We start from the raw sequence: 42,645 nt of genomic DNA, 5'->3' as shown, positions 1-42,645 counted from the left end.
CCGCGAAACCCTCGGCTGGAGAACCCCCGCCGAAGCCCTCCAGGACCTACTCTCAGCCGCTCAACCAACCGGCGGTGCAACCACCACCTGAATCCGCCTCACCTGATCATCGCGTTCAGTCGCGGAAGACCTCGATCTCGGCGCCCATCTCCACCAGACGCTCGTACAGCTGCTCGTACCCCCGGGCGATGATGTCGACGTTGCGCAGCACCGAGGTGCCCTTCGCCGCCAGCATGGCCAGCAGGATGCAGACGGCCGGGCGCAGCGCGGGCGGGCAGACCACCTCGGCGGCCCGCCAGCGGGTGGGGCCGGTGACCAGCACGCGGTGCGGGTCCAGCAGGCGGACGTCGGCGCCCAGCCGGGTGAGGTCGGAGAGGTGGATCGCCCGGTTGTCGTAGACCCAGTCGTGGATCAGCGTCGACCCCTGCGCCTGCGCGGCGATGACCGCGAAGAACGGCAGGTTGTCGATGTTGAGGCCCGGGAACGGCATCGGGTGCACCTTGTCCAGGGGCGCCTGCAGCTCGGAGGGGTGGATGGTGATGTCGGCCAGCCGGGTGTGCCCGTTGTCGGCGAGGTACTCGGCGGAGAGCTCGTAGCGCAGCCCCATCTCCGCCAGCACCGCGAGCTCCACCTCGAGGAAGTCCACCGGTGCCCGGGCCACGGTCAGCTCCGAGCCGGTGACGATCCCGGCGGTGAGCAGGCTCATCGCCTCGACCGGGTCCTCGCTGATCGTGTAGTCGACGTCGGCGTCGAGCACCGGCCGCCCGCGGACCACGAGGGTGGTCGAGCCCATGCCCTCGATGCCGACGCCCAGCAGCTGCAGGTAGAGGCAGAGGTCCTGGACCATGTAGTTCGAGCTGGCGTTGCGGATGGTCGTCGTGCCGTCGGTCCGGGCCGCGGCCAGCAGCGCGTTCTCGGTGACGGTGTCCCCGCGCTCGGTCAGCACGATGGTGCGGTCGGCGGCCGCCGGGCCGTCCACGCCGGCCTGGTACTCCCCGGCGTGCGCCTCGACGGCGAGGCCGAACGGTCGCAGCGCGATCATGTGCGGCTGCACCGTCCGGGTGCCCAGGTCGCAGCCGCCCGCGTACGGCAGCCGGAAGGAGCGGGCCCGGTGCAGCAGCGGGCCCAGGAACATGATGATGCTGCGGGTGCGCCGCGCGGCGTCGGCGTCGATGCCCTCGAGGTCCAGCTCGTCGGGGACGACGATGGTGAGGTCGTGCCCGTGCTCGTCCCACGTCGCGGAGACGCCGATGGAGCGCAGCACGTCGAGGATGCGCTCGACCTCGACGATCCGGGAGACGTTGCGCAGGGTCGTGCGGCCGCGGTTGAGCAGCGAGGCGCAGAGCAGGGCGACGGCGGCGTTCTTGGAGGACTTGACCGCCACCCGGCCGCGCAGGGGGTGCCCGCCGGTGACCCGGAGGTGCGCCGGGCCGGCCGGGCCGAGCCGGATCAGCTCGCTGTCGAGCGCGGCGGAGAGCCGTCCGAGGAACTCCAGCGTGAGGTTCTGGCTGCCCTGCTCGATGCGCGCGACGGCGCTCTGGCTGGTGCCCAGCCGTTCGGCGAGCTGCTGCTGGGTGAGGCCGCGGTGGCGGCGGGCGTCGCGCACGAGCGCCCCGATCCGCCGGACGGCCTCGTCGACGGGCTGGTCGGTGAGCGTCACCGGGACACGTTATCTCGTATCTGAGATAGGGGCGGCGGGTGCGCCGGGGGAGCGGGAGTCGCAGGCACACTGCACCCGTGGACGTACTGGTCACCGGCGGCACCGGCCGCCTCGGGCAGGAGCTGGTCCCGCGGCTGCGCGACGCCGGGCACCAGGTGCGGTCGATGTCGCGCCGGGGCGCCGGTCCCGGCGGCGTGCGGGGGGACCTCGCCACCGGGCGGGACCTGGCCCAGGCGGTGCGGGGCGCGGAGGTGGTGGTGCACGCGGCCAGCGACCCCCGGGGCAACCCGTGGGAGGTCGACGTCGCCGGCACGCGGCGGCTGGTCGAGGCGGTCGACCGGTCGCGCGCCCCGCACCTGGTCTACGTCTCGATCGTCGGGGTGGACCGGGTGCCCCTGTCCTACTACCGCGCGAAGTACGCCGCCGAGCAGGTGCTGCTGGCCTCCGGGCTGCCGGTCACCCTGGTGCGGATCACCCAGTTCCACGGCTTCGTCGACGAGCTGCTCGGCACGGCGCGCCGCGGACCCCTGCTGCCGGTGCCCATGGGCTGGCGGGTGCAGCCGGTCGACGTCGCCGACGCCGCCGCCCACCTGGTGGAGGTCGCGGGCGCGGCCCCCTCGGGCGGGGTGGTGGAGCTCGGCGGTCCCGAGGAGCAGTCGGTCGCCGACCTGGCGCGGGCCTGGGCGGCGGTCCGCGCGCCGGGTGCGCGGGTGATCGCCACGCCCGTGCCGGGCCGGCTCGGCGCGGCGCTGCGGGACGGCGCGGCGGTACCCGCGGGAGGCGCGCGCGGGCACCGCACCTGGGCCGAGCACCTGCGCGGCTGACGGCCGCCGCGGAACGCGGCGTTCCTGCCCCTTTCCGCGCCGCGGGTGCCAGGCGCGTGCCACGGCCGGAAACCGCCGGAGGCGTGTCGGTGGCCGACCCTAGGGTCCCGGTCGTGACCACCCCCGCCGGCCCGGACGGCCGCACCCTGCTCGCCGTCGTCGTCACCGTGCTCGCCTGGGCATCGGCCTTCGTCGGCATCCGCGCGGTCGGCGAGGACCTCTCGCCCGGCGCGCTGGCGCTCGGCCGCCTGCTGGTCGGCGCGCTGGTGCTGGGGCTGCTCGTCGCCCGCCGCGGCTGGGTGCGCCCGACCGCCGGGGAGTGGCGGCTGCTGGCGGTCTGCGGCCTCGGCTGGTTCGCCGTCTACAACGTCGCGCTGAACGCCGCCGAACAGCACCTCGACGCCGGGACGACGGCGATGCTGGTCAACATCGGGCCGCTCCTGATCGCGGTGCTCGCCGGGGTCCTGCTGGGGGAGGGCTTCCCGCGCTGGCTGGTCGCCGGCCTGGCCGTGGCGTTCTCGGGTGTGCTGCTCATCGGGCTGGCGACCCGCGGCGCGGAGGCCGACCTGGTCGGCGTCGTGCTCTGCGTGGTGGCCGCGGTCACCTACGCGGTGGGCGTGGTGGCGCAGAAGCCGCTGCTGCGGCGGCTGCCCGGGCTGCAGGTCACCTTCACCGCCTGCGCCATCGGCGCGGTCGCCTGCCTGCCCTGGGCCGGGGCGCTGGTGGCCGACCTGGGCACCGCGCCGGCGGGGTCGGTCGCGGGCATGGTGTACCTCGGCGTCGTCCCCACCGCCCTGGCCTTCACCACCTGGGCCTACGCGCTCTCCCGCACGGACGCCGGGCGCCTCGGCGTGACCACCTACCTGGTGCCGCCGCTGGTCGTCCTGCTCGGCTGGCTGCTGCTGGGCGAGGCGCCGCCGCCGCTCGCGGTGGCCGGCGGCGTGGTGTGCCTGGCCGGCGTGGCGGTGTCCCGCCGGCGGTCGCGGCCGGCGCTGGTGCCGGCGGTCGGCCTGCCCACCGCCTCCGCGGGGTCGACCGGGGGGCGGTAGCCGGTGCCCGGGTGTGCAGGGCGCCGCGGTCATGGGGTAGGCACGCACCGGGGCCGCCGCCGGTGGCCCGCTGTCGAGACCGGCCGGGAGGTCCCTGGTGGAGGAGCAGGACTGGGCGCAGGTGGTCGCCGCCGCGACGCGGGCGCCGTCGATCCACAACACGCAGCCGTGGCGGTTGGTCGCCCGGTCCGACCGGCTGGAGCTGCACCACGACCGGGACCGCACGCTGCCGGTCCTCGACCCGACCGGCCGGCAGCAGGTGATCAGCTGCGGCGCCCTGCTGGAGTTTGCCGTCGTCGCCCTCGCCGCCGCGGGGCACGGCACCGAGGTGGTGCTGCTGCCCGACGCCGGGGAGCCCGACCACCTGGCGACCGTCCGGATCACCGGCGCGGTGGCGCCCTCCGACGACGACCGGGCCCTCGCGGGGGCGATCCCCGAGCGGCACACGGTGCGGGCGCCCTTCGAGCCGCGGGCGGTGCCCGGCGAGCTGCTGGACCGGCTCCAGCGGGAGGCCGGGGCATCCGGGGTGTGGCTCAAGCCGATCACGCGCTCGGAGGAGGAGGTCGCCACGGTGTTCCTCATCTCCCGCGCCGAGGAGATGGAGCAGGGCGACCCCGCCTACCTCGCCGAGCTGGAGCGGTGGCTGCGCACCGACGCCGCCGCCGAGGACGGGGTGCCGGTGGCCGCGGTGCCCAGCGGCGACCCACGGGAGCGGGCGTCCAACTGGCTGATCCGCGACTTCGTGGTGGGGGAGCGCGAGCAGCAGCCGTTCCGGGCCGGCGGCGACCCCGACGCCCCGCCGCCGGCGGTGGAGCGGCCGGCCGTCGTCCTCATGGGCACCGACGGCGACGACCGTGCCGACTGGCTGCGGGCCGGGCGGGCGCTGGGCCGCCTCCTGCTGCGCGTGACCGCGGCCGGGCTGGTCGCCTCACCGCTGACCCAGGCGCTGGACTGGCCGGCGACCCGCGTGCGCCTGCAGGCGCGGCTGCAGCTGGTCGGGCACCCCCAGATGCTGCTGCGGCTGGGCTACCCGCGGCCGGTTGACGCCGGCGAGCCGGCACCGGCGGTCAGCGGCCGGCGCCCGGTGCACGACGTCCTGCGCTTCGAGCCCGCCGGCTGACCACCGGAGGTGCTCAGCCGCGCGGGCGCGGCGGGGCCCAGGGGTCCTCGGGGTCGGTGCCCACGTCCTCGGCGGTCGTGCCGGTGCGGCGGTCGGTGCCTGCGGCGGACTCCAGCGCGGCGTCGCGGGCCCGGGCCTGGTCGGCCAGCCGGGCACGCTCGCGCTCCCGCTCGGCGCGCCGGGACGACTCCACCGCGGCCAGGTCGCCGCCGCGCCCGAGCCACCACAGGACGGCGCCGCTGAGCGCCAGGGCGATCGGCAGCGGGTAGGCCGCGGCGCGCTCCATGCCGCCCTCGCCCAGGTACCGGGTGACGCCGGTGAGGAAGAAGATCGTGCCGGCCGTGGCGACGATGCCGAGCAGCACCACGACCGTGCCGAGAGCCTCGGAGATCGGCCGGACGGCGTACGCGAGCGCGACCAGCCCGAGCGCACCCCCGGCCAGGTACACGACGGCCCCGATGGCGTGCGCCGTGCCGTTGCCGTCGGTGGGGAAGACGCCCACCAGCAGCACGCCCAGCGCGGCCGCGCCGAGCAGCACCGGCACCGCCCGCGCGGCGGCGCCGCGCAGCACCGGCAGGAGCAGCAGCGCCCCACCGAGGATCAGCGCCGCCTGGAGGACGAAGGAGGCGTTCATCAGCTGCCGCGCGGGGGAGTCGGCCGAGCCCAGGGCGCTGATCACGTCGTCGGTGCGGGAGTAGGGGCCCGTCCAGCGGGCCTGCGCCACGGCCTCGACGACGAAGAACTGCAGCGTCAGCACCCACAGGAGCGCGCCCCAGCGGAAGCGGTTGGGAGTCACGGCAGCCATCGTCCCAGCCGGTCCGGGGCGATCCGGTCCAGGACGGCGGACAGCTGCGCGGCGGACAGCCAGGAGGGGTTGCTGCCGGCCGGCATGCGCAGCACCTCGGCGTCGGCGAAGGCCGGGTCGGCGCGCAGCTCGGCCCTGCTGACCGGTGCGTCCAGGCGGAGCAGGCGGACCGGGACGACAGGGCCGTCCGCGGTCACGCCGACCGGGGCGGTGACCCGGCCGATCGCGTGCACGCCGGCGCCACCTTCCCGCTCACCCACAGCAGGACCGGTTGCCCGGGCGCGACGAGGTCGAGCCGGTAGCTGGGGCGCACGCAGCGCGTCAGCTCCCGGGCGGTGCCGGGCAGCCAGCCGGCGTCGACGGCCACCGGTGGCCGGGCGCTCTTGAGCAGCCAGCCGGCGACGTCGGCGGCACGCAGCCGCGCCGGCGCCGCCGGCCGGTGCACGCGCGGGGTCAGTCGGTGGCCGAGTGCAGGTCCGCGCCGGCGGGGTCGGCGTCGTCCGAGCCCACCGCCTGCCGTTCCTGCTCGGTGCGGTGCTCGAGCACCTCGTCGCTGGGGTGCGGGTCCTTGGCGTGCTGGGTGCGGTCGCGGGTGGGGTGCTCCTGCGGCTCCATGACGTCGTCGAGGTTCGGGGTGTCCTGGGGGCCGGTCATCGTGGCGTCCTCCGGTCGATCGGGTGCGGTCGGGGAGAGCCATAGCCGCGACCGCGCACCGCTAACCGGCGACGGCGGTCACCGCGGTTCCAGGCGGGCGGCCGGCAGCCAGGCCTCGACGAGCGCCGGCCCGTGCGCGCGGCTCACCGCGTAGGTGACCCGCCCCTGCCAGGCGCCGTCGCGCCGGCGCCACTCCACCAGCAGCCCCGGCCAGGTTCCGGGCGCCTCCGGGGGGTCGTGCACCCAGCAGTGCCGTCCCTCGCCGGCCTCCCCGGGAGCAGCCGGGTGGCCCGCGGCGGCCGGGCTCGACGGCGGGGCGGGTGGCGGGGAGGCGAGCTGCGGGACGATGCCCGACTCCGCCGCCCGCTCACCCAGGGAGCGGCCGCCGCGCCCCCGGTTCATCCCGCCCGCCACGCGAGCAGTCTCGCACGCCGGTCGAACACGCGTTCGACGCCGCACCGGCCGTGGACGCCGAACGGGCGCCCTCCGCGAGGATCGCGGAGAGCGCCCGTCCGAGGTGCTGCGTCAGGCGACGGGCGTGATGCGCCCCTCGCCGCCGACCGGGTAGTCGGTCGCGCTGACGACCCCGCCGAGGTCCTCGACCAGGTAGGTCTCCAGCGCCTCCTGGTAGGTCACCGGCAGGACGGTGAACCCGACCCCGTCGAAGGGGTAGCCGTCGCCGCCGCGGAGCAGGAAGTCGATCGTGGCGACCGAGATCGTGTCCAGCGCACCGGTCGGCGTGCCGCCCGCGACCAGGGCGGTCCCGTCGTCCAGGACGAGGTCGACGACCCGCGAGCCGACCGGCTGGGTCACGTCGTAGGTGACCCGGTAGCCCGCGGCCTGGGCGAACTGACCCGCCGCACCCGGCAGGCCGGACAGGCCGCGCTCGACGCCGGCGATGAACGTGTCGACCGGCATGGCCGGGGCGACGCCGACGAAGTTGGAGAAGGGCAGCACGGTGTAGGTGTCCAGCGCCGTGACCTCCCCGGCCGGGATGACCGCGGCGTTGCGGATGCCGCCGCCGTTCTGCAGGGCGACGACCGGGGGCGTGACGCCGGCGGCGGCCGCCTCGCGCCGGCCGGCGGCCAGCAGGGCGTCCGTGGCGAGGTTGCCCAAGTTGGTCTCCCGGCTGCGGACGTCGTCGCGGATGCCGTTGAGGTCGACCTGCGAGGTGGCCACGACCTGCTCGGCGAGGTCCGCGACGTAGCGCTCCACCGGCTGGACGACCAGCCGGTTCACCCCGTAGTTCGCCGGGACGGCGTCGGGGCCCTGGGCCGCGACCGGGATGACGCGCGAGGCGTCGTCGTGCACCGTGACGACCTCACCGGCGGCGTCGAACGACACCACGAGGCGGCCGACGTAGCTGTAGAGGGCCGCCGTCGTGACGACCGGCAGGACCTCGCCGTCGGCGTCGGTCGGGGTCAGCGGGTAGGAGCCGAAGACGTCGGTGCCGTTGGGCACCAGCGGGTCGCCCTCGTCGGCGAGCAGCTCGTGCCCGCCGCCGCCGATGATGACGTCCACACCGCGGAGCTCGGCGGCGAGCGCCACCTCGTTCTCGATGTCCTGCAGGTGCGAGACGAGCACGACCTTGTCGACGCCGGCGGCCTCGTACGCGGCGGCCCGGGCATTGGCGATCCCGGCGAGGTCGGGGTCGACCGTCACGTCGCGGGAGCTGGTGAGGCGGGGCAGGTCGGGGGTGGTGAGCCCGATGAAGCCGATCTGCTCGCCGCTCTCCTCGACGACGTGGGAGGTGACGATGGTGCCGTCGGCCACGCGGGCCAGCAGCGCCGGCTCGTCCTGGAAGCCGAGGTTGCTGGAGACGATCGCCGTCTGCGGGCGGATGTCGCCGATCCACTCGGCGAAGAAGTCCGGGCCGAGGTCGAAGTCGTGGTTGCCCGGGATCGACACGTCGAAGCGGGCTGCGTTGAAGGCGGTGGCGTCGTAGATCGGGCGCCCCGACTCCTCGCTGGCGGCCAGCTGGGGGCCGGGGAGGAAGTTGTCGCCGGCCGAGACGGTGACGACGCCGCGCTTCTTCGCCGCACCCTCGGGCCGCGGGCCGGTCAGGGCCAGCATCTGCTGCCGGCGGATCAGCTCGACGAAGCGGTCGGCGCCACCGTAGGTGCCGTCGTCGTCGGCGGTGACCGGCAGCAGCGCCGACTCGAGGTCGTTGGCGTGCAGCAGCGTGAGGGTGAAGTCGGGTCGGGTGTCCTGGGCCGGCGCGGCGGTGGCGGTCCCGGCCAGGGTTCCGCCGGCCAGCGTGGCCACGGCCACGGTCGCCACGACGGAGCCGCGGCGAAGGTGCTTCAGAGACATGACGCTCCGGGGTCGTTGGGGGGAGCTTGCCCGGGGAGCGTCACACCGACAGGTGAACATGTCGTGACCGCGTCTCGTTTTGTGACATATCCCATAGGGACCGGTCCGTCACGCGCCCGTCACCTTCCGTGGTGCCGAACGTCACCCGATCGGTTTACCGTCTCCGCGTCCCCCCGACCGTCCGGAAGGACTTCTCCGTGCTCCTACGCATCGGTGGTCCGCGCCTCGTCGCGCGCCGTACCGCCCTCGGCACCCTCGCCGCCTCCGTGGCCGTGGTGGGTCTGCCCGCCGTCGCCTCGGCGGCGCCGCCGACCACGCCGTTCGTCTCCGAGATCCACTACGACAACGCCGGTGACGACACCGGCGAGTTCGTCGAGGTCCACCTGCCCGCCGGCACCACGTCCGCGGGGCTGTCGGTCGTCCTCTACAACGGCAGCAACGGCACGTCCTACGACACCGACGCCCTCCCCGTGGTGACCGCACCGGCTGACGCGCCCGCCGTGGCCGTCGTCGAGTACCCCTCGAACGGCATCCAGAACGGCGCCCCGGACGGCGTGGCGCTGGTGGGTGCGGACGGCGTGCTGGAGTTCCTCTCCTACGAGGGCGTCCTCACCGCCACGGACGGTCCCGCGGCCGGCCTGACCAGCACGGACATCGGCGTCTCCGAGGGCAGCTCGACGCCGGCGGGGCAGTCGCTGTCGCGGACCTACGACGCGGCGGCCGACGCCCTGGTCTGGAGCGGCCCGGCGGCCGCCAGCAAGGACGCCGTCAACCCCGGGGGCACCACCGACCCCGGGCCCGAGGAGCCGGTCGACGTCTGCGGGACGACGCCGACGCACGAGATCGGGGCGGTCCAGGGCCCGGGCGCGGAGACCCCGCTCGCCGGGCAGCAGGTCACCGTCCGCGGCGTCGTGGTCGGCGACCTCGAGGGCTTCGGCGGGTTCCACCTGCAGGACGCCGACGGCGACGGGAACGCCGCCACCTCCGACGGCATCTTCGTCTTCAGCGACGTCGAGGTCGACCTCGGCGACACCGTGGCCGTCACCGGCCAGGCCCAGGAGCGCTTCGAGCAGACCCAGATCGCCGCATTCGAGAACGCCGCGGTCTGCGCCGAGGGCACGGCGGATGACCTGCCCGACGCCGCCCCGCTGGACCTGCCCGCCGGCGACGAGGAGCGCGAACGGCTCGAGGGCATGCTCGTCGCGCCCGTCGACACGCTGACCGTCAGCGAGGTGTTCGACCTGACGTCCTTCGGCGAGCTCACCCTCTCCGAGGGGGGCCTGCTGGTGCAGCCGACCGAGCTCGCCCGGCCCGGCACCCCCGAGGCCGAGGCGATCGCGGCGGGGAACGCGCTGCGCCGGATCGTCCTCGACGACGGCGTGAGTGCCCGGGTCAGCACCACCACCCGCCCCTACCTCTCCCCGGAGACGCCGGTGCGGGTCGGTGACGAGCTGGAGTTCACCGAGCCCCTCGTGCTCGGCTACGGCTTCGACCAGTGGCGGCTGCAGCCCGCCGACGGCACCGCCGACGGGGTCTTCGCGCCGCAGGACACCCGGCCGGCCGCCCCGGAGCAGGTCGGCGGGGACGTGCAGCTGGCCGCGTTCAACGTGCTGAACTACTTCCTGACCTTCGACCAGTCCGTCGGCCGGGGCGCGGAGTCCGCCGAGGAGCTGGAGCGGCAGGCCGGGAAGATCGTGCCCGCCATCGAGGCCCTCGACGCCGAGGTCGTGACCCTCATGGAGATCGAGGACAGCGACGCCACCGGCCTCTCGCCGGGGAACGCGGACACGGCGCTCGCCGACCTGGTGGGCCGGCTGAACGCGGCCGCCGGGTACGACAAGTGGGACTACGTCCCGCTGCCCGAGGAGCTCTACACCGTCGACCGCGACGTCATCCGCAACGGGATCATCTACCAGGACGACGTCGTCCTCCCGGTGGGCGAGCCCGCGGGTCTGGTCGACGAGGACGTGTGGGACAACGCCCGCGAGCCGATCGCCCAGACCTTCGTGAAGGACGGCGACGCGTTCACCGTCGTGGCCAACCACTTCAAGTCCAAGAGCCCGGGCAGCCCGACCGGCGACAACGTCGACACCGGCGACGGGCAGGGCGCGTGGAACGGTGACCGGGTCCGGCAGGCGGCGTCGCTGGCGCAGTTCGCCGCGGGGCTCCAGGAGTCGACCGGCGACGCGGACGTCGTGCTGATGGGTGACCTCAACGCCTACACCCAGGAGGACCCGATCCAGCTCCTCGAGGACGCCGGGTGGACCGACCTGGGCCTGCGCTTCGACGAGGGCGCGTACAGCTACGTGTTCGACGACCAGTCCGGCTCGCTGGACCACGCGCTGGCCACGGCCGAGCTGACGGCGAAGGTCACCGGCGTCGCGCACTGGAACATCAACGCGGTCGAGTCCTTCGCCTACCAGTACTCCGGTGACCCGGCGCTGTACGCGGCGGACCCGTACCGGTCCAGCGACCACGACCCGGTGGTGGTCGGCGTCGACCTGGAGGAGCGCTGCCAGGGCCTCCTGCCGACCGTCCGGGGCACCGAGGGCCGGGACAAGCTCAGCGGCACCGAGGGTCGGGACGTGATCATGGGTCTCGGCGGGGACGACGTGATCCGCGGCCGCGGCGGCGACGACGTGGTCTGCGGTGGCGCCGGCGACGACCGCATCGCCGGTGAGAACGGGGCGGACGTGCTCTCCGGAGGCTTCGGCGACGACTGGCTGAACGGCGGGAACGGCGACGACGTGCTGATCGGCGGCCCGGGCGCCGACCGCCTCGACCAGGGTCGCGGTCAGGGCACCGCGGAGCAGGAGGGCGCGGAGTCCTGATCCGCACCCGCACCTGACGCACGCCGGCGCGGGCCCTCCTCCGAGGGCCCGCGCCGGTGCCGTCTCAGCCCTTCCGGGTCCCCTCGGCCAGGGTGCGGGCCACCGTCTGCAGGAGGGGGTGGCCCGGCAGGTCCTCGACCGGCACGGGCAGCGGCAGCGACCAGTTGGGCCGGTCGTCGGCGCCGGGCATGTTCGGCCGGCGCTGCTCGCCGACGGCGTCGTCCAGCGTCGCCGACAGCAGCAGCGACGGCGCCGTGGCCAGCAGGGCGTGCGCCTGCTCCACCGCCTGCTCGACCGTGGCGTCGTCGGAGAGCCCCGGCAGGTGCGCCAGCAGCGACTGCCGGCCGCGCTCCAGCTCCTCCTCCGTGCCGGTGCCGTGCTCGCGCTGCTCGTCGACGTCGGCCTCGGTCCACAGCCCTGCCACGGTCGGCAGGTCGTGGGTGGTGATCGCGGCCATCGCCTCGGCCGGCCACCCGGCGGGCTCGTCGTCCTCGAACCAGAGCAGCCGGTAGGAGAGCACCCCGTGCTCGGCCATCGCCTCGCGGACGCCGTCCTCCACCGTGCCGAGGTCCTCCCCGACGACGAGCGCCTGCGCGCGGTGGCTCTCCAGCGCGACGATGTTCAGCAGGTCCTCCGCCGGATAGCGCACGTAGGCGCCGTCGGCGGCGCTGCCGCCGGCGGGCACCCACCACAGCCGGAACAGCCCCATCACGTGGTCGATCCGCAGGCCCCCCGCGCCGGCCATGGTGGCCCGGATGGACTGGATGAAGGGCTCGAAGTCGGCGTCGCGCAACCGCCAGGGGATCAGCGGCGGGGCGCCCCAGTCCTGCCCGGCCGAGTTGAACGCGTCCGGGGGCGCGCCGACGCTCACGCCGTCGGCCAGCACCTCCTGCCAGGCCCAGGCGTCGGCGCCGCCCCCGGCGAAGCCGATGGGCAGGTCCTGGATGACGGTCATGCCGGCGGTCGCGGCGGTGAGCTGGAGCTCCAGCGCCCACTGCAGCCAGGCGTGGAAGGCGACGACGGCGCCGTGCCGCTCGGCGTACCCGGCGACGTCCGGGGCGTCGGGGCGGCGCAGCTCCGGGGGCCAGGTGTGCCAGTCGGCGCCGTGCTCCTCGGTGATCGCCGCCCAGGTCGCCCACTCCTGGAGCGGCCGGCCCTGCTCCTCGCGCCAGCGGGTGAAGGCCTCGCCGCCGCCGTGCGCGAAGAAGATCCGCATGAGGACCTCGCGCTTGCGGGCCCACACGGCGTCCCGGTCGATCAGCGCACCCTCGGAGAGCGCGCGGCCGGTGTCGGTCTCGAGGTCGACGGCGTCGGCACCGGGGACCTCCTCGACCCGCAGGTAGAGCGGGTTGCGGAAGCGGCGGGTGGCCGGCAGGTAGGGGCTGGCCTCCTGGGTGGCGAGGGGGGCGACCGCGTGCAGCGGGTTGACTAGCAGGAAGCCGGCCCCCTGCTCGGCGGCCATCTGCCGCAGCGAGCGCAGGTCGCCGAGGTCGCCGATGCCCCAGCTCTCCCGGCTCCGGGTGGCGTACAGCTGGACCGCCCAGCCCCAGGCGCGGTCGTCGGGCAGCCAGCACCGGCCGGGGGAGACGATCAGCCGCCGGCGCGTGCCCCCGGGCGACTGCAGCCAGTGGTAGCCCAGCGGGAAGTCCGGCGGCAGCTCGCCGTCGATGTGCCGCACCTCGCCGTCCTCGCAGACGACGTCGGCCTCGTCGACCTCCAGCGCGTCACCGGGGCGGGCGACGATCGGCGCCCGGTCCTCCAGGTCGGCCGGCGGTTCGCCGATGACGGCGCGCAGCTTCTCGATCGTCTCGCGGGCTACCTGGTGCTCCTCGTCCAGCGCGTCCAGCCAGCTGGCATCGATGCCCCAGTCGTCGGTCGTCGGCTTCGTCGTCACCTGTCGATCCTCGCCGCGCGCGCCGCGGCGCGCAGGCCGGGCGGCGGTGGCGTTGCTCTCGGCGGCGGTGCGGGACGATGCCGCCGTGACCCTGGGCTCGTCCGTCCTCGCCTTCGCCGTCGTCGCCGCGGCCCTGACCGTGACCCCGGGGCTGGACACCGCCCTGGTGCTGCGCGCGGCGCTCACGCGCGGCCCCCGGGAGGCCGCCGCGACCGCCGCCGGGATCGTGTCCGGGCTGTTCGCCTGGGGCGCCGCCGCAGCCGTCGGCGTCTCGGCCCTGCTGACCGCCTCCCGCCTGGCGTACGACGCGCTGCGCCTCGCCGGTGCGGTCTACCTGGTGTGGTTCGGCGTCCGGCTCCTGGTTCGGGCGCTGCGGGCCCGCTCGGAGCCGGTCGGCGGCGCCACCCGGTACGGCGCCTCGGCCTGGCGTGCCGCCCGGCTGGGGCTGACCACCAATCTGCTCAACCCGAAGGTCGGGGTCTTCTACGCCGCGCTGCTGCCCCAGTTCCTGCCCCCCGGGCAGGACCCGCTGGCGAGCGGATTGCTGATGGCGGGCGTCCACGCGGTGCTCTCGGTCGCATGGTTCGCCCTGCTGATCGGCCTGGCGTCCGCCCTCGGCCGCTGGCTGCGGCGGCCCCGCACCGTCCGGGCGATCGACGCGGTGACCGGCACGGTCCTGGTCGGCTTCGGCGTGCGGCTGGCTGCCTCGGCCCGCTGACCGGCGCGCGCTCGCCTGGCCGGGCGGGCCCACCCCCGGTAGGCATGGCCCCATGCCGGTGATCGGTTTCCACAACTCCCACGAGCAGGTCCACCCCGCGGCGCTGCTGGACGCCGTCCGGCACGCCGAGGAGGTCGGCTTCACCGCCGCCATGTGCTCCGACCACCTCACGCCCTGGAACCCGCGGCAGGGGGAGTCGGGGTTCGCCTGGTCCTGGCTCGGCGCGGCGATGGCGACGACGTCGCTGCCCTTCGGCGCCGTCAACGCGCCCGGCCAGCGGTACCACCCGGTGATCGTCGCCCAGGCGATCGCCACGCTGGGCGCGATGTTCCCCGGCCGCTTCTGGGTGGCGCTCGGCAGCGGCGAGGCGATGAACGAGCACGTGACGGGCGGCACGTGGCCGCGCAAGGACGTGCGCGACGCGCGGCTGCGCGAGTGCGTCGACGTCATCCGCCGGCTGCTCGCCGGCGAGGAGGTGTCGCACGACGGCCTGGTCACCGTCGACCGCGCCACCATCTACACGCTGCCCGACCCGCAGCCCGCCCTGATCGGCCCGGCGGTGAGCGTCGACACCGCCCGCCGGCACGCCGACTGGGCCGACGGGCTGGTCACCATCAACCAGCCGCACGACAAGCTGCGCGAGATGGTCGCCGCCTACCGGGACGCCGGCGGCCAGGGCGATCTCATCCTCCAGGTGCACGTCTCCTGGGACCCCGACCCCGACCGGGCGCTGGCGATCGCGCACGACCAGTGGCGCAGCAACGTCTTCCCGCCGCCGCTGTGCTGGGACCTGGACAGCCCGGAGGCCTTCGAGCAGGCCAGCACGCACGTGACCCCGGAGGACATGCACGGCCCCGTCCGGGTCTCCGCCGACCTCGGGCAGCACGCGGCCTGGATCGCCGAGTACCTGGAGCTCGGCTTCGACCAGGTCTACCTGCACCACGTGGGCAAGGAGCAGCGCCCGTTCCTGGACGCGTTCGGCGAGCGGGTGCTGCCCCAGCTCGACCCGGAGCGCCCGGGTCCGGTGGCCGCCATCGACCCACCCGGGCCGGCGGAGAACCGCCGGCCGCGCGTCGAGCCGGTGCCGGCGCCGTGAGGATCACCGACACCAGCGACCTGTGGTGGAAGAACGCGGTCGTGTACTGCCTCGACGTCGAGACCTACATGGACTGGAACGGCGACGGGGTCGGTGACCTGCAGGGCCTGGCGCAGCGGCTCGACCACCTCGCCGACCTCGGCGTCACCTGCCTGTGGCTGATGCCCTTCTACCCGACGGCCGGGCGGGACGACGGCTACGACATCACCGACTACTACGGCGTCGACCCGCGGCTGGGCGACTTCGGCGACCTCGTCGAGGTGATCCGGACGGCGAACGACCGGGGGATGCGGGTGATCGCCGACCTGGTGGTCAACCACACCTCCGACCAGCACCCGTGGTTCCGCTCCGCGCAGGCGAGCAAGGAGTCGCCGTACCGGGACTTCTACGTGTGGCGCGCCGACGAGCCGCCGGACACCAGCGACCAGGTCGTGTTCCCCGACGCCGAGGGCGGCATCTGGACGCACAGCCCGGAGACCGGCGAGTGGTACCTGCACCGCTTCTACTCCGAGCAGCCCGACCTCAACGTGGCCAACCCCAAGGTGCGGGACGAGATCGCCAAGATCATGGGGTTCTGGCTCCAGCTGGGGCTCTCGGGCTTCCGGGTCGACGCGGTGCCGTTCCTGCTGGAGACCGCCGGGATCGACGAGGAGTCCGCCGCCCAGTTCCCCGACCCGCACGAGTACCTCCGCGCCCTGCGCTCCTTCCTCGGCCGGCGGACCGGCGCCGGCGTGCTGCTGGGCGAGGTGAACCTGCCCTTCGAGGAGCAGGTGCACTTCTTCGGCGGCGGGGACGGCGACGAGCTGACCATGCAGTTCGACTTCAACACGATGCAGCGCACGTACCTGTCGCTGGCCCGTGGGGACGCCGGGCCGCTCGCCGCCTCGCTGTCCGCGCGCCCGGCCATCTCCTCGGACAGCCAGTGGGGGACGTTCGTCCGCAACCACGACGAGCTGACCCTGGACAAGCTCTCCGACGACGAGCGCGCGGAGGTCTTCGCCGCCTTCGGCCCGGAGCCGGAGATGCAGGTGTACGACCGTGGCCTGATCCGGCGGCTGCCCCCGATGCTGTCGGGGGACCCGCGCCGGGTCCGGATGGTCTACAGCCTGCTGTTCGCCCTGCCGGGCACGCCGGTCCTGTTCTACGGCGAGGAGATCGGGATGGGGGAGGACCTCTCGGCCGGGAGCCGTCTCTCGGTGCGCACCCCGATGCAGTGGACCGGCGGCGCCAACGGCGGCTTCTCCCGCGCCCCGGCCGAGCAGCTGACCCGGCCGGTCGTCGACGGCGGGTTCGCCCCCGAGTTCGTCAACGTCGCCGACCAGCGCCGCGACCCGGAGTCGCTGCTGTCGTTCATGAAGCTGCTGATCCGGCGCTACCGCGAGTCGCCGGAGCTCGGGTGGGGGGAGTCCGCCGTCCTGGAGCAGCCGCACGCCTCGGTGCTCGCCCTCCTCTGCACCTGGGACGACGCGGCGCTGGTCACCCTGCACAACCTGGGGCCCGAGCCGCGGACGGTGCCGCTGACCGTGCCCGGCTGCGACAGCAGCCACCGCCTGGAGGACCTGCTCGTCTCCTGCACCACCGACCTGGGTGACGACGGCGGCGCGGAGGTGGCGCTGGAGGGCTACGGCTACCGCTGGCTGCGGGTGGTCGGGGAGCAGAGCCGACGGCTGCTGTGACCGGGGCGCGGCGGTGGCTGCCTGCGCGCGCCCGGCTACCCGCTGGCCTGGGATCCGGCATCCCGGGCCGGTGAGGGATGGGCCACGCGGGCCGCGCGGGGTGTCCTGCGCCGCGTGCGGTGCGGCTGTGCCTAGCGTGGCCGGTGAGGTGAGTGCGATGAGCGAACGCGACCAGACAACGTCCCTGCCCACCCCCGGTCCGGACGGCACCGGGGACGCACCCGGCGGGGCGACGCCCAGCGGGGCGATGCCGGGCGGAGCGATGCCCGGCGGCGGCCCGGCCCCCGCTGCCCCGGCGCCGCCCGTGCCCGAGCCGACCCCGGCGCCGGGCGGGAGCACCCCGCCCGCCGGGCACGCCACCGCCCCGGTGGGGGTGCGCCCCGCCCCGCGCAAGCCGCGGCGCGGCCCGATGACGGTGATGGGCCCGTGGGCACCGGTGGCCGGTGGCCTGCTCGGCCTGTTCCTGGGGCTGGTCGCCGTCCTGCTGCTGGCGGGCTCGGCGGACACCTTCGCCGACCGGCTGTCGCTGACCTTCGCCGTCCTGGGCCTCGGGCTGCTCGGCGCCGCCGGTGTCCTGCTCGCCGACGAGGTGCGGATCGTGCGCCAGCGGTCGCGGGAGGCCGGGGTGCGCCCGCAGTGGGTGGAGGCGACAGCGGGGCTGGTGAACGGGCTGACCCCCGCGCGGCTGCTGCTGCTGGTGAGCGCCTTCGTGCTCTTCCTGTCCGCCTACGTCGCCCGCTGAGCGGGCGGCCGCCGGCCGTGGTCGCGCGCGCGACCACGATCGGCGGCTCAGAGGTAGGCCTGGACCCCCAGGTGGACGGCGAGCCCCAGCCCGGCGAGGGCGATGACCGTGCGCAGCGCGGTCTGCGGCGCCCGGCGGACCACGCGCGGCCCCAGCCGGCCGCCGAGGAAGAAGCCTGCCGCCAGCGGCAGGGCGGCAGCCCACGCGACGTCGGCGAGCAGGGCGAAGCCCAGCGCGGCCACCCCGTTGGCCACGCCGAGGACGACGTTCTTCATGGCGTTGCCCCGCGGCAGGCCCTCGCCGGTGGAGAGCAGGTACAGCGCCAGCAGGAGGACGCCGGCGGCCGCGCCGAAGTAGCCGCCGTAGACGGTCACCGCGAACGTGCCCAGCGCCAGCCAGCGGGGGTCGCGGACCGGTGCGTGCTGGGCCCCCTCGGCCGCCAGCTCACGAGGTGGCCGCTGCACGAGGATGGCTACCGACGCGCCGGCGATCAGCCACGGCACGATCCGCTCGAACGCGTCCGGCGGCGTGAGGAGGAGCAGGACGGCGCCGGTGACCCCGCCCCCGACCGCGGCCAGCAGCAGCGGCCGCAGCCGGCGTCCCTGGCCGCGGAGCTCCGGCCGCGAGGCGCTCACCGAGCCGACCGCGTTGAGCACCAGGGCCACGGTGTTGGTGACGTTGGCCGTGACCGGGGGCAGCCCGGTGGCCAGCAGCGCGGGGTAGCTCACCAGCGAGGCGAGCCCCGCGATGCTGCCGGTGAGGCCGGCGCCCACGCCGGCGGCGAGGAGGAAGAGGAACTCGGGCACGGTCATCCGGCGAGGAGCACCCCGATCGCCACCACGCCCAGCACGACGATCGCCGTCCGGAGCAGCGGTTCGGGCAGCCGGCGGCCGTAGCGGGAGCTGACGTACCCGCCGACGAGCGAACCGGCGGCCAGCAGACCGGCCGCGGACCAGACCACCTGGTCGGTCGCGACGACGACGTAGGCCCCGGCCGCCACGCCGTTCACCGTCAGGGTCAGCACGTTCTTCAGCGCGTTCAGCCGTTGCAGCGGCTCACGCAGCAGCAGCCCGAAGAGGCCGATCTGGATCACGCCCTGGCTGGCCGCGAAGTAGCCGCCGTAGGTGCCGGTCAGGTAGGCGGTGCCGAACAGCGCGGTCCGCCGGCCCGGGCCGATGCGCAGCTCCGGGGCGCCCTCGGGGTGCCGCCGGGCGATCCGGCGCTTGACCAGCGGGTGCACGGCGACGAGGACGACGGCGACGGCGATCAGCACCGGCACGACCGCCTCGAACGCCGCGGCGGGCAGGTGGAGGAGCAGGAAGGCGCCGGTGAGGCCGCCGAGGACCGACGCCGGGATCAGCCCGAGCAGCAGCCGGCCCTGCCCGCGCAGCTCGCGCCGGTAGCCGATCGCGCCGGTCAGGTTGCCACCGACGAGCCCCAGCGAGTTGCTGATCGTCGCCGGCACCGGCGGCAGGCCGACGGCGAGCAGCACCGGGAAGGAGACCAGGGTCCCCGAGCCGACGACGGCGTTGATCCCGCCCGCGGCGAAGCCGGCGGCGGCCACCGCCACCATCTCCGCGCCCGTCATGCGTCCATCGCGACGAGACTGGCACGCCTGGCACGGCCCCCGCTCGCGCGGGGGCCGTCGATCCGGTCACACCGGGGCGGGCCTCAGGGCTTGACGGCGAGGACCGGGCGGTCGGCGTCGAGCAGGATCCGCTGGGCGCTGCTGCCCATGAGCAGCTTGCCGACGGGGGAGCGCTTGCGCAGCCCGATCACGATCACCGAGGCGTCGACCTCCCGCGCCACGCGCAGCACCTCGTCGGCCACCTCGCCCTCGCGCGTGACCTGCCGGACCTCCACCGCGACACCCGCCTTCTCGGCGCGGGCGCCGATGTCGCGGATGGTGTCCTCGTCGGCGACCTCCACGCTGACCGGGGCGCCCCCGCGGGCGGAGTTCAGCACCAGGAGCCCCTCGCCGCGACGCGCGGCTTCGGCGATGCCGGCGTCGAGGGCCGCGCGGGCCTCCGGGGTGGGGACGAATCCGACGAGGACGGTCATGCGGGCTCCTTGGCGGGACGGTCGGGACGACGCGAGCAGTGTCCCCGAGATCGGTCGGGCGAAAACCGGGGGGCGCGCCGCGACCGCGGACGGGTGGTGATCAGTCCTTGCGGCCGGCGTCGACCAGCCGGATCACCGCGGCGCCCTCCTCGTCGGAGGCCTCCAGGTCCACCTCGACGTCGAAGCCCCAGTCGTGGTTGCCCTCGGGGTCGTCGACGATCTGCCGCACGAGCCAGGTGCCGGGGCGCTTGTCCCAGATGAGCAGCGCCGGGCCGCGGGCGTCGGCGCCGGTGCGCACCTCGTCGTGCTCGGCGAAGTACGCCTGCACGACCTCGCCCCAGCGGTCGGCGTCCCAGCCGGAGCCGGAGTCGAGCTCGCCGAGGTCGTACCAGCGGCGGCGGGCCCACAGCTCCACGCGGCGGAACAGGGCGTTGCGCACCATCGCGGTGAACGCCCTCTCGTTGCCGGTGAGCGGCCGCGGCCGCGCGGGGACGGCGACCTCGGCGACCGGTCCCTCGTCCGGGTCGGTGAGCGCCTCCCACTCGTCGAGCAGGCTGGAGTCCACCTGCCGGACCAGCTCGCCGAGCCACTCGACCAGGTCGGTGACCTCCTCGGTGCGCGCCGCCGCGGGCACGCCCGACCGCAGCGCCTTGAACGCGTCGGAGAGGTAGCGCAGCACCGCGCCCTCGGCCCGGGTGAGGCCGTAGGTGTTGACCAGCTCGCGGAAGGTGAACGCCCGCTCCCACATCTCCCGGACGACCGACTTCGGCGAGAGGTGCGCGTCAGCGGCCCACGGGTTGCTCTGCCGGTAGACCTCGTAGGCGTGCCCGAGCAGCTCCTCCAGCGGCTTGGGGTAGCTGATCCCCTCGAGCAGCTCCATCCGCTCGTCGTACTCGATGCCCTCGGCCTTCATCTGCGCGACCGCCTCGCCCTTGGCCTTGTTGAGCTGGGCGGCGAGGATCTGGCGCGGGTCGTCGAGGGTGGCCTCGATGACGCTGACGACGTCGAGCGCGTAGGTGTCGGAGTCGGGGTCGAGCAGGTCGATGGCGGCCAGCGCGAAGGTGGACAGCGGCTGGTTGAGCGCGAAGTCCGGGGGCAGGTCGAGCGTCAGGTCGTAGCGGCGGCCGTCCGGCTCGGGTTCGGGCAGCCGCTCCAGCACGCGGGCCTGCAGCAGTGAGCGGGCGATGCCGATCGCGTCGCGGATCAGCCGCAGCTGCTTCTTGCGCGGCTCGTGGTTGTCGGTGAGCAGCCGGCGCATCGCCGCGAACGGGTCGCCCGGGCGGTCGACGACGTCGAGCACCATCGCCGTCGTCACCCGCATGTGACTGGTCAGCTTCTCCGGCTCGCCCTCGACCAGCCGGTTCATGGTCGCCTCGCTCCAGGGCACCATGCCCTCGGGCACCTTCTTGCGCACCAGCTTGCGGCGCTTCTTCGGGTCGTCGGCGACCTTGGCGAACTGCTTGAGGTTCTCCACCTCGTGCTCGGGCGCCTGGACGACGACGGTGCCGGCGGTGTCGTACCCGGCCCGCCCCGCCCGGCCCGCGATCTGGTGGAACTCGCGCACCTGCAGCAGCCGGGTGCGGGTGCCGTCGTACTTGCTCAGTGCGCTGAAGACGACGGTGCGGATCGGCACGTTGATGCCGACGCCGAGGGTGTCGGTGCCGCAGATGACCTTGAGCAGCCCGGCCTGCGCGAGCTGCTCCACCAGCCTCCGGTATTTGGGCAGCATGCCGGCGTGGTGGACGCCGATGCCGTGGCGGACCAGCCGCGACAGCGTCGTCCCGAAGGCCGAGGAGAAGCGGAAGCCGCCGATCATGTCGGCGATCGCGGCCTTCTCCTCCTTGCTGCACACGTTGACGCTCATCAGCGCCTGCGCCCGCTCCAGCGCCGAGGCCTGGGTGAAGTGCACGACGTAGACCGGGGCCTGCTTGGTGTCGAGCAGCTCCTGGATCGTCTCGTGCATCGGGGTGGTCGCGTAGTAGTGGTGCAGGGGCACCGGGCGCACGGCGTTCGCGACCAGCGCGGTGGGCCGGCCGGTGCGGCGGGTGAGGTCCTCGCGCAGGCTGGTGACGTCGCCGAGCGTGGCGCTCATCAGCAGGAACTGGGCCCTCGGCAGCTCCAGCAGCGGCACCTGCCAGGCCCAGCCGCGGTCGGGGTCGCCGTAGAAGTGGAACTCGTCCATGACCACGAGCCCGATGTCGGCGTCCGGACCTTCCCGCAGCGCGATGTTGGCGAGCACCTCGGCGGTGCAGGCGATGATCGGGGCGTCCCGGTTGACGGCGGCGTCACCGGTGAGCATGCCGACGTTCTGCGCGCCGAACACCCCGCACAACGCGAAGAACTTCTCGCTGACCAGCGCCTTGATCGGAGCCGTGTAGTAGCTGCGGCGGCCGCCGGCCAGGGCCGCGTACTGGGCACCGGTGGCCACCAGCGACTTGCCCGACCCGGTCGGGGTGGCCAGGACGACGTTGGCGCCGCTGACCAGCTCGATCAGCGCCTCCTCCTGCGCCGGGTAGAGCGCGGTGCCACCGGCCTCGGCCCACGCGGCGAAGGTGGCGAACAGCGCGTCGGGGTCGCCACCGGTCGCGCGCAGGGCGGTGAGGTCGGCGGGGTCCTCGAGCAGGGGAGGGGCGGCGGTCGTGGTCATCAGGTGCACCAGCGTGCCCGACGGGCCGCTGCTTCCCGGGACCCAGCCCCCGCACGCCCCGTGTCAGGCGGACGGTAACGATCCGGTAACGAGAACTACGGCGGTGTGTGACATCCGCCGTCATCGGAGAGGAAGGTGAACAACAGGTAAACGGAAGGTGGCTGGAACCATGCGCGAACGTTTCTGCCCGGAATGCCGGTGGACCGTTGTGACCGACCAGGCGGGCCGGCGGCGGCTCGAGATGCGCTGGGTGCCGCTCGGCGCCGCGGCGTCCCACGGCCCGGTGGCGCGCGCCGCCTAGCAGCGCAGGCTCCCACCCGACCCGGGCGGGAGGGGAGGTGCACACCGACGTGCGCCTCTCCTCCCGCCCGGGTCGTGCGCTGTCCGGGGTTCCGGAGGCCGGACGGCGGGTAGGTCGGCCGCGCCGCGGCACCGCCGGTGCGTGAGCCCAGCGCCCGGGTGCCGAGCGCCCCCCGACCAGGAAGGTGGACGCCCGTGTCCGAACCCCGCCCCGAGTCCCAGCCCGCCCAGCAGCAGAGCACGCCGGGCACGCTCGGCGAGATGACCCCGAAGCCCGACCACGGCGAGGAGAGCTACCAGGGCTCCGGGAAGCTGACCGGCAAGGTCGCCGTGATCACCGGCGGCGACAGCGGGATCGGCCGCGCCGTGGCGATCGCCTTCGCGCGCGAGGGCGCCGACGTGCTCATCTCCTACCTGGAGGAGCACGAGGACGCCCGGGACACCGCGAAGTACGTCGAGCAGGCGGGCCGGAAGTGCGTGCTCGTGCCGGGAGACATCTCCGACCGCGCGCACTGCAAGACGATCATCCCGAAGGCGGTCGAGGAGTTCGGCCAGGTCGACGTGCTGGTCAACAACGCCGCGTTCCAGATGAGCCACGACTCGCTGGAGGAGATCTCCGACGAGGAGTGGGACTTCACCCTCGCCACGAACCTCTCGGCGATGTTCACCCTGACCAAGGACGCGCTGCCGCACATGCGGCCGGGGGCGTCGATCATCAACTCGTCGTCGGTGAACAGCGACAACCCCAGCCCGAACCTCATCGCCTACGCGATGACCAAGGCCGGCATCGCGAACTTCACCGCGTCGCTGGCGCAGATGCTGGCGGAGAAGGGCATCCGGGCCAACAGCGTCGCCCCCGGCCCGGTGTGGACGCCGCTGATCCCGGCGACGATGCCCGAGGAGAAGGTGGAGAGCTTCGGCCAGCAGGTGCCGATGGGCCGCCCCGGCCAGCCGGCGGAGCTGGCGCCGGTGTACGTGCTGCTGGCCAGCGACGAGGCGTCCTACGTCTCCGGCGCCCGGGTGGCCGTGACCGGCGGCAAGCCCATCCTCTGAGAGCCGGCCACGATCAGCTCACCTGATCATCGGGCGTCCTCCCTCACCGCCCACCGTCAGGGAGGACGCGCCACGATCGGGTGGGCTGATCGTCGCGGGAGCGGTCAGCAGTCGAAGACCGACCAGCAGAGGTCGTTGCGCCTGCGCTGGTCGTCGAGGACGAGGGCGCGGATCGCCCCGGGGAGCTGCTCCCGCTGCCACCGGCACTCGGCCAGCCCCGCGGCGACGCCGCCGCCCGCGGGCGCCGCCGCCCGCACCGCCTTGATCGCGTAGGCGGCGGCGCCGAGGTCGTGCGCCGCGACGTGCGCCACCGCCCCGGCCTGACCGGCGGCGTAGGCGGCGTGCCGCGCCGCCCCGCGCAGATCCCGGGCCGCGCCCATCGCGTGGCCACCGGCGGCGCGGGCCCGCATCATCGCCAGCTCCCCGCGGGCCCAGGCGCGGGCCGCCTCGATCGCCGCACGCGGCCGGTCGTCGTCGGGACGCTCGGCCTCGAAGAGCCCGAGGACGTGCTCCGCGCACGCGGCCGCCCACACGGCGAGGAGGTGGTGGTCGGCGTCGGTGAGCGTCCCGCCACGGCGGACGGTCACCAGCCGGGGGTCCGGGACCTTCGGGAGGATCACGGTGACGACGTCTACCACCGGCACCGCACCCGCGGTCCGGCAGCCGGCGGTCAGGGCAGCGCGCGGGCGAGGTCGGCGAGGTGCTGCGGCCGCACCCGGCAGCAACCGCCGAGCAGCCGTGCGCCGTCCGCGAACCACCCGGGGACGGCGTCCGGCGCGATCCCCGGGCTGCCGGTCCACGCCCGCGCGACGGCGTCCCACGCCTCGCCGCTGTTCGGGTAGACGACGACCGGCTTCCCGCTGCGGGCCGCCTGGCTCACCGCGGGGCCGACGGCGGACGGCGCCGTGCAGTTGACCCCGACCGCGACGACGGCCTCGACGTCCGCGGCCATCGCGAACACCTCGGCCGCCGGCTCACCCCGCCGCGTGCGGACCACGCCGTCGTCGCCCACCACCGTGGTCAGCGAGAGCCAGGCCGGCACGCCCAGCGCCTGCGCCTCCAGCAGCAGCGCCTTCGCCTCCGCTGCGGCGGGCACCGTCTCGCAGGCCAGCACGTCCGCCCCGGCCTCCGCGAGCAGCTCCATCCGGGGCCGGTGGAAGGCGCGCAGCGCGGCCACGCCGACCGCGTCCACGTAGGCCCCGGTGTACTCGGAGCCGTCGGCGAGCATCGCGCCGTAGGGGCCGACCGAGCCCGCGACCCAGCCCTCGCCCTGGCCTTCCCGGGCCAGCGCGACCGACGACGCGATGAGCCGGCGGGCCTCCGCCGCGTCCACCCCCGCGGCGGCGAACCCCTCGACGGTCGCCTGGTAGCTCGCCGTCGTCGCCACCTGGGCACCGGCCGCGGCGAAGGCGGCGTGCGCGGCCACGACCGCCGCCGGGTCGTCGCGGAGCAGCCGGGCCGACCACAGCGCGGAGGAGACGTCGTGCCCCCGCGCCTCGAGCTCGGTGGACAGGCCGCCGTCGAGCAGGACCGGTCCGGCGGCGAGCGCGGCGGCGAGATCAGGCATGGGGACCATCCTCCCGCGGTACCTGCGGACCCATGGTGTTCATCTGGAGCAGCGGCTGGGGCCCCCGCCGGCGCAGGCCCCGCGGCGGTGGCTACCGCGGGCACTACGCGGGGCACTACGGGCGGGGGTACGGCCCCGGCTACGGGTACGGGTACGGGCCGCCGCGCGGCTACCGGCGCGGCCGGCGCGACGACTCCTGCCTGCGTGACCTACTGTTCCTCAACACCGGCTGCTGCCTGGCCAACGCGATTGGCTGCGGGATGGACCTGCTCCTGGTCGCGCCCCGCTCGCTGCCGGCGATCCGGGCGGGGCAGCGGGGCAGCGGTGCCGCGGCGCGGCTGGTCGCGGCCGTCCGGTACTACCAGCGCGAGATCAGCCCGCGGCGCCGGCCGTGCTGCCGGTTCACGCCGACGTGCTCGGCCTACGCCGTCGAGGCGCTGGAGACCCACGGCGCGCTGCGCGGCTCCTGGCTGACCCTCCGCCGGTTGCTGCGCTGCCGCCCCGGCGCGGCCGGTGGCGGCGACCCGGTCCCGGTCTGACCCGGAGCACCGCGCCGTCGCCTACGGTCACCCGGTGACGACGACCGGCGCGCGCACCTGGCGCGACCCGGGGTGGCGGGCCGGGGCGCTGGCGTGGGCCGCCGGGCAGCTCGACGCCGCCGGCCTGGTGCCCGCCGGCGAACCGGAGCAGCCGCACGTGCGCGCCTGGTCCACCGCCTTCCGGATCCCGGTGCGCGGCGAGGGGGCGGTCTGGCTGAAGTCGGTCGGGCCCGGCTCGGCGCAGGAGCCCGTCCTCACCGAGGCGCTCGGCAACCGGGTGCCGGAGCAGGTGCTGGTGCCGCTGGCGGTCGACCGCGGGCGCCGGCTGGTCCTGCTGCCGGACGGCGGACCCACGCTGCGCGCGACCGGCGCGGACCTCGCCGCCTGGACGGCGATGCTCGTCGCCCACGCCCGCCTGCAGGCCGAGGTGGCCGGCCTCGCCGGAGAGCTGGTGGACCTCGGCGTGCCCGACCACCGCCCGGAGCGGCTGCCGGCGCTCGTGGCCGACCTCCTGGCCGACGACGACGCGCAGCAGGCCGGCCGCCCGGACGCCCTGGCCCCGGAGGTGCGCGCCCGCGTGCTCGCCGGGGCGGACCGCTACGCGGCGGCCTGCCGGGAGCTCGCCGACGGCGGCGTCCCGGCGACCGTGCAGCACGACGACCTGCACGACGGCAACGTCTTCGCGGCCGAGGGGCGCTACCGCTTCTTCGACTGGGGCGACGCGTCGGTCTCGCACCCCTTCCTGGTGCTGCTGGTCGCGCTGCGGTTCGCCGGCCGGGTGCTGGGGGTGCCGCCGGGCGACGCCGCGCTGCTCCGGCTGCGCGACGCCTACCTCGACCAGTGGCTCGACCACGGCACCGCCGCGGAGCTGCGCGGGCTCTGCGACCTGGCGCTCCACGTCGCGCCCCTGCAGCGGGCCCTCACCTGGCGCCGGATCCTGCGCGGCGTGCACGAGGGCGAGCGCGCGGAGTGGGTGGGCGCGGTGCCCGGGTGGACGGCCGAGCACCTGGCGCCGGGTCCGCTGGCGCCCGGCGGCTGAGGGGCGTCGGCCAGACTGTCCGGGTGCCCGGGACCGACGACGCCTCCGGTGACCTGCTGGTCACCGGTTCCCTCGTCGTCCCCGCGGCCGCGCAGTCCTGGCGGTTCTCGCGCAGCTCGGGGCCGGGCGGGCAGGGCGTCAACACCGCCGACTCCCGCGTCGAGCTCTCGGTGCGGCCGCTGGACCTCCCGGGGCTGAGCGACCCGCAGCGGGCGCGGCTCGCCGCGCGGCTGGCCGGCCGCCTCGTCGACGGCGTCCTCACCGTCGCCGCGAGCGAGCACCGCCAGCAGCTGCGCAACCGCCAGGCCGCCCGCGAGCGGCTCGCCGCGGTGCTGCGGGCCGCGCTGGCGCCACCGGCGCCCGCCCGGCGCCGTACCAAGCCGACGCGCGGCTCCCAGGAGCGCCGCATCCAGGCCAAGAAGCAGCGCGGTCAGCTCAAGAAGCAGCGCCGCGACTGGGACTGACCCGCGGGGCGTTCCCGCGGGAACGCCTCCCCGCCGGTCCGGGTCACCGGTGCTCACGTCTCCTCCGACCGGCGCCGCCCCGCCAACTCATCACGCCGGCGGCGGAGGAAGGCCCGCTCCCGCTCGTTCCCGCAGCGCCCGATCGCCGCGTCGTACGCCGCGGCCGCCTCCCGGTCCCGCCCCGCGCGGCGCAGCAGGTCGGCGCGCACGGCCGGCAGCAGGTGCTCGTGGGGCAGCTCCAGGCGGTCCACCAGCGCCAGCCCCGCGGCCGGCCCCTCGACCTCGGCGACGGCGACGGCGCGGTTGAGCGCGACGACGGGGCTCGGCGCGACCGCCAGCAGGTGGTCGTAGAGCGCGACGACCTGCCGCCAGTCGGTCGCGGCCGCGGTCGGCGCGTCGCCGTGGACCGCGGCGATCGCGGCCTGCAGCTGGTACGGGCCCGGCCGGCCGCGCCGCAGGCACCGCCGCACCAGCTCCTGGCCCTCGGCGATGAGCGCCCGGTCCCACCGCGACCGGTCCTGGTCGGCCAGGGGCACGAACTCGCCGTCGGCGGAGGTCCGCGCCGGCCGGCGCGCCTCGGTGAGCAGCATCAGCGCCAGCAGGCCGGTGACCTCCGGCTCGTCGGGCATGAGCTCGGCGAGGAGGCGGCCGAGCCGGATCGCCTCGGCGCACAGGTCCGCCCGCACCAGCCGGTCCCCGGAGGTGGCGGTGTGCCCCTCGGTGAAGACCAGGTGGACGACGGCGAGCACGGCCGGCAGCCGGTCGGGCAGCTCCGCCTCGCGCGGCACCCGGTAGGGGATCCGCGCCGCACGGATCTTGGCCTTCGCCCGCACGAGCCGCTGGGCCATCGTCGTCTCGGGCACGAGGAACGCCGCCGCGATCTCGGCGGTGGTGAGGCCGCCGAGCAGCCGCAGGGTGAGCGCCACCCGGGCGGGCGCGGCCAGCGCGGGGTGGCAGCAGGTGAAGATCAGCCGGAGCCGGTCGTCGTGCACGGGTCCCTCCTCCGCGGGTTCCGGGCGGCCGCCGAGCAGCGCGGCCTGCACGTGCCGGTCGGTGCGCACGGACTCGCGCCGCCAGCGGTCGACCGCCCGGTTGCGGGCGGTGGCGACGATCCAGCCGGCCGGGCTCGGGGGGACGCCGTCGGCCGGCCAGCGGGCCAGGGCGGTGAGGAAGGCGTCCTGGACCGCCTCCTCGGCGGCGTCGACGTCCCCGAGCAGGCGGACCAGGACGGCGACCGCCCGGCCGTGGTGCTCGCGGAAGACCCGCTCGACCTCGGCGACGGCGTCGGTCACGACTGTCAGAAGGTCTGGGCCACGGGCCGCACCTCGACCGGGAGACCCCCGAGGACGCGGGCCAGCTTGCCGGCCCAGACCAGGGCCTGGTCCAGGTCCTCGGCCTCGATCACGTCGAACCCGCCGACGAACTCCTTGGCCTCGGCGTAGGGGCCGTCGGTGACGAGCACGCCGTCCCCGTCGGCGCGGACGACGGTCGACGCCTCCGGCTGGTGCAGCGCGGCGGCGAAGACCCACGCCCCGGCGGCCTGCATCTCCTCGTTGAGCGCGGCGAGCTGCGCCATCACCGGCTCGAGGTCCTCCGGCGGGGGGACCTCGCCGACCGGCTGGACGATGCTGAGCAGGTACTGGGCCATGGGTGCCTCCTGGGTCGGGCGCCGGCTCCGTGCCGGTCGCTCACCCCCTGTACGAACGGGGTCCCGCCGGATCGACACCCGAGCGGAACTCTCCCAGCGCGGCCGCCGGCGGCGCCAGCACCTCACGGCGGCGCACTGCCCGCGTCAGCCGGCCAGCACCTCGGCCATCACCCGCTGCGCCCGCCGTCCCTCCGGCACGGGCAGCAGCGCGTGCACGTGCACCAGGCCCTCCTCCTCGTGGTGGTCGACCGGTACTCCCGCCGCGCGCGCCCGTTCGACCAGCAGCCGGGTGTCCGGGCTGGTGATGTCGCGGGTGCCGCTGAACACGGTCAGCGGGCCCGAGCCGGCCAGGTCCCCGAACAGCGGGCTCACCAGCGGATCGGTCAGCGGCAGCTCGCCCCGCCAGAGCTCGATCGCCGCCCGCGTGCCAGGCCGGGCCAGCCAGGGGTCCCGCGGCTCGACGAGGTCGATCTCCGGGTTGGCCAGGGTCAGGTCCACCGCGGGCGAGATGAGCACCGTGCGGTGCAGCGGGGGCGCGCCGCGGTCGCGGAGGAACAGCGCGGCGGACAGCGCGATCTGGCCGCCCGCCGAGTCGCCCATCGCGGTGACCCGCCCCGCGCCGTACCGGTCGGCCAGCGCGGTGAGCAGGTCGGCCACCGGCGGCACCACCGTCGCCGCCGTCCCCCGCGGTGCCAGCGGGTAGACCGGCACGGTGATCGCGGCGCCGCTGCGGGCGGCGAGCCGGGCCACCAGCCGCCAGTGCAGCGGGTGGATCTGGTTCACCCACGCGCCGCCGTGCACGTAGACGGCGGCGCGCTCCGGCGTCCGGTCACGGGGGAGCACCCGGTACACCGGCCAGCCGGTCGGGTGGTGGTCGTCGACCTCGACCTCCACCGGGCCGAGCCGGCCGGGCGGCCCGTACGGCACCGGGCGCAGCAGCCGCTCCCGCACGCCCTCCAGCATGCGGTCCGGGTGCTCGAACTCCCGCCGGCGGCGAAGCAGGCGGAGCAGCGGGGGCAGCAGGCGGGCAGCGGGGCTGGGCGGCACGGGTCCTCCGGATCGGGTCGGGCGGTGACGCGGTCAGCTCAGCGAGAGCGGCTCGCGGACGAGCACCCACAGCGGCAGCTCGTCGTCGCTGGTGCGGGTGGTCTCGGTGACCTGGAAGCCGAACCCCCGGAAGAACCGCACGTTGGCCCAGCCGAACACCGCTGCGGCGGCGGGCGTCTTCTCGGCGTCGCAGCGCACCAGCACCGGCGCGAGCACGGCGGCGGCCAGCCCCCGGCGGCGGGACGACGGGCGGACGCCCAGGTGCCGCAGCCGCCAGTGCGGCCGGTCGGGCAGCGCCGCGGTGACCAGCGCCTCGGTCTCGGCGACCACCCGGGCGCGGTCGGCCGACAGGTAGGGGAGCTCGCGGGCCAGGGCCGCCCGCACGTCGTCCGGCAGGGGGTGGGTGCCCGGCGCGCCCGGCGGAGGCTCCCAGACGGCGACGGCGTCGCGCTCCTCGGTCACCCACGCGGTTCCCGTGGCCACCCCGCGGTGCGCCGCGTCCAGCTCGTGGAGCCGGGTGAGCCGCTGCATGCGGCCGTCGTCCGGCAGCGCCCACCGGGTCCAGCGGGAGTCGGCCAGCGCGACGGTGAGCGTGGCGGCGATGGCCGGCACGTCCCGCTGCTCGGCGAGGCGGACGTCGGGCCCGGGCTCGTCGGGGTCGTCGATCCGCCGGACGACCGGCCGTCGAGGAGTCACCCCCAGATCCCACCACGGCCGCGCGCGCCATCGACGGCGGCCGCGGGCAGCGCCACGATCACGGTATGTCCCAGCACCCGCGCAGCCGCACCATCCGCGAGGTCATGACCTCCCACCTGCACCACCGCCGCACCGGCGACCTCGAGGCCGACCTCGCCGAGAACTACCACCCCGAGGTCGTGGTCCTCTCCGCCCGCGAGGTGTTCCGGGGCCACGACGGCGTGCGCTCCTCGGCGCACCGGCTGTGGCGGGCCGCCGCCGAGGGCACCTACTCCTACGGCTACGTCCTGGCCGACGACCGGATGGCGATGCTCGAGTGGAGCGGTCGCAACGAGCAGTTCGACATCCGCTGCGGGGTCGACTCCTACCTGGTGGAGGACGGGTGGATCACCGCCCAGACGATCCACTACCGGGTGGAGGACGCCGGCCTGTCGGTCGCCGGTGCGCTCATCGTCCCGGCCGACCAGGTGGGCGTGCACGCCGTGGACGACCCCGCCCGGTTGCCGGGTCTGGCCGACGGCACCTGACCGGCGTCCTCCACCGCACACCGGCCCGGCGGCCGCGGTGAGGGGAACGGAACGCAGGCTTGACGCCGGGGTCGACGCGGGGAAACGACGGCGACCCAGGCTCGACCCGTGCCCGCTCCCGCCTCGCGCCCCGCCGCCGCCCCGGGGGCGCGCGCGTCGCGGACGACGAGCACGCACTGCCCCTACTGCTCGCTGCAGTGCGGGATGGCCGTCACCGCCGGGGACCGCCCCGCGACGCTGGTGCCGCTGGACTTCCCGACCAACCGCGGCGGGCTGTGCTCCAAGGGCTGGTCGTCGGCCGAACTGCTCGACCACCCCGAGCGGCTCACCCGGCCGCTGGTGCGCGCCGTCGCCGGGGACCGGTCCAGCCCGCTGGTGGAGAGCACCTGGGACGAGGCGCTGGACCGGCTGGTCGCGGCGATCGAGCGCACCCGGGCGACCCACGGCCGGGACGCCGTCGGCTGCTTCGGCGGCGGCTCCCTCACCAACGAGCAGGCCTACCAGTTCGGCAAGTTCGCCCGGGTCGCCCTGCGGACCAGCGCGATCGACTACAACGGCCGGTTCTGCATGTCCTCCGCTGCCGGGGCGGCCACCCGCGCGTTCGGCCTGGACCGGGGGCTGCCCTTCCCGCTGAGCGACATCGCCGACGCCGACGTCGTCGTGCTGGTGGGCAGCAACCCCGCCGACACCATGCCCCCGGCGATGCAGTGGTTCGACGCCGGCCGCGAGCGCGGCGCGCAGCACGTCGTCGTCGACCCGCGCCGCACCGCCACAGCCCGCAACGCCGACCTGCACCTGCAGCCGCTGCCCGGCACCGACCTGGCGCTGGCCAACGGGCTGCTGCACATCGCGGTGGCCGAGGGGCTGGTCGACGAGCGGTACGTCGCCGAGCGCACCACCGGCTTCGACCAGGTGCGGGCCGGCGTCGCCGCGTACTGGCCCGACCGGGTCGAGCGGCTCACCGGCGTGCCCGTCGCCGACCAGCGGCGCACCGTCTTCGCCCTCGCCCGGGCGGGGAACGCGATGATCCTGACTGCCCGCGGCGCCGAGCAGCACCGCAGCGGCACCGACACCGCGCAGGCGTGGATCAACCTGGCGCTGGCCCTCGGGCTGCCGGGCCGGCGGGGGAGCGGCTGGGGCACGATCACCGGCCAGGGCAACGGGCAGGGCGGTCGCGAGCACGGGCAGAAGGCCGACCAGCTGCCCGGCTACCGGTCGCTCGCCGACCCCGCCGCCCGCGCGCACGTCGCCGCCGTCTGGGGCGTCGACCCCGACGACCTGCCGCTGCCCGGCCGGTCGGCCTACGAGCTCCTCGACGCGCTCGGCACCGACGGCGGGGTGCGCACGCTGCTGGTGCTCGCCTCCAACGTCGCGGTCTCCGCGCCCGACGCCCGGCGGGTCGTCAGCCGGCTGCGCGACCTGGACTTCCTCGCGGTCAGCGACTTCTTCCTCTCCGAGACCGCCGAGCTCGCCGACGTCGTCCTGCCCAGCGCCATGTGGGCCGAGGAGGCCGGCACGACGACCAACCTCGAGGGGCGGGTGATCCGCCGGCGGCGGGCCCTCGACCCGCCCGACGGCGTGCCCGACGACCTCCAGCTGCTGGCGACGCTGGCCGGCCGGCTGGGCGCGCACGGCTTCAGCGGCGACCCGGAGACCGTCTTCGAGGAGCTGCGCCGCGCCAGCGCCGGGGGGAAGGCCGACTACGCGGGCATCAGCTACCGGCGCATCGACGAGGAGCGCGGTGTCTTCTGGCCCTGCCCCGCGCCCGGGCACCCCGGTACCCCGCGGCTGTTCACCGAGCGGTTTGCCACGCCCGACGGCCGGGCCCGGTTCGTGCGGGTCGAGCACGTCGAGCCGCACGAGCGCCCCGACGCCGAGTACCCGCTGGTGCTCACCACCGGCCGGGTGCTCGCCCAGTACCAGTCGGGCACCCAGACCCGCCGCACCCGCAGCCTCAACCTGGTGGCGCCCGGCCCGCGGGCCGAGCTGCACCCCGACCTCGCTGCCCGGCTCGGCGTCGCGCAGGACGACGTCGTCGAGCTGGCCACCCGGCGCGGCCGCGCCCGGTTCCACGCGCAGGTCACCGACGCCATCCGGCCCGACGTCGTCTTCGTGCCCTTCCACTGGGCCGGGGCCAACGCGCTCACCGACGCCGACGCCCTCGACCCGACGTCGCGGATGCCGCCGTTCAAGGCCTGCGCCGTCGCCGTCACCCGCGTGACCGGCCCGGCGGAGCGCGTCGCGCCACCGCCGGCCGCGACCCAGCCCGAGCCCGTTCCGCACCGGCCCGCCACCGAACCCGTCCCGCGCCCGCCGTCCCGCTCGCTGACCAGGAGAACCCCCGTGAAGAGCACCCCGCGCTTCCTGCAAGGCGTCTTCCCCATCACCGGGGAGGGCCTGGCCAAGCCCGGCCCGATCGACCCTGCGCTGCGCTACACCGTCCCGGCCGGGTGCAGCGCCCAGGCCCTGTACTTCCGCGGCGGCAACGCGACCGCCGAGCTGGTCTACGTGCTCCTCGTCCGCGACGGCGAGCCGGTGCGCTGGTTCCCGATCGGGGCCAAGGCCGACACCCACGTGCCGCTGCGCGTGGTCGAGGACGTGGTGGGCGGCTCGGTGGTGGAGCTGCACGCGGCCGCGCCCGAGGGCGTCACCGGCGAGATCGTCGTCGACCTGGGTCTGGTGGAGGTCTGAGATGACGGCGATCCTCGGGGCCCGCCTCGCCGGCGCCACCGCCCTGCACCTGGACGACGACCTCGACCCCCGCGCGCGGCTGGTCGTGGTGGGCAACGGCATGGCCGGCGCCCGCTTCGTGGAGGAGGTGCTCGAGCGCGGGGGCGGCGACCAGTTCCGCATCACCGTCTTCGGCGACGAGCCGCACGGCAACTACAACCGGATCATGCTCAGCCCGGTGCTGGCCGGGGAGCAGCACGAGGACGACATCGTGCTCAACTCCCACGACTGGTACGCCGACAACGGGATCGACCTGCGGGCCGGCGTCCGGGTGGAGCGCGTCGACACCGCCGCCAAGCAGGTGCACGCCGCCGACGGCAGCGTCACCGGCTACGACCACCTGGTGCTCGCCACCGGCAGCTACTCGTGGATCCCGCCCATGGCCGGGGTCCGGCGCGACGACGGCTCGCTGCTGCCCGGGGTGCACGGCTTCCGCACCATCGACGAGACGCGGGCGATGCTCGCGGCCACCGGCCGCTGCCGGCGCGCCGTGGTCATGGGCGGCGGGCTGCTCGGCCTGGAGGCGGCGCGGGCGCTGCAGGGCCACGGGCTGCACGTCGAGCTGGTGCACGCGATGCCGTGGCTGATGAACGCCCAGCTGGACGCCGAGGCCGGGGCCATCCTCAAGAGGAGCGTCGAGTCCCTCGGCATCACCGTGCACCTCGACGTCCTGGCCACCGAGGTGCTTGGCGCCGATTCCGTCGAGGGCGTCGTGCTCAAGGACGGCCGGCGGCTGGACTGCGACCTGCTCGTCGTCGCCGCCGGGGTGCGCCCGCACACCGACCTCGCCGTCCGCTCCGGGCTCGAGGTCGAGCGGGCGGTCGTCGTCGACGACCAGCTGCGCACCGACGACCCCGACGTCTACGCCATCGGCGAGTGCGCCCAGCACCGCGGCGAGGTCTACGGCCTGGTCGCTCCCGCCTGGGAGCACGCGAAGGTCCTGGCGGACGTGCTGACCGGCACCGACCCGGACGCCGCGTACCACGGCAGCCGGACGGCGACGAAGCTCAAGGTGGCCGGCGTCGACGTCGCGGTGATGGGGGCGAGCACCCCCGAGCGGGACGACGACGAGTTCCTGGTCATCTCCGAGCCCCGGCGCGGCGTGCACCTGTCGGTGGTGATCCGCGACGACAAGCTGGTCGGGGCCACCCTGCTCGGCGACACCCGCAAGGTCGCCTTCCTCACCCAGGCGTTCGACCGGGGCGCGCCGCTGCCCGAGGAACGGATCCGGCTGCTGGTCGACCTCTCCGACGGCGTGGCGGAGGTGGGCGTCGCGGAGATGCCCGCCGACAGCCAGGTCTGCAACTGCAACGGGGTGAGCAAGGGCGACATCTGCGGCGCGGTCGCCGCCGGCTGCGGCAGCGTCGGGGCGGTCATGGACCGCACCCGCGCGGGCAAGGGCTGCGGCTCGTGCAAGTCGCTGGTGAAGCAGGTCGTCGAGTGGGCCGCCGACGGCGAGGTGGCCGAGGACCCCGCTGCCTCGTACTACGTCCCCGGCATCCCGATGGCCAAGCCGGAGCTCATGGCCGCCATCCGCGAGCGGGACCTGCGCAGCGTCTCCGCCGTCTTCGCCGCCCTCGCCCCGGGCGGGAAGGACGACGCGAAGTCGAAGATGGGGCTCACGTCGCTGCTCAAGATGATGTGGGGCCACGACCACGTCCCCGAGAAGGACGCCGAGTTCATCAACGACCGCGTCCACGCCAACATCCAGCGCGACGGCACCTTCTCCGTCGTCCCGCAGATGAAGGGCGGGGTGACGACGCCGGCGCAGCTGCGGCGGATCGCCGACGTCGCCGAGAAGTACGAGGTGCCGATGGTCAAGGTGACCGGCGGCCAGCGGATCGACCTGCTCGGCGTCCGCAAGGAGGACCTGCCGGCGATGTGGTCCGACCTCGGCATGCCCAGCGGCTACGCGTACGGCAAGAGCATGCGCACGGTGAAGACCTGCGTCGGCTCCGACTTCTGCAGGTTCGGCCTGGACGACTCCACCCAGCTCGGCATCGACCTGGAGACCCGGTTCCAGGGCATCGAGAGCCCGGCCAAGATCAAGATGGCCGTCGTCGGCTGCCCGCGGAACTGCGCGGAGGCCTACGTGAAGGACGTCGGCGTGGTGGCCGTCGGCGGCGGGAGGTGGGAGGTCTACGTCGGCGGCGCCGCGGGGGCCACCGTCCGCAAGGGCGACCTGCTGGCCACGGTGGAGGGCCGGGACGCCGTGCTCACCCTGGCCGGCCGGTTCCTGCAGCACTACCGCGAGAACGCCAACTGGCTGGAGCGCACCTACGACTTCGTGCCGCGCGTCGGGCTGGACACGATCCGGCAGGCGCTGGACGACGACGCCGCCCACCTCGACGCCGGCATCCAGCGCTCCATCGACGCCTACCGCGACCCGTGGGGGCAGGACGGGCCCGAACCGGCGACAGCGGGCCAGTTCCGGCCCGCCCTCCCGCTGGTCGCGCTGCCGCAGGTGCCGGTCCGATGAGCCTCACCGACGTCGCGGCGCCGGCCGGGGTGGTCGTGGGCCGGGTGGAGGACGTGCCGCCCGGGGAGGGGCGGGCGTTCGTCGCGGACGGGGTGCAGATCGCGGTGTTCCGGCTGCGCGACGGCTCGCTGCACGCCACCCAGGCGGCCTGCCCGCACGCCGGGGGCCCGCTGGCCGACGGGCAGACCGACGTCGACGTGCTGGTCTGCCCGCTGCACCAGTACGCCTACCGCTGGGGCGACGGCGCCTCGACCAGCGGCGCCGCGCCGATCCGCGTCTACCCGGTGCGCGAGGAGGACGGCGCCCTCGTCGTCACCCTCTGAGCGGCGTTTTGTGCACAAAACGCCGGACGGGGCTCAGGGGTGCATCCGGGCGCCCTTGACCACCTTGTCGACGGCGTTCTTCGGGCCGTGCAGGGCGATGCCGACGAGGTCGTGGTCCGCGGCGGCCACCGCGCGCACGGCGGCCCGGTTCTCGGCGTCGCCACCCGTGGCGAACAGGTCCGCGGTGAACACCGACGTCGGCAGCCCGCGCTGCACCGCACGCTCCCGGGCCGTGGCCAGCACACCGGACGAGCCGGTCATGACGAGCACCGGCTGGCGGATCATGGCCAGGTACCGGGTGCCGTCGGCGTCCTCGTACGGGCGGCCGATCAGCTCGGGGATCGCCGCCGCCACCGCGCCGGCCAGGAAGGCGGTGACGTTGAGCTCCTGCCAGGGCAGCAGCCCCTCGCGCAGGAGGACGACGATCTTCGTCGGCCACGGCGGGCCCGACTCGCCGGGGACGGCGACGGTGCCGGGCGTGCTCTCGGGGGCGGTCTGCGCTGTGGTCATGGCGTCCAGCGTCACGCCGCCACCGCCCCGGGGTCTTGTACGTTCCTGACGTGACCGGCCCGGCCGAGGTGGTGGCCTGGCGCCCGCGGGTGCCCGGGCTGACCGAGGTGCTGCACGCCCGGTTCACCGACCACGCCTACCCGTCGCACACCCACGACGCCTGGACGCTGCTGCTGGTCGACGACGGCGCGGTCCGCTACGACCTCGACCGGCAGGCGCACGGCGCCTCGCGGGCCGTCGTGACGCTCCTGCCGCCGGGCGTGCCGCACGACGGGCGGTCCGAGCTGCCGACCGGGTTCCGCAAGCGGGTGCTCTACCTGGAGCCGGAGGCGCTGGGGGCCCAGCGCGTCGGGCGGGCCGTGGACCGGCCGGAGTTCGCCGACGACGTGCTGCGCGACCGGGTCTCGCGGCTGCACGCGGCGCTCACCCCGCGCTCCGAGGACCTCGAGGCGCAGAGCCGGCTGGCGTTCGTTCTCGAGCGGCTCGGGCAGCAGCTGGACAGGGCGGTCGCGCCGCCCGGCGCCGTCCACGACTCCAGGGTCGCCGACGCGCTGCGGGAGCTGCTGGACGCGCGGCTGGTCGAGGGCGTGGATCTGGGGGTGGCCGCCGCCCGCTCCGGGGTCACCGCGACGCACCTGGTCCGGGCGTTCACCCGGCGGCACGGCCTGCCGCCGCACCGCTACCTGACCGGGCGGCGGATCGACCTCGCCCGCCGGCTGCTGCTCGACGGGGTGCCGGCTGCGGAGGTGGCGACGGCGGCCGGCTTCTACGACCAGGCGCACCTGACCCGGCACTTCCGCAGGATGCTGGCGACGACGCCGGCCGCCTACGCTCGGTCGGCCTGAGCCCGAGCCCGAGCGCAGCGCGGCGGCCGGCGCTTTGTGCACAAAACGCCGCTCAGGGGCTCAGGCGGGGCGGGCGCGGACGTGCATCCGCTCGCCCTGCGGCCCGAAGAGGACCAACGCCTCGGCCGGCTCGGGGAACGGGTTGGAGAAGGTGTGGGGCACGCGGGTGTCGAACTCGACCACCTCGCCCTGCCCGAGCACGAACTCGCGCGCGCCGAGCAGCAGCCGGATCCGGCCGGAGAGCACGTAGAGCCACTCGTAGCCCTCGTGCGTCTTCTGGTCGGTCTCGGTCACCCGCCACCGGGCGGGCAGGATCATCTTGAACGACTGCAGGCCGCCGGTCTGCCGGGTCAGCGGCACCATCGTCATGCCGTCGCCCCGCTCGATCGGGCGCCCGTGCACCCGTGGGTCGGCCGGCGCCGGGGTGTCGACCAGGTCGTCGATCGCGACGCCGTAGGCGCGGGCCAGCGGCAGCAGCAGTTCCAAGGTGGGACGTCGCCCGCCGGATTCCAGCCGGGACAGCGTGCTCACCGAGATGCCGGTCGTGCCGGCGACGTCGGAGAGGGTCGAGCCGCGCTCGGTGCGCAGCGCGCGCAGCCGCGGCCCCACGGTGGCCAGGACGTCGTCGTCGGTCATGCCGACCAGTTTGCCACTCCGGCAAGCATGGTTGCCAGCGTGGTCTCCCCGGGTCGACAGTGGTCGCCATGGACGAGCGGTACGACGTGGTGGTCATCGGAGGCGGCGCGGCGGGCCTGAGCGGAGCGCTCACCCTGGCCCGCGCCCGACGCAGCGTGCTGGTGGTGGACGCGGGCGAACCCCGCAACGCCCCGGCCGGGCACGTGCACAACTACCTCGGCCGGGAGGGCGCGCCCCCCGCCGAGCTGTACGCCATCGGCCGGGGCGAGGTGGAGGGCTACGGCGGCACCGTGGTCCCCGGCCGGGTCGTGGGCGTGCGCCGTGCGGACGGCGGGTTCGCGGTCGCCCTGGAGGGTGGCGGCTCGGTGCACGCCCGCCGGCTGCTGCTGGCCACCGGCCTCACCGACGAGCTGCCCGCGATCCCCGGCGTGGACGAGCGCTGGGGCGGCACGGTGCTGCACTGCCCCTACTGCCACGGCTGGGAGGTCCGGGACCGGGCGGTCGGCATCGTGAGCACCGGCCCGATGGGGGTGCACGCCGCGGGGCTCTGGCGGCAGTGGACCGACGACGTCGTCCTCTTCGTGCACACCGGCGCCGAGCCGACCGAGGAGGAGCGCGAGCAGCTCGAGGCACGGGGGGTGCGCATCGTCCACGGCGAGGTCGCCGGGCTCGAGGGCGCCGCCACGGTGCGGATGGCCTCCGGCGAGCTGGTCGGGCGGGACGCCGTCGTCGTCGCCCCCCGGATGGTCGCCAACGCCGAGCTGCTGGCCGACCTCGGGGCCGTGCCGGTGCCGGTGGAGATGCAGGGCGCGGTGCTGGGCACGCACCTGCCCGCCGACCCGACCGGGCGCACCGACGTGCCCGGCGTCTGGGTCGCCGGCAACACCGGCGACGTGAGCGCCCAGGTGCTCGTGGCCGCGGCGCAGGGCCTCCGTGCCGGGGCGATGATCAACGCCGACCTGGTCCAGGAGGACGCCCGGGACGCGGTCGCCCGGCTGCGCGAGGTGGCGGCGTGAGCGCCACCGACCGCGAGACCTACGACGAGCTCTACCGGTCGGCACCGGCGGTGTGGAGCGGCCGGCCCAACCGGCAGCTGGTGGAGGAGGCGGCCGGGCTGCCGGCCGGCACCGCGCTGGACGCCGGGGCCGGCGAGGGCGGGGACGCCCTGTGGCTCGCGGAGCGGGGCTGGCGGGTCACCGCGGTGGACTTCTCGCCGGTGGCCCTGGAGCGGGCCGCCGCGGCGGCGCGGGCCCGGGGGCTGGCGGATCGGGTCGAGTGGGTGCACGCCGACCTGGAGCAGTGGGCCCCGCCGGCCGGCAGCTTCGACCTGGTGACGGCGCACTACCTGCACGCGAGCTGGTCGGACCGCGACGAGGTGTTCCGCCGGCTGGCGGCGGCGGTGGCGCCGGGCGGGTCGCTGCTGGTCGTCGGGCACCTGCTCGGTGGCCACGGGCAGCACCACGCGCACGACCCCGGCGTGCTCTACACCGCCGAGGACGTCGCGGCGGCGCTCGACCCGGACGAGTGGTCCGACGTCGTCACCGAGGTCCGCGAGCGGGACCCGGGCGCGGCGGAGCGGACCGGCAACCCGGTGCCCGACACCGTGCTCCGCGCGCGGCGGGCGTCGAGGGCCCGGTAGGAGCCGGGGAGGAGCCCGCCGAGGGCCCGGCGGCGGTGCGCCTCCTCGGCCAGCTGGCGCGCGGCGACGACGGCTGCGCTGTCCGGCCGTGCGTGCCGGCTGACGGGCATGGCGGGCTCCCTCCGGGTCCTCTGCCGGGGAAGACGTGCCGGGGAGGGCGGACGGCACCACCGCCTGGATCACGAAGCGGTAACGATCCGGCGGGTCAGCTGCGCGGGAGGCCCAGGTCGGCCAGCGCGGCGGTCACCGCGTCCTCGCGGAGCACCTCCAGCACGAGCAGCCGGTGCACGAGCACCCCGCGGCGGGTCAGCCGCAGGTCGGCCATCCGGAGGCGGGGCAGCGCCGCACCACCGGGTCGCGGCTGGGCCGGCGGCGGGTCGAGCAGCCCGGTGCGCTGCAGCTCGGCGACGTCCTCCCGTGCGGCCCACGCCGTCCAGCCCCGCGGGTCGTCGTCGAGCGGGGTCATCGGCAGCGGCACCCGGTCGCGGCGGCCGACCGCGGCCAGCAGGGCGAGCTGCCGCCAGCCGAGCGCACCGGCCAGCCGCAGCGCCCGGCCAACGACCCCGGGGTCGAGGTCGGGGGAGACGGCGACCTCGGCGAGCAGGTAGCCCAGGTGCCGCACCCGGCGCTCGTCGGTCGAGGCGCGGGCGGCCAGCAGCACCGCCTCGGTCAGCTCGTCGGCGACCGGCCGGTTGCCCGGCCGGTCGGCGAGGAAGTCGTCGCCGCGCACCGCCCGCCCGGCGCGGTGCAGCGTCACCGCGTGCTCGACGGCGAAGGCGAGCGCGGCGCCGGCCCGCACCCGCTCGCGGCCGGTGGGCAGGCCGGCGGCGTCGGCGGCGGCCCGGCGGAGCACCGCGGCGAATCCGTCGTGCACCTGCACCCGCGCGGCGGCGGGCTCGAAGACCACGGTCGCCGCGGCGGCGCTCATCGACCCCGCCACCGGGGCCCCGGCCTCGACGAGCGTGCGCCCGGTGGTGGTCTCCTCGGCTGCGGTCACCCGGCGATCTTCGTCGTTCAGCGGGTCCGGCTGCACCCCGGGACGGTGCCGCCTCACCCGCGGGGGCCACGGCAGGCCCGGTCCGGGGCCGCCGGCCGCTCACACGCCGGCGCGCTGCATCAGCGTGCCGCGGCGCAGGTAGACCGCCCAGGTCACCGCCACGCAGAGGACGTAGAAGCCGCAGAAGGCCAGCAGCGCCGTCTCCACCCCGCCGGTCGCGCCGTAGGACTCCGACACCACCCGGGGGATGAAGACCGCGCCCAGGGCGCCCACCGCCGAGATGATGCCGACCGCCGCCGCGGTGTCCCGCCGGGCGCGGTAGAGCACCTCCGCGGGGCTGTCGCCGGGGTGCGCGGCGGCCGCCTCGGCCCGGTAGATGATCGGGATCATCCGGTAGGTGGAGCCGTTGGTCATGCCCACGACCGCGAACAGCACCAGGAAGCTGGCCAGGAACCCGGCGAAGCTGCCGGCCCGCAGGAACGCGATCGCCGTGCCGATCGCCACCGCCTGGCCGACGAAGGTGACCACGGTGACCTTCGCGCCGCCCACCCGGTCGGCCAGCCAGCCGCCGAACGGCCGGGACAGCGAGCCGACCAGCGGGCCGAGGAAGGCGTAGCGGTAGGTGTCGGCGGCGAACTCGTTGGCCAGCACCAGCGGGAAGGCGCCGGAGAACCCGATGAAGGAGCCGAACGCGCCGATGTACAGGAACGCCATCACCCACGTCTGCCGGCGGCGGGCGATCGCGGCCTGGCCGGCGATGTCGGCCCGGGCGCCGGAGAGGTTGTCCATCCCGTACCAGGCGCCCACCACCGCCAGCACGATGAACGGCACCCAGATGAGGGCCACGTTCTGGACGTAGCGGGCGCCGCCGTCCGCCGTCGTCCCCGTGGTGCCGCCGACGACGGCGATCGCGCCGGCGGTGACCGCCAGCGGGCCGACCAGCTGGATGATCGCGACACCGATGTTGCCACCGGCCGCGTTCAGCCCGAGCGCGAAGCCCTTCTCCTTGTCGGGGTAGAAGAACGAGATGTTCGCCATCGAGGAGGCGAAGTTGCCACCGCCGAAGCCGCAGGTGACCGCCGTCAGCACCCAGAACCAGTAGGGCTGCGCGGTGGTCGCGGCCACCGTGAGCAGGGTGACCGGGACCAGCAGCAGGGCGGCGCTGACCACGGTCCAGTTGCGGCCGCCCACGAGCGCGGGCATGAACGTGTAGGGCACCCGCATGACCGCGCCGACCAGCCCGGCCGTGGCGACCAGCCAGAAGAGCTGGTCGCTGGTGAAGCCGTAGCCGATCGAGGCGAGCACCGCGGTCGCGACGCTGAACATCTGCCACACGCTGAAGCCGATGTTCTCGGCCAGCACCGACCAGGCGAGGTTCCGCCGCGCCACCGGGCGGCCCTGCGGCGAGGCCCAGAAGCGGGGGTCCTCGGGGTCGTAGCGGTCGATCCAGCGGGAGCCGCGCCGGGCCGGGGGCGCCGCGGTGGCGGGGGCCGGCGCGGCTCCCGCTGGATCGACC

The 42,645-nt window shown here is 75.5% G+C and carries 41 protein-coding genes; 19 read left to right on the top strand and 22 right to left on the bottom strand.

The genetic code is table 11. From position 1 onward, the window contains the following. Positions 1-115 precede the first annotated feature (115 nt). Complete coding sequence (locus E9529_RS10570; protein ID WP_236831113.1) at positions 116-1,660, bottom strand: UDP-N-acetylglucosamine 1-carboxyvinyltransferase; 1,545 nt, start codon at positions 1,658-1,660, stop codon at positions 116-118. 77 nt (positions 1,661-1,737) lie between these two features. On the opposite strand from E9529_RS10570, the gene E9529_RS10565 reads away from it, so the two are divergent. From E9529_RS10565 to E9529_RS10555, 3 genes are all read left to right on the top strand, one after another. Continuing rightward, positions 1,738-2,484 carry an SDR family oxidoreductase gene (locus E9529_RS10565; RefSeq protein WP_236831112.1) on the top strand — a complete coding sequence of 249 codons (747 nt, stop codon included), beginning with the start codon at positions 1,738-1,740 and terminating at the stop codon, positions 2,482-2,484. Between the two features lie 113 nt (positions 2,485-2,597). After that, a complete protein-coding gene (locus tag E9529_RS10560) occupies positions 2,598-3,533 on the top strand; it encodes a DMT family transporter (RefSeq protein WP_236831111.1) in 936 nt (311 codons plus the stop codon). Between the two features lie 97 nt (positions 3,534-3,630). After that, complete coding sequence (locus E9529_RS10555) at positions 3,631-4,653, top strand: hypothetical protein (protein ID WP_236831110.1); 1,023 nt, start codon at positions 3,631-3,633, stop codon at positions 4,651-4,653. Positions 4,654-4,666: 13 nt separating this feature from the next. Here the strand turns inward: E9529_RS10555 and E9529_RS10550 are convergent, their stop codons facing one another. The 6 genes from E9529_RS10550 to E9529_RS10525 all read right to left on the bottom strand — a co-directional run bounded on the left by E9529_RS10550 (position 4,667) and on the right by E9529_RS10525 (position 8,425). Then, positions 4,667-5,458 (bottom strand): DUF998 domain-containing protein, encoded by a 792-nt coding sequence (locus E9529_RS10550; RefSeq protein WP_374201338.1) that lies wholly within the window; start codon positions 5,456-5,458, stop codon positions 4,667-4,669. Further along, positions 5,446-5,691, bottom strand: a complete 246-nt coding sequence (locus E9529_RS10545) for a hypothetical protein (protein ID WP_236831108.1) — start codon at positions 5,689-5,691, stop codon at positions 5,446-5,448. Before E9529_RS10545 ends, E9529_RS10550 begins: the two co-directional genes overlap by 13 nt. Continuing rightward, positions 5,652-5,903, bottom strand: coding sequence for a hypothetical protein (locus E9529_RS10540; RefSeq protein ID WP_236831107.1), 252 nt, complete (start codon positions 5,901-5,903; stop codon positions 5,652-5,654). The genes E9529_RS10545 and E9529_RS10540 overlap by 40 nt, the downstream gene beginning before the upstream one ends. An 8-nt stretch (positions 5,904-5,911) precedes the next feature. Next, complete coding sequence (locus E9529_RS10535) at positions 5,912-6,112, bottom strand: hypothetical protein (protein ID WP_236826837.1); 201 nt, start codon at positions 6,110-6,112, stop codon at positions 5,912-5,914. 78 nt (positions 6,113-6,190) lie between these two features. Further along, positions 6,191-6,526, bottom strand: a complete 336-nt coding sequence (locus E9529_RS10530; RefSeq protein WP_236831106.1) for a hypothetical protein — start codon at positions 6,524-6,526, stop codon at positions 6,191-6,193. A 111-nt stretch (positions 6,527-6,637) separates the two neighbouring features. Beyond that, positions 6,638-8,425 (bottom strand): bifunctional UDP-sugar hydrolase/5'-nucleotidase, encoded by a 1,788-nt coding sequence (locus tag E9529_RS10525; RefSeq protein WP_236831105.1) that lies wholly within the window; start codon positions 8,423-8,425, stop codon positions 6,638-6,640. 197 nt (positions 8,426-8,622) lie between these two features. On the opposite strand from E9529_RS10525, the gene E9529_RS10520 reads away from it, so the two are divergent. Then, positions 8,623-11,256 (top strand): ExeM/NucH family extracellular endonuclease, encoded by a 2,634-nt coding sequence (locus tag E9529_RS10520; protein WP_236831104.1) that lies wholly within the window; start codon positions 8,623-8,625, stop codon positions 11,254-11,256. 64 nt (positions 11,257-11,320) lie between these two features. Here E9529_RS10520 and malQ read toward each other — a convergent pair whose 3' ends face one another. Beyond that, a complete protein-coding gene (malQ, locus tag E9529_RS10515; RefSeq protein WP_236831103.1) occupies positions 11,321-13,150 on the bottom strand; it encodes a 4-alpha-glucanotransferase in 1,830 nt (609 codons plus the stop codon). Here malQ and E9529_RS10510 point away from each other — a divergent pair. The 4 genes from E9529_RS10510 to E9529_RS10495 all read left to right on the top strand — a co-directional run bounded on the left by E9529_RS10510 (position 13,116) and on the right by E9529_RS10495 (position 17,382). After that, a complete protein-coding gene (locus E9529_RS10510) occupies positions 13,116-13,868 on the top strand; it encodes a LysE family translocator (RefSeq protein ID WP_236831102.1) in 753 nt (250 codons plus the stop codon). The two genes, malQ and E9529_RS10510, sit on opposite strands and share 35 nt — an antisense overlap. Positions 13,869-13,920: 52 nt before the next feature. Next, entirely contained in the window at positions 13,921-14,964 is a 1,044-nt protein-coding gene (locus E9529_RS10505) for a TIGR03885 family FMN-dependent LLM class oxidoreductase (RefSeq protein ID WP_236831101.1), read from the top strand. Then, the gene (locus tag E9529_RS10500) at positions 14,961-16,640 is read left to right on the top strand and encodes an alpha-amylase family protein (RefSeq protein WP_236831100.1); all 1,680 of its coding nucleotides are present in this window, start codon (positions 14,961-14,963) and stop codon (positions 16,638-16,640) included. The genes E9529_RS10505 and E9529_RS10500 overlap by 4 nt, the downstream gene beginning before the upstream one ends. Before the next feature lie 157 nt (positions 16,641-16,797). Beyond that, positions 16,798-17,382: a hypothetical protein gene (locus E9529_RS10495; RefSeq protein ID WP_236831099.1), complete on the top strand. Its 585-nt coding sequence runs from the start codon at positions 16,798-16,800 to the stop codon at positions 17,380-17,382. 47 nt (positions 17,383-17,429) lie between these two features. Here E9529_RS10495 and E9529_RS10490 read toward each other — a convergent pair whose 3' ends face one another. From E9529_RS10490 to E9529_RS10475, 4 genes are all read right to left on the bottom strand, one after another. After that, complete coding sequence (locus E9529_RS10490) at positions 17,430-18,194, bottom strand: sulfite exporter TauE/SafE family protein (RefSeq protein ID WP_236831098.1); 765 nt, start codon at positions 18,192-18,194, stop codon at positions 17,430-17,432. Continuing rightward, positions 18,191-18,970, bottom strand: a complete 780-nt coding sequence (locus E9529_RS10485; protein ID WP_236831097.1) for a sulfite exporter TauE/SafE family protein — start codon at positions 18,968-18,970, stop codon at positions 18,191-18,193. Before E9529_RS10485 ends, E9529_RS10490 begins: the two co-directional genes overlap by 4 nt. A gap of 83 nt (positions 18,971-19,053) precedes the next feature. After that, positions 19,054-19,443: a universal stress protein gene (locus E9529_RS10480; RefSeq protein ID WP_236831096.1), complete on the bottom strand. Its 390-nt coding sequence runs from the start codon at positions 19,441-19,443 to the stop codon at positions 19,054-19,056. Between the two features lie 100 nt (positions 19,444-19,543). Further along, on the bottom strand, positions 19,544-22,090 hold the full coding sequence (locus E9529_RS10475) for an RNA helicase (RefSeq protein WP_236831095.1): 2,547 nt from the start codon (positions 22,088-22,090) through the stop codon (positions 19,544-19,546). 495 nt (positions 22,091-22,585) lie between these two features. On the opposite strand from E9529_RS10475, the gene E9529_RS10470 reads away from it, so the two are divergent. Continuing rightward, positions 22,586-23,443 carry an SDR family oxidoreductase gene (locus E9529_RS10470; protein WP_236831094.1) on the top strand — a complete coding sequence of 286 codons (858 nt, stop codon included), beginning with the start codon at positions 22,586-22,588 and terminating at the stop codon, positions 23,441-23,443. Positions 23,444-23,547: 104 nt separating this feature from the next. Here the strand turns inward: E9529_RS10470 and E9529_RS10465 are convergent, their stop codons facing one another. Together E9529_RS10465 and mmuM are read right to left on the bottom strand one after the other, a co-directional pair. Then, positions 23,548-24,063 (bottom strand): putative immunity protein, encoded by a 516-nt coding sequence (locus E9529_RS10465; RefSeq protein ID WP_236831093.1) that lies wholly within the window; start codon positions 24,061-24,063, stop codon positions 23,548-23,550. Between the two features lie 50 nt (positions 24,064-24,113). After that, on the bottom strand, positions 24,114-25,010 hold the full coding sequence (mmuM, locus tag E9529_RS10460; protein ID WP_236831092.1) for a homocysteine S-methyltransferase: 897 nt from the start codon (positions 25,008-25,010) through the stop codon (positions 24,114-24,116). Between the two features lie 32 nt (positions 25,011-25,042). On the opposite strand from mmuM, the gene yidD reads away from it, so the two are divergent. From yidD to arfB, 3 genes are read left to right on the top strand one after another with little or no spacing between them, the layout of a single operon-like run. Continuing rightward, positions 25,043-25,549, top strand: coding sequence for a membrane protein insertion efficiency factor YidD (gene yidD / locus E9529_RS22965; RefSeq protein ID WP_236831091.1), 507 nt, complete (start codon positions 25,043-25,045; stop codon positions 25,547-25,549). 34 nt (positions 25,550-25,583) lie between these two features. After that, complete coding sequence (locus E9529_RS22705; protein WP_236831090.1) at positions 25,584-26,588, top strand: phosphotransferase; 1,005 nt, start codon at positions 25,584-25,586, stop codon at positions 26,586-26,588. A gap of 23 nt (positions 26,589-26,611) precedes the next feature. After that, complete coding sequence (gene arfB, locus E9529_RS10445; protein WP_236831089.1) at positions 26,612-27,052, top strand: alternative ribosome rescue aminoacyl-tRNA hydrolase ArfB; 441 nt, start codon at positions 26,612-26,614, stop codon at positions 27,050-27,052. A 53-nt stretch (positions 27,053-27,105) separates the two neighbouring features. Here the strand turns inward: arfB and E9529_RS10440 are convergent, their stop codons facing one another. From E9529_RS10440 to E9529_RS10425, 4 genes are all read right to left on the bottom strand, one after another. Beyond that, a complete protein-coding gene (locus tag E9529_RS10440) occupies positions 27,106-28,344 on the bottom strand; it encodes an RNA polymerase sigma factor (protein WP_236831088.1) in 1,239 nt (412 codons plus the stop codon). Between the two features lie 5 nt (positions 28,345-28,349). Next, entirely contained in the window at positions 28,350-28,700 is a 351-nt protein-coding gene (locus E9529_RS10435; protein ID WP_236831087.1) for a YciI family protein, read from the bottom strand. Between the two features lie 144 nt (positions 28,701-28,844). Then, positions 28,845-29,747, bottom strand: coding sequence for an alpha/beta hydrolase fold domain-containing protein (locus tag E9529_RS10430; RefSeq protein WP_236831086.1), 903 nt, complete (start codon positions 29,745-29,747; stop codon positions 28,845-28,847). A 33-nt stretch (positions 29,748-29,780) separates the two neighbouring features. After that, entirely contained in the window at positions 29,781-30,443 is a 663-nt protein-coding gene (locus E9529_RS10425) for a GNAT family N-acetyltransferase (protein ID WP_236831085.1), read from the bottom strand. A gap of 65 nt (positions 30,444-30,508) precedes the next feature. Between E9529_RS10425 and E9529_RS10420 the strand changes: the two genes are divergently transcribed. The 4 genes from E9529_RS10420 (at position 30,509) to E9529_RS10405 (ending at position 36,502) form a co-directional block, all read left to right on the top strand. Further along, complete coding sequence (locus E9529_RS10420) at positions 30,509-30,970, top strand: nuclear transport factor 2 family protein (RefSeq protein ID WP_236831084.1); 462 nt, start codon at positions 30,509-30,511, stop codon at positions 30,968-30,970. A 108-nt stretch (positions 30,971-31,078) separates the two neighbouring features. Next, positions 31,079-33,661 (top strand): molybdopterin oxidoreductase family protein, encoded by a 2,583-nt coding sequence (locus E9529_RS10415; RefSeq protein WP_236831083.1) that lies wholly within the window; start codon positions 31,079-31,081, stop codon positions 33,659-33,661. Position 33,662: 1 nt separating this feature from the next. After that, positions 33,663-36,179: a nitrite reductase large subunit NirB gene (gene nirB, locus E9529_RS10410; RefSeq protein ID WP_236831082.1), complete on the top strand. Its 2,517-nt coding sequence runs from the start codon at positions 33,663-33,665 to the stop codon at positions 36,177-36,179. Further along, the gene (locus E9529_RS10405; RefSeq protein ID WP_236831081.1) at positions 36,176-36,502 is read left to right on the top strand and encodes a Rieske (2Fe-2S) protein; all 327 of its coding nucleotides are present in this window, start codon (positions 36,176-36,178) and stop codon (positions 36,500-36,502) included. Before nirB ends, E9529_RS10405 begins: the two co-directional genes overlap by 4 nt. A 33-nt stretch (positions 36,503-36,535) precedes the next feature. Here E9529_RS10405 and E9529_RS10400 read toward each other — a convergent pair whose 3' ends face one another. Further along, positions 36,536-37,012 (bottom strand): DUF2000 domain-containing protein, encoded by a 477-nt coding sequence (locus tag E9529_RS10400; protein WP_236831080.1) that lies wholly within the window; start codon positions 37,010-37,012, stop codon positions 36,536-36,538. A gap of 50 nt (positions 37,013-37,062) precedes the next feature. On the opposite strand from E9529_RS10400, the gene E9529_RS10395 reads away from it, so the two are divergent. Then, positions 37,063-37,857, top strand: a complete 795-nt coding sequence (locus tag E9529_RS10395) for an AraC family transcriptional regulator (protein ID WP_236831079.1) — start codon at positions 37,063-37,065, stop codon at positions 37,855-37,857. Positions 37,858-37,917: 60 nt separating this feature from the next. Here the strand turns inward: E9529_RS10395 and E9529_RS10390 are convergent, their stop codons facing one another. Continuing rightward, positions 37,918-38,493: a helix-turn-helix domain-containing protein gene (locus E9529_RS10390; RefSeq protein WP_236831078.1), complete on the bottom strand. Its 576-nt coding sequence runs from the start codon at positions 38,491-38,493 to the stop codon at positions 37,918-37,920. A 68-nt stretch (positions 38,494-38,561) separates the two neighbouring features. On the opposite strand from E9529_RS10390, the gene E9529_RS10385 reads away from it, so the two are divergent. Further along, positions 38,562-39,509 (top strand): NAD(P)/FAD-dependent oxidoreductase, encoded by a 948-nt coding sequence (locus E9529_RS10385; RefSeq protein WP_236831077.1) that lies wholly within the window; start codon positions 38,562-38,564, stop codon positions 39,507-39,509. Then, the gene (locus E9529_RS10380) at positions 39,506-40,132 is read left to right on the top strand and encodes a bifunctional 2-polyprenyl-6-hydroxyphenol methylase/3-demethylubiquinol 3-O-methyltransferase UbiG (protein ID WP_236831076.1); all 627 of its coding nucleotides are present in this window, start codon (positions 39,506-39,508) and stop codon (positions 40,130-40,132) included. Before E9529_RS10385 ends, E9529_RS10380 begins: the two co-directional genes overlap by 4 nt. 205 nt (positions 40,133-40,337) lie before the next feature. Here the strand turns inward: E9529_RS10380 and E9529_RS10375 are convergent, their stop codons facing one another. Both E9529_RS10375 and E9529_RS10370 read right to left on the bottom strand, forming a co-directional pair. Next, entirely contained in the window at positions 40,338-41,129 is a 792-nt protein-coding gene (locus E9529_RS10375; RefSeq protein WP_236831075.1) for a hypothetical protein, read from the bottom strand. A gap of 99 nt (positions 41,130-41,228) precedes the next feature. Continuing rightward, on the bottom strand, positions 41,229-42,645 hold a 1,417-nt coding region (locus E9529_RS10370), incomplete at its 5' end, for an MFS transporter (RefSeq protein WP_255708768.1).

Origin of the sequence: Blastococcus sp. KM273128, assembly GCF_021698975.1 — a bacterium.
Classification (GTDB): domain Bacteria; phylum Actinomycetota; class Actinomycetes; order Mycobacteriales; family Geodermatophilaceae; genus Blastococcus.
The sequence above is the reverse complement of the archived record's forward strand: the minus strand, read 5'-3'. Positions and strand labels throughout refer to the sequence as shown.

What these genes read in the sequence shown, in the direction of transcription:
- E9529_RS10485 (WP_236831097.1), bottom strand. Translation starts at nt 18,970, where the DNA reads ATGACGGGCGCGGAGATGGTGGCGGTGGCCGCCGCCGGCTTCGCCGCG.
- E9529_RS10490 (WP_236831098.1), bottom strand. Translation starts at nt 18,194, where the DNA reads ATGACCGTGCCCGAGTTCCTCTTCCTCCTCGCCGCCGGCGTGGGCGCC.
- E9529_RS10535 (WP_236826837.1), bottom strand. Translation starts at nt 6,112, where the DNA reads ATGACCGGCCCCCAGGACACCCCGAACCTCGACGACGTCATGGAGCCG.
- E9529_RS10495 (WP_236831099.1), top strand. Translation starts at nt 16,798, where the DNA reads ATGAGCGAACGCGACCAGACAACGTCCCTGCCCACCCCCGGTCCGGAC.
- E9529_RS10475 (WP_236831095.1), bottom strand. Translation starts at nt 22,090, where the DNA reads ATGACCACGACCGCCGCCCCTCCCCTGCTCGAGGACCCCGCCGACCTC.
- E9529_RS10510 (WP_236831102.1), top strand. Translation starts at nt 13,116, where the DNA reads ATGCCCCAGTCGTCGGTCGTCGGCTTCGTCGTCACCTGTCGATCCTCG.
- E9529_RS10480 (WP_236831096.1), bottom strand. Translation starts at nt 19,443, where the DNA reads ATGACCGTCCTCGTCGGATTCGTCCCCACCCCGGAGGCCCGCGCGGCC.
- E9529_RS10435 (WP_236831087.1), bottom strand. Translation starts at nt 28,700, where the DNA reads ATGGCCCAGTACCTGCTCAGCATCGTCCAGCCGGTCGGCGAGGTCCCC.
- E9529_RS10420 (WP_236831084.1), top strand. Translation starts at nt 30,509, where the DNA reads ATGTCCCAGCACCCGCGCAGCCGCACCATCCGCGAGGTCATGACCTCC.
- E9529_RS10400 (WP_236831080.1), bottom strand. Translation starts at nt 37,012, where the DNA reads ATGACCACAGCGCAGACCGCCCCCGAGAGCACGCCCGGCACCGTCGCC.
- mmuM (WP_236831092.1), bottom strand. Translation starts at nt 25,010, where the DNA reads ATGCCTGATCTCGCCGCCGCGCTCGCCGCCGGACCGGTCCTGCTCGAC.
- E9529_RS10405 (WP_236831081.1), top strand. Translation starts at nt 36,176, where the DNA reads ATGAGCCTCACCGACGTCGCGGCGCCGGCCGGGGTGGTCGTGGGCCGG.
- E9529_RS10385 (WP_236831077.1), top strand. Translation starts at nt 38,562, where the DNA reads ATGGACGAGCGGTACGACGTGGTGGTCATCGGAGGCGGCGCGGCGGGC.
- E9529_RS10505 (WP_236831101.1), top strand. Translation starts at nt 13,921, where the DNA reads ATGCCGGTGATCGGTTTCCACAACTCCCACGAGCAGGTCCACCCCGCG.
- E9529_RS10525 (WP_236831105.1), bottom strand. Translation starts at nt 8,425, where the DNA reads ATGTCTCTGAAGCACCTTCGCCGCGGCTCCGTCGTGGCGACCGTGGCC.
- E9529_RS10390 (WP_236831078.1), bottom strand. Translation starts at nt 38,493, where the DNA reads ATGACCGACGACGACGTCCTGGCCACCGTGGGGCCGCGGCTGCGCGCG.
- nirB (WP_236831082.1), top strand. Translation starts at nt 33,663, where the DNA reads ATGACGGCGATCCTCGGGGCCCGCCTCGCCGGCGCCACCGCCCTGCAC.
- yidD (WP_236831091.1), top strand. Translation starts at nt 25,043, where the DNA reads ATGGTGTTCATCTGGAGCAGCGGCTGGGGCCCCCGCCGGCGCAGGCCC.
- E9529_RS10550 (WP_374201338.1), bottom strand. Translation starts at nt 5,458, where the DNA reads ATGGCTGCCGTGACTCCCAACCGCTTCCGCTGGGGCGCGCTCCTGTGG.